The following is a 55364-nucleotide window of genomic DNA, read 5'->3' on the forward strand; positions in this document are numbered from 1 at the left end:
ATCGATCGCATTCTTCAGCACGCCGGGCATGCCGTAGTTGTATTCGGGCGAGCACAGGACCAGGCCGTCGGCCTCTGCAATCGCTGCCTTGAGCCGGGCCACGGCTGCGGGCGGCGCATCGCCGTCCAGGTCGGCGTTGTAGAGCGGAACATCGTTCAGCGCAAAGAGCTCGATGGTTGCCGGCGCAGGCAGCAACGGCTGCAGGCTGCGCAGCACCGCAGTGCAGTGAGAGTCGCGCCGGATGCTCCCGGAAATGCCGAGCAGGCGGATGCCGGCGATCGATGTGCTGCGTGTCATGGTGATCCCTTATCTCCAAAATCCAGAGTTTATGCATAAAATTAACTCCATGCACAAACCAGAAGTTACCGCCAACGAGCCGCCACTGGCCGAGCAGGCATTCAACCGTTTGCGGCAGGACGTCCTGGCCGGCACCTTCGAGGCCGGCGCCAAGCTCAAGCTCGACGAGCTCCAGTCGGCCTATGGCTACTCGAGCAGTCCGCTGCGCGAGGCGCTCAGCCGCCTGGCGCAGGAAGGGCTCGTGCGCGCCGACGAGCGCCGCGGCTTTCGCGTGGCGCCGATCTCCGAAGAGGACCTGGCCGACATCACGCGCATGCGCATCATGCTGGACGTGCCCGCGCTGCGCGAATCCATCGCGCACGGCGACGACGCCTGGGAGGCCACGGTACTCGCCGCTTTCCATCGGTTGGAGAAAGTCGAGTCGCGCCTGAGCGACGGGCCGGTCATTCTCGATGGCGAGTGGTCGCAGCTGCACCGCAGCTTCCACCTCTCGTTGCTGGCCGCCTGCCCGTCGCTGCGCCAGCGCGGCTGGGGCGCGAGCCTGTTCGACCAGGCCGAGCGCTACCGGCGGTTTTCCGCGCGCCACCGGAAGACCGCGCGCCGCAAGTCGAGCGAGCACAAGAAGATCATGGACGCCGCCTTGCGCCGCGATGCGGACACGGCCTGCGCGCTGCTGGAGGAGCACATCCTGAGCACGCAGCGCAACGTGATTGCCGCACTCAAGGCGGCCCAGGCCGCGCAATCCTAGGGACGCCAGAGCCCGCCACCGGAGACAGACAGCATGCTCAAGGTCGCACGACCCACGCCTTCGCATTTCGGCATCTTCGTCACCGACCTGGAGCGGATGGTGGCCTTCTATACCGAGACCTTCGACCTCACGATCACCGACCGCGGCGAGGGCCGCACCTTCAGGAACCAGCTGGTGTTCACGAGCGCGAGCCCCGACCAGCACCACCAGCTGGTGCTCGCCTCGGGCCGGCCGGCGGAGGCGACGTTCAGCACCGTGATGCAGATCTCGTTCGTGGTGCCGAGCATCCAGCACCTGCGCGACATCTCCGCGCGCGCCGAGGCCCGGGGCGCCACCAACATCCGCGGCCTGAACCACGGCAACGCGCTCTCGGTCTACATGCTGGACCCGGAAGGCAACACGGTGGAGATCTACGTCGACACGCCGTTCTACATCGCGCAGCCGCATGGCGATCCGCTCGACCTCACCAAGGACGACGAAACCCTCATGCGCGAGACCGAGGAGGCCTGCCGCAAGGACCCGAGCTTCATGCCGCTCGCGCAGTGGCAGGCGCAGTTCGAGTCGCGTTCGCCGGCCGCGCCCTGACTCTTCATCCAACCGCACATTTCAACCGGAGTTCCCATGAAGCTTTTGTCATTTGTCCATCAAGGCCGCGAAACCTGGGGCGCCGTCGTCGGCGACGGCGTGGTCGATCTCGGCAAGGCGCGGCCGCAGCATGCGGGCCTGGTCGACTACATCGCCTCGGGCGAGTACCTGCAGGCGGCGCAGCATGTCGAAGGACTGCCCATCGCGGCCAGGCTCGCCGACATCACCTACCTGCCGCCGATCCCCAGGTCCGAGAAGATCGTGTGCGCGGTGCGCAACTACATGGACCACCACCAGGAGGTGCTGGCCGCCGGCATGCATCGCGAGCTCTCCGAGCAGCCGCCGATCTTCCTGCGCGTGTGGCGTTCGCAATGCGCACACAACCAGCCGATCGTGCGGCCGCACGTGTCGGAATCGCTCGACTGGGAAGGCGAGCTCGCCGTCATCATCGGCAAGGGCGGGCGCAACATCGCCGAGGCCGACGCCTTCGATCATGTGGCAGGCTATTCCTGCTACAACGACGGCAGCGTGCGCGAGTGGCAGTTCCATGCCAAGCAGATCGCCTCGGGCAAGAACTTCGAGTCGACCGGCGGCTTCGGCCCCTGGATGGTGACGGCCGACGAGATCGCGCCCGGCCGCGAACTCAAGCTCGAGACCCGGCTCAACGGCGAAGTGGTGCAGAGCAGCCACACGGGCCACATGATCTTCAGCATTCCGAAGCTCATCAGCTACTCGTCGACCATCTTCACGCTCGCGCCCGGCGACGTCATTGCCACCGGCACGCCGGCCGGCGTGGGCTGGAGCAAGAAGCCGCCGCGCTTCATGAAGCCGGGCGACGTGTGCGAGGTCGAGATCGAAGGCATCGGCGTGCTGCGCAATCCCATCGTCCAGCAGGACTGAGGCCCCCGGACCCGGACCGCGGCGGCACAAGCCGCGGCCTTCATTCCACAACATTGGAGACAAAACCATGTGGCACAGACGCTCGCTCGTCGCCGCAGGCCTGGCCCTGGCCTGCGCGGCACCCCTTCACGGCCTGGCCCAGGGCTTCCCGGACAAGCCGATCAAGATCTACCAGGGCTTCCCGGACAAGCCGATCAAGATCTACCAGGGCTTTGCGGCCGGCGGCAACGCCGACACCATCGCGCGCGTGGTCAGCACGGAAATGGCCAAGGGGCTCGGCCAGCCCTTCGTGGTCGAAGCGCAGACCGGCGCGGGCGGCACCATTGCCTCGGGCACGGTGGCGCGCGCCAAGCCCGACGGCTACACGCTGCTGCTGGCCACGGGCGGCCACGCGGTGGCCGGCGCGCTCTACAACAAGCTCAGCTACCAGACAGTGACGGACTTCCAGATGGTCTCGACGATCACCTACTTTCCGTTCCTGCTGGTGGTGCGGGCCGACTCGCCCTACCGCGGGCTGGCCGAGATGCTCGCCGCGGCGCGTGCCGATGCGCGCGGCGTGTCGTACGGCTCGGCCGGCATCGGCTCCACGCATCATCTTGCGGGCGAGCTGCTGGTGAAGAGCGCCAATGTCGAGATGCTGCACATTCCCTACCGCGGCGATGCGGCCTCGGTGGCGGCGCTGCTCGGCGGCGAGGTGCCGATGATCATCGCGCCGCCCACGGCCGTGCTGGCCAACATCAAGGCCGGCAAGCTCCGCGCGCTGGCCACCACCGGCGCACAGCGCTGGAGCCAGATGCCCGAGCTGCCGACCGTGGCCGAGCAGGGCGTGCCCGGCTACGACGTGCGCTCCTGGGCCGGCTTCATGGCGCCCGCGGGCACGCCGCGCCCGGTCGTCGACCGCCTGCGCGCCGAAGCGCTCAAGGCCCTGCAGGCGCCGGCCGTGCGTGCGCGGCTCGAAGAAATGGGCGGTGAAGCGCGCGGCAGCACGCCCGAAGAAATGACCGCCATGGTGGCCGCCGAGCTCAAGCGGTGGACCGCCGTGGTGAACGATGCTCACATCCCCAAGCAATAAGGACCCCTCCATGTCCCTGATCGACATCCGCAAGCGCAGTCTTTGCATCGAGACCATCTACCACGAGGGCGGTCCGCCGGCCGCGACGCCGCTCAGGCTGGCGGCCGCCTGCGCGGTCATCCACAACCCCTACGCAGGCCGCTACGAGCCGGACCTGCTGCCCTTCATGGCCGAGCTGCGCGCGCTCGGGACGCTGCTGGCCACCGAACTGGTCGAGACGCTCGGGCGCGACAAGGTCGAGGTCTACAGCAAGGCCGCGATCGTTGGCGTGAACGGCGAGATGGAGCACGGCGCCGTCTGGCACGAAGCCGGCGGCTGGGCCATGCGCGAGGTGCTCGGCGAGCCGAAGGCGATCGTGCCGTCGGCCAAGGCGGTGGCCGCCACCGGCTACCGGCTGATGGTGCCGCTGCACTACATCCACGCCGCGTACGTGCGCAGCCACTACAACTCGATGGAGATCGGCATCCAGGATGCGCCGCGGCCGAACGAGATCCTGTTCGCGCTGGTGATGGGCACCGGAGGCCGCGTGCATGCGCGCCTGGGCGGGCTCACCAAGGACAAGGTGTCCGTGCACGACGGGCAGCGTTGATGTCGCGCCCCACGATGAAGGCGATCCAGCTGCAGGCACCGGGCGGCCCCGAGGTGCTGCAGCTCGTGGAACTGCCGCTGCCGCAGCCGCAGGCCGGCGAAGTTCGGGTCAAGGCCATGGCCATCGGCGCCGGCGGCCCCGACGTGCTGATCCGCAACGGCACCTACAAATGGATGCCGCCAATGCCGGCGATTCCCGGCAACGAGATGGCCGGTATCGTCGATGCCATCGGCCCTGGCGTCACCGCGCTGCAGGTGGGCCAGCGCGTGTTCGTGAGCGCGCGCGAGCTCGCGCAGCGCGGCGGCTGCTATGCCGAAGCCATCTGCGTGCCCGAGGCCGCGCCCTTCGTGCTGCCCGATGCGATCCGCTTCGAGGATGCCGTGAGCCTCGGCAACTTCCAGTTGGCGCTGGCCATGCTGTCGAGCAACGGCAACCTGCCGGCGCAATCCGTGCTGATTCCTGGCGCGGCCGGCGGCGTGGCCACGGCACTGGTGCAGGTGGCACGCGACCGCGGCTTGCGCGTGATCGGGACCGCGTCGACGCCGCAGAAGCGGGATTTCGCGCGGGCCAACGGCGCGCACGAGGTGATCGAGAGCGACCCGCAAGGCCTGACCGAGAAGGTCATGCAGCTCACCGGCGGACGCGGCGTGGACCTGGCCTTCGACCACCTGGGCGGCGATCTTTTCATCGCCTGCCTGCGCGCCCTTGCGCCGTTCGGCATGGCGGTTTCCTACAACATCGTCAACGGCCCACCGGCCGGTGACGTGTTCGAGGAGCTTCGGCGGCTGCTGGGCAGGAGCCTGGCCGTACGCACGTTCTCGATCCACGCCATCGACGCCGACGCGGCGCAGCGGCGCGGCTTCATGGAGGCCGCGATCGCGCTGATGGCGCAGGGACGCGTGCATGCGCCCCCCGCCACCTGCTTCGCGCTGGCGGATTCGCGCCGTGCACACGAAGTGCTCGACAGCGGAAGCGCGGTCGGCAAGATCGTGCTGCTGCCTGGCGGCTCGCCTCGTGACTAGGCAACGACGCGAGAACCCGCCGCGGGCGTCGGGCGCAGCGATTCAAAGCAGCGCGCTCCGGAACAAGGATCGCCGGCTGAACGCCTTGCCCGATTCAAGAAAAACGCCGTCGCCGGTGTAGTGGATCGTCTTCGGATGCCGGGGCGACTCGGCGGCGTGGGCTTTCACCACCTCGAGGATGAAGAAGTCGTACTTGCCGACCAGGCTGCGGTCGTGAACGCGGCATTCGAAGCTTGCGTGGCATTCGCCGATGAGCGGCGCCTCCACGCGCTCGGCATTGACTGCCGTGAGGCCGAAGACCGCGAACTTGTCGATCTCGGCGCCCGAGCTGTTGCCGATGCGCACGACCTCATCGGTGAGCGGCCGCGTGGGGAGGTTGATCACGCACTCGCCGCTGCGGCGGATCATTTCGAAGCTGTGGTTCGTGCGTGCGATCACGCAGCCGACCAGCGAGGGCGTGAACTCGATCACCGTGTGCCAGCCCAGCGTCATGATGTTGTTCTTCCCCTGCCATCGGGAAGACAGGAGCACGACCGGGCCCGGCTCCAGGAACCGGCGCACCTGGGAAACAGGGAAGTCCGCCTTGGCGAAAAGCTTTTTCTTTTTCGTCATTGCGATACCTTTTCGCATTCGGAAATGCGTACGGTACCGCGAAGCGCGTCTCAGCTCCTCCCCGCAATGAAATCCGGATGCCGCGCGCAGATCTCCGGCAGCGAGCTCAGCGTGCCGGAGAGATGCTCGCGCAGCGCCTTCTGCGCCGCCGCGCCGTCGTGCTTTGCAATGGCGCGCACGATGGCGCGGTGGTCGCGCAGGATCGCCTCGGTCTTGCCGGCCGTGGGCAGGTGCAGGCGGCGCAGGCGGTCCACGTGGCCCGAGACGCGGGACACCATGTCCCACAGGCTCGGCACGCCCGCGGCTTCATACATGAGGTGATGGAACTTGCGGTCGGCGCCGACGAAGTCGCCGTACTGCCGCGCCGCCGCCAGCGTGGCCTGCAGCGCGACCTGGGCCTGCAGCTGGGCCACGAGTTCGGGCGGCGCCTCTTCGGCCAGCTGGTGCACGATCTCGAGCTCGATCGAGCGGCGCAAAAAGTGCGCCTGCTTCGCGGCGTCGACGTCGATGCGGCTCACCAAGGTGGCGTGCTGCGGGAACACATCCACCAGGCCTTCCTCGGCCAGGCGCAGCAGGGCCTCGCGCACCGGCGTCTGGCTCACGCCGAAGCGGTCGGCCAGCTCCTGGCGGACCAGCACGGTGCCGGGCACGAGTTCGAGGGAAAGGATGGCACCGCGCAGCTTTTCGAGCACCTGGGGTGCTGCAAGGCGTGTGCGGTCGAGTCGGATCCGGGGGAGGGCTGTCATTCGTTCGAATTTTCGCTTTGACCGGGTGATATATTAGTGTTTTAATGTAGTTGATTCCACGAAGAATACCGGTTCCGCCCCGATGCCACGTTCCTACGACACCCTGCGCAGCGCCCGCTGGTTCGCGCCCGACGACTTCCGCTCCTTCGGCCACCGCTCGCGCGTGATGCAGATGGGCTATGCGCCCGCCGACTGGGTCGGCAAGCCGATCATCGCCATCGTCAACACCTGGAGCGACGCCAACCAGTGCCACTCGCACTTCAAGCAGCGCGTGGACGACGTCAAGCGCGGCATCTTCCAGGCGGGCGGCTTTCCGCTCGAGCTGCCGGCCATTTCGCTCTCGGAGAGCATGGTCAAGCCCACCACCATGCTCTACCGCAACTTCCTCGCGATGGAGACGGAAGAACTCCTGCGCAGCCATCCGGTGGACGGCGCGGTGCTGATGGGCGGCTGCGACAAGACCACGCCGGGCCTCACGATGGGCGCGCTCTCCATGGGGCTGCCGTTCATCTACCTGCCGGCCGGCCCGATGCTGCGCGGCAACTGGCGCGGACAGGTGCTGGGCTCGGGCTCGGACGCCTTCAAGTACTGGGACCAGCGCCGCGCCGGCCAGCTGAGCGACCAGGCCTGGCAGGAGATGGAAGCGGGCATCGCGCGCAGCCACGGCACCTGCATGACCATGGGCACCGCCGCCACCATGATGGGCATCGCCGAGGCCGTGGGCTTCACGCTGCCGGGCGCTTCGAGCATTCCGGCGGCCGATGCCAACCACGTGCGCATGAGCGCCGAGTGCGGCCGCCGCATCGTCGAGATGGTGTGGGACGACCTCACGCCCGCCCGCATGCTCACGCGCGCCAACTTCGAGAACGGCATCGCCTGCGCGATGGCCATGGGCTGCAGCACCAACGCCATCGTCCACCTGATCGCCATGTCGCGCCGCGCCGGCCATCCGGTCACGCTGGACGACTTCGATGCGGCGAGCCGCCGGGTGCCGGTGGTGGCCAACATCCGGCCGAGCGGCGACACCTACCTGATGGAAGACTTCTTCTATGCGGGCGGCCTGCCCGCGATGCTCGAGCGCATCCGCGGCCACCTGAAGACCGAGGCGCGCACGGTCAACGGCCGCACGCTCGGTGAGAACATCGTGGGCGCCGAGGTGTTCAACGACGACGTCATCCGCCCGCTCGCCAACCCCATCTATGCCGAAGGCGCGCTGGCCGTGCTGCGCGGCAACCTCGCGCCCGACGGCGTGGTGATCAAGCCCAGCGCCTGCGCGCCGCACCTGCTGCAGCACACCGGGCGCGCGCTGGTATTCGACGACTATCCGGCGCTCAAGCAGGCGGTGGACGATCCCGCGCTCGACGTGACCGGCGACGACATCCTGGTGCTGCGCAACGCCGGCCCCAAGGGGGCGGGCATGCCCGAGTGGGGCATGCTGCCGATCCCGACCAAGCTGCTGAAGCAGGGCGTGAAGGACATGCTGCGCCTGTCGGATGCGCGCATGAGCGGCACCAGCTACGGCGGCTGCCTGCTGCACTGCTCGCCCGAGGCGGCCGTGGGCGGGCCGCTGGCACTGGTGCGCACGGGCGACCGCATCACGGTGGACGTGCCCGCACGCACCATCCATCTCGAGGTGAGCGACGAGGAACTGGCCCGCCGCAAGGCCGCCTGGACACCGCCGCCTGCGCGCTACGAACGCGGCTACGGCTGGATGTTCGGCCGCCACATCCTGCAGGCCAACGAGGGCTGCGACTTCGACTTTCTCGAAACCACCTTCGGCCGGCCGGTGCCCGAGCCGGACATCTTTTGAAGACCTGAACGGAGACCCACGTGAATCCCCAAACCCGCGAGAAGCTGATGAAGGTCAGCACCGCCACCCTGTGCACGGCGCTGTTCAAGCGCGGACTGCGCAACCAGTTCATCCAGGACGTGCATCCGCTCGACCCGACGCTTCCCAACATGGTCGGCGAGGCCTTCACGCTGCGCTACATGCCGGCGCGCGAGGACCTGAACCCGATCACCGTGTTCAACGACCGCAGCCATCCGCAGCGCCAGGCCGTGGAGCAGTGCCCGGTGGGCGCGGTGCTGCTGATGGACAGCCGCAAGGACGCGCGCGCCGCCTCGGCCGGCGGCATCCTGGTGAGCCGGCTCATGAAGCGCGGCGTGGCCGGCGTGGTCACCGACGGGGGCTTTCGCGACAGCCCCGACATCGCGAAGCTCGGCTTTCCCGCCTACCACCAGCGCCCGAGCGCGCCCACCAACCTGACCTTGCACCAGGCGATCGACATCAACGTGCCGATCGGCTGCGGCGACGTGGCCGTGTGGCCCGGCGACGTGGTGGTGGGCGATGCCGAAGGCGTCATCGTGATTCCGGCGGCCATGGCCGACGAGGTCGCGGCCGAGGCCACCGAGATGACCGTCTTCGAGGACTTCGTGCAGGAGAAGGTGCTCGAGGGCCGCTCCATCCTCGGCCTCTATCCGCCGACCGACGAGCAAAGCCGCACCGAGTTCGCCGCCTGGCGCGAGGCCCGCGGGCGCTGACGCCGGCTTTTTTCCGACGACGACCAACGACAACAGAGACAACACCATGCCCTTCATCCAACGCGCCGCGGGCCTTTTGCTCGCCGCACTTGCATTGGCCCCGGCCGCGGCCCTCGCACAAGCCGAATGGCCCGCCGCCAAGACCATCACCTACGTCGTGCCCTTCACGGCCGGCGGCTCCACCGACATCGTGGGCCGCATCCTGTCGAACAAGCTGCAGGAGAGCCTTCACCAGTCGGTGGTGGTGGACAACAAGCCGGGGCAGGCCGGCGGCATCGGAGCGGCCTACGTGGCCAAGGCCGCGCCCGACGGCTACACGCTGTTCGGCGGCACCATCAGCACGCACGCCATCAACGCCAGCCTCTACAAGAAGCTGCCCTACGATCCGATGAAGGACTTCGAGCCCGTGTCGCTGGTCGGGCGGCTGCCCAACGTGCTGATCGTCAACAGCCAGCTCGGCGTGAACTCGGTGGCCGAACTCATCGCGCTGCTCAAGAAGGACGAGTCCAAGCGCACCTTCGCATCGTCCGGCGCCGGCACCTCGACGCACCTGGCGGGCGAGATGTTCGCCGACATGATCGGCGTGAAGCTCACGCACGTGCCGTACAAGGGCACGCCGCCGGCCATGACCGACGTCGCGTCGGGCCTGGTGCCCTTCATGTTCGACCAGGTGACGGCCGCGCTGCCGCTCGTCAAGAGCGGCCGGCTCAAGCTGCTGGCCGTGACCACCGGCAAGCGCATCGCGCTGGTGCCCGAACTGCCCACCATGATCGAGTCGGGCGTGCCGGGCTTCGAGATGTCGTCGTGGCAGGCGGTCTATGCGCCCAAGGGCACGCCCAAGCCCATCGTGCAGCGTTTGAATGCCGAGATCGTCAAGGCGCTGAAGCAGCCCGACGTGCAGGCCAAGCTCTCGGGCCAGCTGGCGATGGAGATCGTCGGCAGCACGCCCGAGGAACTGCGCGACCACATGGCGCGTGAGATCCCGCGCTGGGCCGAGCTGGTGAAGAAGTCGGGCGCGACCGCGGACTGAGAGTCTGCCTGGAGCTCCCACCCCTCTCGCGGCACATCAGACCGAAGCTTTCGCCGCCGACGCCGGGTCGGGTGCACGGCGAAAGCTCTTCAGGAGGCGGGCCTCAGTCGTAGCTGGCGGTCAGGCCGACCGACGAGTACGCGCTGCGCCCGTGGATCGCGATGTAGAAGTCGCCAGGCAGGGGATTGCTGATCGCGATGGCTTCGTTGCTGCCGTTTACGTAGGGGCGATAGTCCCAGGCCGTCAACGACGGAAGTGCGCCGAGGCGGACGTACATGTCGCCATCACCACCGCCGACGGGGCCGGTCATGTTGACGTTGAGTTGCGCGACGCCGGGTGGGACGGTGATCCTGTAGTAGCTCCAGCTGTCGGTGCCGCCGGCCAGGCCTTGGACGGCCTGGTTGTCCAGGAGCTGCACAAGGGGCGGCCGGGTGTCCATCTTGAAGGAGCGCACCATGACGTCCCACCCGGTCGCGGCAGAGGTGCTAACCCATGTCACTGCAAAATTTCCCACCGGGTCCATGGCCAGCAGCGGGTTGGCTCCAAATTGGGGTTGCGGCGGGTCGACTCGGAATTCGTCGGCAATTGGAGTTCCGTCGCTGCGAAATTGCCTGGCCGCCAATGTAGAGGTCTGGGGGCCACCGACCACGCCGCTCGATGCAATCCACGAAACGACAAAATCGCCGTTCTCTGCAACCCCCGGATTCGGCCAGGGTTGGCCTTCGTGGATGCGTTGGTTGACTCGCACCAATCCGCTGCTGGGGTTGCCATTCGCGTCATAGGGGCGGGCATAGATGTTCCAGGTGTAGTTGTCATCCTGGGAAGCACTCCAGCTGATGACGGATCTTCCGCCGGGGTCCATGGCAATGCGGCCGCCCGAACTGTAGATCGATCGGATGGCGCCGACGACAAGCGCCGGAGTCAGCGCAACACCTGCGCGGCTGAAGCGCTGGATCATGATGTTGGATTGGTTTGCCGTGGGACCGGGCCTGGTCGCAAATGACAATGCGATGTTTCCTGCATCGTCGGTGGCAATCGAACTGGGGCCGGAGAGTTTGTCCGGGGCATCCGATGCAACGATGACTTCGGGACCGATGGGAACTCCGCGGGTATTGAATCGCCTGATTGCAATCGTACGAGGCGCCCCTTCCGAGGCCGAGCGCGAGTAGGCGGCAGTGATGTTGCCATCCGTGTCCATGCTGGCGACCGTGCTCGATGAATCCGGAGTGGTTTGGAAACTGGAGAGCAGAGTGCCGCTTCTGTCATAGGCCGTGACTCTTCCCGGCTCGCTTCCGAAGACGAAGTTGCCGATGCGGTCGACCGAGAAATTCGCATACGCCGGAGGCGCCTGGATCAGGTGTTTGGTCAGATAAGGCGTTCCTGACGACCTGATTCTTTGAGCGTATGTGGCATTTGCCGCGGCGTCGGACCAGATCAGAAGTTTCTCGCCGTTCGATCCTGCGGAGAAGTAGACCGGACGCTGGTTGCCCGCGGTGGCGGTATTCACCATGAAGGGATCGCCGAGCGGCGCGGCCTGCGCCAGAGAAGCAGCGGCAAATCCCGACAGGCAGCCCAGTGACATCAAAAGTCGTCGCAGCAAGGTATGGGGCATGGATTCCTTCTTTCGCGATGGGCATCGGAGGGCTTCCCCCGATCCGCGGGAATCATGATGTCGGGGTCGATGAAGTTGTCAACGTAGAGTTAAGTTGCCATCAGCCTCTGCGTAAGTCTTTTCGCAGCGGTAGTGCACGGGTAGTTCGAACCGCGACCTCAGTACGGCAAACAGGTCGTGTGCGTGCTGCAGATGCGGGTATGGCGCGAAAGCCCAGCGTGGCAAGGATGCCGCCTTCTTGCAGGCTGGACGGAATTTGCGAAAAATACGGAAAACACGGAGATGATCGTGATCACTGTTCCTTCCACCGAGTTCGCCAAGAACTTCGGCCACTATCGCGAGATCGTCCAGGCCGAGCCTGTGGCAGTCACGAGTCACAACCGTGTGACGGGCTACTTCATCTCTCGGAAGGAGTTCGACGAGCTTGTGCGCCTGAAAGCTCGTGCCACGAAGGCCTATGCCGTGCAGGACCTACCCGAAGAGGCGATTCGGGCCCTTGCAAATAGCCGCATGGATGCGCGGCACGACACGCTGAACGAACTCCTGGCCGACTGAGCGAATGGCCTTTCCTGTGCCCGAGGTGGGCCTTGTGGTGTCCTTTGCCTATCTATGGAGTCACGAGCAACAGAGCGGAAGCACCGAAGGGGCAAAGAATCGCCCCTGCGTCATCGTGACGGCCGTGGAGGAAGACGAGGGGCAGGCCGTTGTCACAGTGTCGCCAATCACGCACTCGCAACCAGAGGATGCTTCGTTGGGAATCGAGATTCCACCAAGGGTTAAAAGTCACCTTGGGCTGCACGGCGAAAGGTCGTGGGTGATCTTGACCGAAGTCAATCGCTTCACGTGGCCGGGCTATGACTGCGGCCAATTGCGACCGGGGATTCGCGTGTCGATTACGGGTTCCTCCCGCCAGCCTTATTCGACCAGATCAAGGCGGGAATTCTGACCGCGATTCGTTCGGGAAAGCGAGCCACCACGTCAAGGGATTGAGACCGGATCGGTCGACCGTGCGCGAACTCGAAGGCCTTCCGCGCCGCGCCCGCACCCAACCGTCTGCCGCGCCCCCCGCATTCACCCGAAACCTTCAAGCCGCCAGCCGCCGCTCCTCGCTGCCCAAGGCCATACCCTCGGTATCGAAGAAATGAAGCGAGGCCGGCGCGATGGCCAGGCGCAGGGTGCCCGAGAGGTCCGCCGCAGCATCGGGCGCCATGAGCACCAACTCGCCAAGCGACGAGCGCAGATAGCAGTACGCGCGATCGCCCAGCTGCTCGATCGCCAGCGTTTCGCAGCCCTGCAGTTCGAGCAGCACTTCGCCGGGCGCAGGTTCGCCGATGCGGGCCTGCTCGGCGCGAAAGCCCAGCATGACGGGCTGGCCCGGCACGTGGCGCGGGATCTGCACGCGGGCATCGCCGAGCCGCAGCCGCGTGCCGTTCGCGTCGGCCTGCGCGGCATCGATCTTGAAGAAGTTCATGCGCGGCGTGCCGATGAAGCCGGCCACGAACAGGTTGGCGGGCGAGCGGTACAGCGCGAGCGGCGAGCCCACCTGCTCGATGCGGCCCTTGCGCAGCACCACGATCTGGTCGGCCAGCGTCATGGCCTCGGTCTGGTCATGCGTCACGTAGACGGCGGTGGCCTTCAGCGTGCGCTGCATGCGCGCGATCTCCAGGCGCAGCTTCACGCGCAGCTCGAGGTCGAGGTTCGACAGCGGCTCGTCGTAGAGGAACACCTCGGGCTTGCGGATCATCGCGCGGCCCATCGCCACGCGCTGGCGCTGGCCGCCCGAGAGCTGGCGCGGATAGCGCTCCAGGAGCGGCGTGAGCTCGAGCTTGTGCGCGATCTCGTCCACGCTGCGCTCCTGCTCGGCGGCCGTGGCCTTGGCCATGCGCAACGGAAAGGCGAGGTTCTGCCGCACCGTCTTGTGCGGATAGAGCGCGTAGTTCTGGAACACCAGCGCGCAGCCGCGCTCGGCGGGCGGCACATCGTTCACCACGCGGCCGCCGACCAGCACCTGGCCGCCGCTCGGCGTCTCCAGCCCCGCGATCATGCGCAGCAAGGTCGACTTGCCGCAGCCCGAAGGCCCGAGCAGCACCGTGACCTGGCCGTCGGGCATGGTGAGATCGATGCCGGGGATCACCTCGACATCGCCGAAGCGCTTGCTGATGGATTGGAGTTGGATCTCTGCCATGGTGGTGGGTTGCTTGCTGATAAGGAGGAGGTCAGGCCGGCGGCGTGGCGCCCGACCTGGCGACCCCGCGCTGGATGTTCGATTCGGTGAGGCCGAGCAGCTCTTCCATGGCCTTGCGCGCCGCGGCCGGCTTGCGGGCCCAGATCTGGTCGAGCACCGCGCGGTGCATCGGCAGGCTCTTGCGTGGCGCGCCCGGCTGGCGCGTCGACAGCTCGAAGGACATGCGCAGCGCCGCCTCGATGGTGGCGCCGAAGGCCACCAGGAACGGATTGCCGGTGGCGCTGAGGATCGCCTGGTGAAAGCTCAGGTCCGGCCCGGCATAGGCCACCGGGTCCATGCCGGCGGCATCCATCAGGCGGTAGGCGCGCTCGATCGCGGCAATGGCCGCGTCGGGCGCCGAAGCGGCCGCAATCTCGCAGGCGGCCGGCTCGACGATGCGCCGCAGCTGCATCAGGTGCTGCGCCATCTGCGCGCGGTCGTGGCCCGACCAGGTCCAGCGCAGCACGTCCTCGTCGAGCATGTTCCATTGCATGCGCGGCAGCACCCGCGTGCCGGCCTTCTGGCGCGACGCGAGCAGGCCCTTGGCCTTCAGCCGCGTGAGCGCCTCGCGCACGGAGGTGCGGGCCACGCCCAGTTGCTCGGCCAGTTCGACCTCGGTCGGCAGTGTCGATTCGTCATCCCATTCGCCGCCGATCACGCGCCGCGCGAGCGCCTCCGTCACGGCCAGCGGACCGCGCCGGGCAGGCGTCTCCGGGGCGGCGGGTTTCTTCGGCGTTTTGGTTTTATGGTCTGACATATTTATTGATGGAATGAGATTATATGGATGAGTGGCGCAGGGAATTTCGGGTTTTCCATGATCTTTGGAATCTTATTTGTCTGTCATATTCGCTTCCACGAGCAAGTTGAACATGCCGGCCGCCCTCGTTGCGCCGCGTGATTCTGATCGAAAGAGAGACAAGCATGAGCCTCCTGCAATCCCCCGCCGTCGACACGCAGCGCCGCCGGTTGATCAAGGCCGCGGCCGCCACGGCGGTGGCCGGCGCCGGCAGCGCGCTGGCCTTTCCCGCCATCGCGCAGGCCAAGCCCTTTGCCGGCCTCAAGCTGCGCGGCGCGGCGTACCAGCACGGCTTCTTCAACATCCTGCGCAAGTACATCCCGGAGTTCGAGCAGCAGACCGGCATGACGGTCGACCTCCAGCTGTCGGCTTTCCCGGTCTACAACCAGCAGGCCGACCTGGAGCTGTCCTCGGGCGGCAGCGCCTGGGACTTCTGCAACGTCACCTTCATCCTTGCCGCGCGCTGGGTCGCGGCCGGCCTGCTTGCCAACCTGAGCGACTTCGCAGCCGACCGCAAGCTCACTCCCGCCAGTTGGAACCCGGACGACTTCGTCAAGGGCGCGCAGCTGCCGTACCTCGACAAGGCCGGCAAGGCCTACGGTTTCGCATGGGAAGGCGGCGCGATGCTCATGGGCATGAGCCGCACCGACCTGATGAAGAAGCGCGGGGTCGAGGCGCCGCAGACCTTCGACGAGCTGATGAAGGTCTGCGAGGCGGTGCACGGCCAGGACGGCGTGACGGGCTTCGTGAGCTCCAACCTGCACCACTGGTTCCTGCCGCCGTACATCCACGGCTTCGGCGGCGACCTGTTCGCGAATCCGCCCGCGGACATCAAGCCCACGCTCGACTCGGCCGCGGCGGTGCAGGCGGCGGGCTTCTATTCGACGCTGCTGTCCAAGTACAGCCCGCAGGGCGTGCTCGGCTACACCGAGGATCAGGCGCGCGCCGCGCTGATCGGCGGCCGCTCGAACATCTTCATCCATTCGAGTTCCTGGGTCACGGCAATGCTGAGCTCGCCGGAGAGCAAGGTGAAGGACACCGCGCGCGTGGTGCGCATGCCAGCCGGGCCGAAGGGCGACTTTCCCGCCGCCAACAGCCAGGGGCTGGGCATTCCGAAGAACGCGAAGAACAAGGAAGCGGCCTGGGAGTTCATCAAATGGGCGCTGAGCCCCGAGCTCACCGCGCGCATCGTGAAGGACACCGGGCATCCGTCGATCTGCCGGCGCTCGGTGATCGAAAGCGCCGAGTACAAGCGCATCAACACCATCAACGGCCAGGACATCGGCAAGCTCTACCTCGAAGTGCTCGAGCAGCCCGGCAAGACGCGCAACTACATGGCGTACCGCACGGTCAAGGAGTTCCCGCTGGTGGGCGACGTGCTGAACAAGGCCGTGGAGCGCGTGGTCTCGGGCCAGGCGCCGGCCGCGGATGCCATGAAGACGGCGCAGGAGGCCGCGCTCGGCAGCCTGCGGCGCGCCGGAGCCAAGGTATGAGCGCAGCAGCAGCGCCAAGGGTGCAGCAATGAGCGCAAAAGGGGCCTCCTACGAGGCGCAGCGGAGCCGCTTCGTGCGCATGGCGATGGCGCCGAGCCTGCTGTTCCTGCTGGTGGTGGCGGGGCTGCCCACCGTCTTCCTGCTGGTCACGAGCCTCACGCCCGGGGCGCTGGTGAACCCGGGCTCGCTGGGCGACTTCTCGGAGCCGCTGCGCAACTACAGGCTGCTGGGCAGCGACGAGCGCTTCGTCGGCTCGCTGGGCGTGCAGGCGCGCCTTTCGGTCTACACGGTCGTGCTGCAGGTGCTGCTGGGCACGGGGCTCGCGCTGCTCGTGCATTCGGGGCAGGAGCGCTGGAAATCGCTGCGCCACCTGTTCGTGATTCCGATGGTGCTGCCGCCGATCGTTGTCGCAGTGATCTGGAAGCTGGTCTACACGCCCGACATCAGTCCGATCTACCAGGCCGCCCGCATGCTCGGCGTGACACTGCCGGCGCTCACCACGCACGTCGACTTCGCGCTGTGGTCCATCGTCATCGCCGACACCTGGGAGTGGGCACCGTTCACCTTCCTGATGGTGCTGGCCGCCTTGCAGACGCTGCCGGCCGAATACGTCGAGGCCGCCCGCATGGACGGCGCCGATGCCTGGCGCGTGTTCGGCCACATCGTGCTGCCGTACATCGCACCGGTGCTGCTGGTGTGCACCCTGTTCCGCCTCATCGACAGCATCAAGGCCTTTCCGCTGATCTTCCTCTTGACCGGCGGCGGGCCGGGTTCGGTGACGGAGGTGACCAACTACTACGCCTACCTCGTGGCGTTCAACTTCGGCGAGCTCGGCTATTCGAGCGCGATCACCGTCGTGCTGCTCGCGGCCACCGTGCTGATCAGCTGGGGTGCGATGCGCGTGAGCCGCAATGCGGGAGGTGCGGAATGAGCACCAATCGAATGGCGTCGCTGCGCCGGCGCTGGCCGCTCGCGCGCTGGGCCGTGCCGCTCGTCCTGTTCGCGATGCTGCTGCCGTTCCTGTGGCTGCTGCAGATGTCGTTCAAGCCGACGCCGCTGATCCTCGAGTTTCCGCCGCGGGTCTTCTTCATGCCCACGCTGGAGCACTACGTGGGGCTCTGGCAGGCCGGCTTTCCGGAGTCCTTCGCCAACAGCCTGGTCACGAGCATCGTGTCGACGCTGCTCGCGCTGGTGTTCGGCATTCCGGCGGCCTATGCACTCTCGCGCTGGACCGGGCGCGGGCGCTTCGGTCTCGGCCTGGGCATCCTGCTGACGCGCATGGCGCCGCCGATCGCCTTCACGATCCCGTTCTTCCTGGCGTATCGGTATCTCGGCCTGCTCGACACCCGCACCGGCCTGATCCTCATCTACATGACCTTCAACCTGCCGCTGGTGATCTGGATGATGCAGCCCTTCTTCGACGCGGTGCCGGCTTCGCTCGAAGAGGCGGCGCTGATGGACGGCGCGGGCTACGCCACCGTGTTCATGGAGATCGTGATGCCGATGGCGGCCGCCGGCATCGCGGCCACCGCGATCCTGTGCTTTCTCTACGCCTGGAACGACTTCTTCTTCGCGCTGATCCTCACGCGCACCGATGCGCGCACCGCGCCGGTCGCGGTGGTCAACTTCATGAACTACGAAGGCTGGGAGTGGGGCAAGATCGCTGCCGGCGGCTCGCTGGTGATGGCGCCCGTGCTGGTGTTCTCGATGCTGGTGCGGCGCTACCTGGTCAGCGGCCTCACGGCCGGCGCGGTGAAGGGCTGAGGCAATGGTCCCCGCAAACCCCAGCGGCGCGACGCGCCTCGTGCCGATCCTCGCGCACCCGGTCGACCACGTGCGCGCGCCGCGCATCTACAACCCGGCCTTCGCCGCCGCCGGCCTCGACTGGTGCCTGGTGCCGATGGGCGTGCATCCCGGCGACTTCGCAGCCACCGTGGCGCAGCTCGCGCGCGTGGCCAACCTGCAGGGCCTGAACCTCACGATCCCGCACAAGGCCGCGGCGCATGCGCTGTGCGCGCGCCTCGGCCCCGAGGCGCGGCGCACCGGCGTGGTCAACACCATGCGCATCGATGCCGATGGCCAATGGTCGGGCGAGAGCTTCGATGGCGTGGGCTTTGTCGATGCCGCACGCGCACACGGCGTGCTGCGCACCGATCGGCCGGTGGTGCTGGTGGGCGCGGGCGGTGCGGGCACCGCCATTGCCTTCGCGCTGGCCGCGGTCGGCCTGCGCGAGCTGCACGTCGTCAATCGCGAAGCCGAGCGCGCGCAGCAGCTGTGCACCGAATTGCGCAAGGCGTATCCGGACATCCATGCCGACACCAGCGCCGGCAGCCTGGGGCGCGCCGGCCTCGCCATCAACGCCACCTCGGTCGGCCTGCATGCGGGCGACCCGATGCCCTTCGACCCGGCGCAGCTGCCGGCCGATGCGGCGCTGTTCGACATCATCGCCGCGCGCGACACCGAGCTCATGGCCGCCTGCGCCGCGCGCGGGCTGCGGGTGGTCGGCGGCAAACCCATGATCGACCACCAGGTCGCCGCGCAGATCGCTTTCTGGCGCGGCGCCGCCGCATGAACAACACTTGATCCAGGAGACCCCATGAAGAAATTCGCAAGGGCCGCGATGGCCCTGTCGGCCATGGCGCTCGCCGCCGCATCCTCGCTGGCGCAGCCCAAGGCCGACTATCCGCACAAGCCCATCGTGCTGGTCGTGCCGCAGCCCGCGGGCGGCGCGGCCGACCAGTTCGCGCGGCCCTTCGGCCAGGCGCTGTCGCAGCGGCTGGGCCAGCCGGTGGTCATCGACAACCGGCCGGGCGCCAACGGCAACATCGCGGCCGCCTACGTGGCGCGCAACCAGCCGGCCGACGGCTACACCATCTTCTTCGGCTCGGTCAGCACGCTGGCCGTGAACCCGCACCTCTACAAGGCCACGGGCTTCGACGCGCTGAAGGACTTCCAGCCGATCACGCTCACCAACCAGACGCCCAACGTGCTGGTGGTGGGCGCGGGCACGCCCTACAAGACCGTGGCCGACGTGGTGGCGGCCGCCAAGAAAGAGCCTGGCACGCTGAGCTTCGGCTCGGCCGGCAACGGCAACACCATGCACCTCACGGGGCTGCAGTTCGAGGCGAAGACGGGCACCCGGCTGATCCACGTGCCCTACAAGGGCGGCCCCGCCGCGCTCAACGACGTGATGGGCGGGCAGATCCCGATGATGTTCCACAACCTCTCGGCCGTGCTGGGCCAGGAGAAGGGCGGCCGCGTGCGCGTGCTGGCCGTGGCCGACACGCAGCGCTCGAAGCTGCTGCCCAACGTGCCGACCATGGCCGAGGCCGGCGCGCCCGGCGTGGTGCAGCTCGCATGGAGCGGCATGCTGGTGCGCAGCGGCACGCCCGCGCCGGTGGTCGAGCGGCTGCACAAGGAGATGGTTGCGATCCTGAAGGAGCCCGCGTTCCGCAAGCCGCTGGAAGAGCAGGGCTTCGATGTACTCTCATCGACGCCACAGGCGTTCGCCGAACGCCTGAAGGCCGACCACGCCTCGATGGGCGAGGTCATCAAGGCCGGCAACGTGAAGATCGATTGACCCCGCAAAGGACCGAACCCATGCCCTCGCGCAACACCTTCAAGCACGCCCTCGCGGCGAAGATCCCGCAGATCGGCCTCTGGTCGACGCTGCCCGACCCCTACATCTCCGAGCTGCTCGCGGGCGCCGGCTTCGACTGGATGCTGCTCGATGCCGAGCACACGCCCGGCGATCCGACCACCATGCTGCGCCAGCTGCAGGCGGTGCAGGCCGAGCGCGATCGGCCCACCTCGGCCGTGGTGCGCCCGCCCTGGAACGACCCGGTGCTGATCAAGCAGTACCTGGACATCGGCGCGCAGACGCTGCTGCTGCCCTTCGTGCAGAACCGCGCCGAGGCCGAGGCCGCCGTGGCCGCCACGCGCTATCCGCCGAACGGCATCCGCGGCATGGGCGGCACGGTGCGCGCCACCCGCTTCGGCCGCGACACCAGGTACGTGGCCGAGGCCTCCAGCGAGATCTGCGTGCTGGTGCAGGTGGAGACCGTGGAAGCGCTCGAGCACCTGGAGGACATCGCAAACGTCGACGGTGTGGACGGCGTCTTCATCGGCCCCGGCGACCTGTCGGCCAGCATGGGCGTGGCCGGCCAGGTCAACCACCCCACGGTGCGCGCCGCCATCGACCGCGCCATCGCGCGCATCCTCGCCTGCGGCAAGGCGCCCGGCATCCTCATGAACGACGAGCCGCGCGCGCGCGAGCTGCTCGACCTTGGCGCGCTCTTCGTGGCGGTGGCCAACGACCAGCTGCTGCTGCGCAAGAGCGCCGACGACATCGCCGCGCGTTTCAAGCAGCGCGGCGCACCCGCCGCCCCCGCCTCGGCGCCGGCCCCCGCCACCTATTGAACCCAGAGATCCAGAGAACACACCGCATGTCCACAGAAGCCGCCCGCCCCAAGACCCTGCAGGAACTGCGCAGCCAGCGCTGGTTCGCGAGCGACGACATCCGCGGCTTCGCGCACCGCCAGCGCATGCAGCAGCAGGGGCTCGCGCGCGAGGAGTTCATGGGCCGGCCGGTCATCGGCATCGTCAACACCTGGAGCGAGCTCTCGCCGTGCCACGCGCACCTGCGCGAGCGCGCCGAGTCCGTCAAGCGCGGTGTGCTGCAGGCCGGCGGTTATCCGCTCGAGCTGCCCGCGCTGAGCCTGGGCGAAGTGATGGTCAAGCCCACGACCATGATCTACCGCAACCTGCTGGCCATCGAATGCGAGGAGCTGCTGCGCAGCCTGCCGATCGACGGCGTGGTGCTGATGGGCGGCTGCGACAAGACCACGCCCGGCCTGGTCATGGGCGCGCTGTCGATGGACATCCCCGCCATCTTCCTGCCCGCCGGCCCGATGATGAATGACCGCTACAAGGGCCAGGCCGTGGGCGCGGGCACCCACACCAAGAAGTTCTGGGCCGAACGCACCATCGGCAACATCGACGAGGCCGAATGGATCCACCTCGAAGCGCGCATGACGCGCACGCCCGGCACCTGCAACACCATGGGCACGGCCAGCACCATGACCGCCATTGCCGAGGCCATGGGCCTGTCGCTGCCCGGCGCGATGAGCATCCCGGCCGTCGACTCCGAGCACAGCCGCATGGCATGGCGCTGCGGCGAGCGCATCGTCTCGATGGTGTGGGAAGACCTGAAGCCCTCGCGCATCGTTACCAAAGCCTCGTTCCTCAACGCCGTGGCCGCCTACATGGCGCTCGGCGGCTCGACCAACGCAGCGGTGCACCTGCCCGCGATGGCGGGGCGCGCAGGCATCGAGCTGAACATCGACGAGCTCGACGCGATCGCGCGGCGCGTGCCCGTCATCGCCAACCTCTATCCGTCGGGCGAGAAGCTGATGGAAGACTTCCACTACGCCGGTGGCCTGCCGGCGGTGCTCAACAGGATCGCGGCGCACCTGGACCTGTCGGCGCGCACCGTCACCGGCCGCACGCTCGGCGAGGACATCGCGGGCTGGCCCGCGGAGGACGACGGCACCATCCTCGACCCGGCCTCGCCGCTCAAGCAGGGCACGCCCGAGTGCCCCGAGGCCGGCATTGCGCTGGCCGTGCTGCGCGGCAACCTGTGCCCCGACGGCGCGGTCATCAAGCCTTCGGCCGCCACGCCCGAGCTGCTGCGCCACACCGGGCGCGCGCTGGTGTTCGACTCGAACGCCGAGATGCTCGCGGCCATGGCCGACGAAGAACTCGACTGCGACGCGTCGACCGTGCTGGTGCTGCGCAACGGCGGCCCGGTCGGCGGCCCCGGCATGCCCGAGTGGGGCAACCTGCCGATTCCCAAGAAGCTGCTGCGGCAGGGTGTGCGCGACATGCTGCGCATTTCCGATTCGCGCATGAGCGGCACGCACTACGGCACCTGCGTGCTGCATGTGTCGCCCGAGTCGGCCATCGGCGGTCCGCTGGCGCTGCTCAAGACCGGCGACACGATCCGCCTGGACATCGGCGAGCGCCGCCTCGACATGCTGGTGTCCGACGAAGAGTTGGCCGAGCGCCGCAAAGAGTGGACGCCGCCCGCGCCGGCCTACGCGCGCGGCTACACGAAGATCTTCCAGCACGAAGTGACGCAGGCGCACCTGGGCTGCGACTTCGCGAGCCTGGCCGGCAACGCGCCCACGCCCGAGCCGCCGATCTACTGAAAAAAGCGCCCCGCGCCTTGCGCGCGGCGCAGCGGAATCGGCCACCGGCCGTTCGGGGACAATACGGCCCGCGACATTCGGGCCCGACGCGGCCTCTCGACGATTTTCTTTTCCGGTGCAAGCGATTCTTTCCGAAGCCGGCCCCGTGCTGGTCTTCATGGCCTGCGTGGCGCTGGCCACTTATGCGCAGAACCTCACGGGGTTCGCATTCAGCCTCATCCTGCTCGGCCTGGTGTCGGTGTTCCACGTCGCCAGCGTGGGCGACACGGCCAACGCCGCCACGGTGCTGAGCCTGATCAATGCATAGACCTATTTCCGCGCGCGGCCCGGCGTGGTGCCGTGGCGGCTGATGAAGCCGGCGCTCAACGGCAGCACCGTGGGCGTGATCGCGGGGCTCATGCTGCTCACCTGGCTCAGCGGCGGCGCGGTGAACTGGCTGCGCGGCCTGCTGGGCATGTCGATCCTGGGCTGCGCGCTGCTGCTGGTGCTGCAGGGCCGGCCGCAGCCCGCGGTGTCGGGCCGCACGAGCTTTGCCGTCATCGGCGGGCTCTCGGGCGTGCTGGGCGGGCTGTTCTCGAGCTCGGGGCCGCCCATCGTCTTTCACATGTACCGCCAGCCGCTGGAGCGCGAACTGGTGCGCCGCGCGCTGCTGCTGATGTTCGCGTTCAATTCGCTGGTGCGGCTGGTGATCGTGCTGCCCACGGGGCACTTCTCGTGGCGCGCGGCGCTGTTGGCCGCCTGCGCAATGCCGGTGGTCTACGGCGTGACGCGGTTGCACCACCGGCTGCCCAACAAGCTGCAGCCGCGCACCCTCCAATGGCTGGTGGGCGGCCTGCTGGCCGCGGCGGGTTCGACGCTGGTCGCGAGCGCGTGGCTGGCGATTGCGCAGGGCTGAGCGGGCCCGCCCGCTCCTTGCCTCACGCGCGCATCGGCGCGCGGCTTCTGTCGTTGTTGGCCGTGACGAACTTGGCGAGCAGCTTCATGAAATCGCGGCGCTCCTGCTCGCTCATGGTGCTGAAGAGCGCATCCTGCATCTCGGCCATGGCCGGCACCGTCTGCGCGAGCAGCCCGGTGCCCTCGGCCGTGAGGCGCAGTTCGCGCTGGCCGCGCGCGAGCACCTGGCGCGTGATCCATCCCTTGGTCTCCAGCCGCGCGGCAATGTCGGCGGCGGTGGAGGTGTCGAGCGCCACCTGCTGGGCCAGCGTGACCTGGTCGATGCCCGGCTTCTTCTGCAGGGTGCGCAGGATCGCGTACTGGACCGGTGTGATGTCGCGCCCCAGCTTCTCGTGGAACACCGACACCGCGATCTGGTGGGCCCGGCGGATCAGGTGTCCGGGCTGGTCATTGATGTCGATCTCGGCGGCGTCGGAAGTGGGGCTGGGCATGGATGTCGAAACCTGAATCGGGTCCCGGCGGTAAGGACGGAGCCTGCAATTCTATGGCGCCGCTGCGACGCGCCGGCCCCTACAGGTCGAGCACCAGCATCGGCGAGCGCGAGCGCGAGCAGCAGGGAGTGAACTGGTCGTTGGCCGCCTGTTCTTCGGGCGACAGGTACATGTCCTTGTGGTCCGGCTCGCCTTCGAGCACGCGCGTGAGGCAGGTGCCGCACACGCCCTGTTCGCAGGAGGTCGCCACCTCGACGCCCGCCGCGGCAAGCGCCTGCACCACCGTGCAATCCTTGGGCACCGTGACGATGCGCCCCGAGCTTGCGAGCTTGACCTGGAATTCCGCATCGGTGTCCGACGCGGCGATCTCGGCCGAGAAGAACTCGTAGTGCAGCTGCTCGGCCGGCCAGCCGGCGGTGCGCGCGCCATCCAGCACCCAGTCCATGAAGCCCTTGGGGCCGCAGACATACAGGTGCACGCCGGGCTGCGGCGTGCCGATTGCCGCCGGCAGCGACAGCTTCTGCGCCGCGTCCCCGTCGTCGAAGTGAAACTGCACCTGCGATGCGAACGCGGACTGCGCGATGCGCCCGGCAAAGGCGGTGCGCTCGCGCGAGCGCGTGCAGTAGTGCATCTCGAACGGCGCTGCGCTCAGTGCCAGCCGCTCGGCCATGCACAGGATCGGCGTCACGCCGATGCCGCCTGCGATCAGCACGCTGCGGGTGGCCGCGTGGGCCAGCGGAAAGTGGTTCTTCGGTGCGCTGATGCGCAGCAGGCTGCCTTCCTGCACCAGCTCGTGCATCGCCTGCGAGCCGCCGCGCGATGCAGGATCGCGCAGCACGCCGATCAGGTAGCGGTGGCTCTCCTGCGGATCGTTGCACAGCGAGTACTGGCGCGTAAGGCCGTTTGGCAGGTGCACGTCGATGTGCGAGCCGGCCGAGAACGCCGGCAGGGCCTGCCCCTCGGCGTGCACCAGCTCGAAGGTGCAGATGTCCAGCGCCTCCGCATGCTTGCGGGCGACGCGCACGTTCAGTTCGGAGGCGTTCATGCCGCACCTGCCGGAGCCGTCGCCGGGGCCTGGCCTTCCTGCGCGATCAGGCGCTCCAGCACGCGGCGCGACTGCACGCCGCCCGAGTCGATGTTGAGCTTCAGCAGCGAGCGGTTCGGATGCGCGAGCAGGTTGCGCTGCTGGGATTCGAGCATCTCCAGGTCTTCGCTGAAGATCTTGCCCTGGCCTTCGCGGATCGATGCGGTCAGCGCCTTGTCGTGCGGCTGGAAGTTGCGCGCCATGCCCCAGAAGTACCAGTGCGAGGTCTCGGTCTCGGGCGTGATGAAGTCCACCACGATGCTCGACACCTTGTGCGCCGGATCGGCGTCGTAGCCGCCCTTGCCGGCGTGGGCGACGCCCACTTCGATCAGCACGTGGCTGGGCGGCGTGAAGCGGCAGATCTGCCAGCGGTCGACCGGCACGTCGTCGGCCAGGTGGTTGCCGCGCAGCGCCATGCGCCAGAAGGGCGGCGCCGAGATGTTCTCCATGAAGCGGCTGGTGGTGACCTGGTCGCCCTCGGTCTTGGTGGTGGTGGGCGTCTCGTCGATTTCCTTCTGGCCGATGCTGGTCGAGTGCACGTAGGTCTCGTGCGTCAGGTCCATCAGGTTGTCGATCATCAGGCGGTAGTCGCACTGGATGTGGAACAGGCCGCCGCCGTAGGCCCAGTCGGGGCTTTCGGCCCATTCGAGGTGATGCAGCTTGGCCGGGTCGGCCAGCGCAGGGTCGCCGGGCCAGATCCAGACGAAGCCGTAGCGCTCGATCACCGGGAAGGAGCGGATCGGCGGAAAGCCGCGCACGCGCTGCCCGGGCATGGCGACGGTCTTGCCGTCGCAGCCCATCTCCAGCCCGTGGTAGCCGCACACCAGCTTGCCCTCGACCACGCGGCCCAGCGACAGCGGCGCGCCGCGGTGCGGGCAGAAGTCTTCCAGCGCCGTGGCCTTGCCTTCCGCTGCGCGGTAGAGCACCAGGTTCTCGCCACAGATCTTGCGGCCCAGGGGCTTGTCGTCGATCTCGTTGCCTGTGCAGGCCACGTACCAGGTGTTTTTCGGGAACATATGGCTTTCCTTTTGGATGGCTGGGTTGGGAGGAGAAGGGGCGTTCAATGGGCGCTGGCCACGCGGCCGGCCGGCTGTGCCTTGGCGCTGCGGCGCAGCGCGAGCACGGCCGCCATCGCCGCCACCAGCGGCAGCGCGTAGGCGTAGTAGAGATGCGGCGGCTGCCAGCCGCGGTCGAGCAGCATCCCGGCGATGAGCGGCGCGAGGATGGCGCCGATGCGGCCGATGCCGATCGCCCATCCCATGCCGGTCGTGCGCACGGCGGCCGGGTAGATCACCGGTGCGAACGCATAGAGCCCGGCCATCGAGCCGAAGATGAATCCGCCGATCAGGAAGGCGATCGCGAACGACGCGCCCAGGTGCCCGGTGGCCGCGCCGAATGCCGCCATGGCCAGCGCCGTGATGACGAGGCTGGCGGCCGTCAGGCGCCCCAGGTCCAGCCGCGCGACGAGCAGCCCGAACAGGCTGCCGCCGACGATGCCGCCGATGTTCAGCAGCACGCCGCCGGTGATGCCCTCGCGCGCCGACAGCCCCGCCGAGACCAGCAGCTTCGGCGTCCAGCTGAGCGCAAAGTAGAAGCCGAACATCAAGAGGAAGAACGCGGCCCACAGCAGCAGCGTCGAGCGCGCCAGGCCTGCGTTGAACAGGCTCGCCACCGTGGAGGCGGAGCGCTCGCCGGCCGGCGGCAGCGGCGGGAGTTCGGCCAGTTCGGGGCGCTTCATCTGGCGCAGCAGCGCGTTGAGCTTGCGCAGCGCGCCGGCGGGGCGCCTGGAGACGAGGAAGTCGACCGATTCGGGAAGGCGCCACAGCACCAGCGGAATCATCAGCGCCGTGGCCAGGCCGCCGAAGACGAAGACCGAACGCCAGCCGTAGTGCTCCAGCAGCACCGCGGCAATGCTGCCGCCGATGGTCGCGCCGATCGGATAGCCGGTCGCCTGCAGGGCCACCGCGGTGCTGCGCCATTTGTTCGAGGCGTATTCGGAGGTGATGACGCCCACGCTGGCCAGCATGCCGCCGATGCCCAGGCCGGTGAGCGCGCGCAGCGCCGCCAGCTGCGTGCTGCTCTGGGACAGCGCCGACAGCCCCATGCCGAGCGCGATCACCACCAGGCACAGCAGGATGACGGTTTGCCGTCCGAAGCGATCGGCCAGCGGCGCGAGGAACAGCGAGCCGGCAGCCATGCCGAACAGGCCGGCACTGAACAGCACGCCGAGCTGCGCGCCGCTGAGCTTCCACTCGGCCGACACGCTGGCCGCGGTGAAGGCCATGACCAGCACGTCGAAGCCGTCGAGCATGATCAGCGTGATGCAGATCGTGATCGCGCTCCACTGGAAGCGGCTCATGGGGCCTTCATCGAAGGTCTTGCGTAGATCGTGGGTCAAATTTTGTCTCCTTGTGCAGGGCAGCCAAGTACATTGCCGGCGCTCCTGGATTCAGTACACTGAACGACAATCAGTGTACTGAACCATCGCGGGTGGAATCAAGGGGCCAAGTACTGGGGTTTACCCTGCGTAGAGCCGCGGAAGGCTTCTTCGAAGCCGAGGGAAGGCGGGCTGAGGCTCAGACCCGCGTCACGCCGCCAGCGGCTGTCCGGTCGAGGCGCACACGCGGTTGCGTCCGCCCGACTTGGCGGCGTACAGCGCCTTGTCCGCGGACCGGATCAGTTCCTTGGGCTGGCCGCCGATGCCGGCCTGGGGACTGAGCGCATCCACGCCGGCGCTCAGCGTCACGAATCCGTCGGCGGTGCCCGCATGTTCGATCTTCAGCTCGCGCACGGCGCTGCGGATGCGTTCGGCCAGCATCACGGCGCCCGCGACGTCGGTGTTCGGCAGCAGCACCGCCAGCTCTTCTCCGCCATAGCGCGCCGCAAGATCTCCCGGGCGCCGCGACGCGACGCGCGCGATGGTGCGGCCGATGGTCTGCAGGCACTCGTCGCCCGCCGCATGGCCGTAGATGTCGTTGTATTGCTTGAAGCAATCCACATCCATCATGATCAGCGCCAGCGTGCTCGCGTTGCGCGCGGCGCGGCTGTATTCGCTGTCCAGCGCCACGTCGAACTGCCTGCGGTTCGCGAGCCCGGTCAGGCCGTCTTCCATGGCCAGGGTGTTGAGGGTCTTGTTGAGCGTTTCGAGCGCATCGCGCGCCTGCCGCAGCTCGGCCTCGGTGCGGGTCTGGAGCTGGAACTGCCGCACCAGGCGCCATCCGATGAAGCCGACGATCAGGCTCAGCAGAACGACGCCGCCCGAATGCCACAGCGTGTCGCGCCACCAGTTGGCCAGGATCTCGTCCTTGGACAGCGCCGCGGAAACGAACAGCGGGTAGTTGTCCAGGCGCCGGAAGCTGTTCAACCGTGTCACGCCGTCCTGCGCCGACTTGATGTAGGCCGTGCCGACCGGCCCATGCGCGGCGTAGGAGCGAAAGAGCTGGGTCTCCAGCATGTTCCGTCCCACCATGTCGGGGCTGTAGGGCCGCCGGGTCATCATGGTTCCGTTCTCGAGCACCAGCGCCACGGCGCCGGCCTGGCCGATGTCCAGGCTGTCGTAGAACCTGGAGAAGAAGTCGACGTGGATCGTCGCGAGCGCCACGCCGGCAAAGCTGCCGTCCGCATGGTTGATGCGCCGCGAAACCGGCACCAGCAGCCGGCCGCTGGTACGGCTTTGAACCGGAATGCCGATGTGCGGTCCGCGCTCTGCGTGCGTGCGGTGGAAGGCGAAGTACTCGCGGTCCGCGTTGTTCAGGTTCTCCGGCCGCGTGGGGCGGGAGTTCGCAATCCAGTTGCCGTCCTGGTCGTAGATGTGCAGGCCGTCGAGCTGGGGGAGCTCGGCAACGCGCAGGGCCAGCAGCTGGCGAAGCCGCGCCACGTCGGATGGATCGGTGCCGTCGTGCTCCACGCGCTCGACCATGCCGACCAGCACGGTGTCGGCCTTCTTGATCGTGTCGTCGGCCTGCTGCGCCATGGCGCGCGAGAGGTTCGACGTGGCCACGTTCATCTGCTGGAGCTGGTCGGTGCGCGCCTCCCAGCTGTTCCAGAAGTCGATCGCCAGCAGGCTGAGGCAGACGACGGCCACGAAAGCCATGGTCCGGGCGGTGATGGAGGGTCCGCGAATCACTACGCGCTTTCGGGGCAAGGAAGCATGGCGGCGGAAGGAAGGATGGGGTGGCTCGCCGAAGGCGAACGCGGCCCCAATGTATCCGAATGCGACGCCCAGCGCGCATCCGGCAGCCGCTTGATCTTGTGTGCCAGCGGCGGGTGTCTTGTCCCGTTTCGTGACAGCTGCTCACCGCGACACGCAGCGCTGTTGCAGCCTGGCGCAGGAAATCGGGCCGATGCATGTGCCAGATCGGGCGGATGGCCTCCAGGACCGCGTGGCATGGCCCGTGCAATGCAGCACCCGGGACCGCGCGGCATCCGGCTTGCGCGGCCGCCTTCCACCCCTTTACCCGACGGAGACAAGAGACCATGCAATACGCGAGCCCCAACACCCCCGGTGCCAAGATCGACTTCAAGCCGGCCTACGACAACTTCATCAACGGCAAGTTCGTGCCGCCCGTGAAGGGCCAGTACTTCGACGTGATCACGCCGATCACCGGCAAGCCCTACACGCGCGCCGCCCGCTCGGGCGCGGAGGACATCGAGCTCGCGCTCGACGCCGCCCACGCGGCCGCGGGCCAATGGGGACGCACCTCGCCGGCCGAGCGCGCCAACCTGCTGCTGAAGATTGCCGACCGCCTGGAGCAGAACCTCGAGCTGCTCGCCTATGCGGAAACCGTGGACAACGGCAAGCCGATCCGCGAGACGCTCAACGCCGACATTCCGCTGACCATCGACCACTTCCGCTACTTTGCCGGGTGCCTGCGCGCACAGGAAGGCGCGCTGAGCGAGATCGACGAGAACACCATCGCCTATCACTTCCATGAGCCGCTGGGCGTGGTGGGGCTGATCATTCCGTGGAACTTCCCGATCCTGATGGCCGCGTGGAAGCTCGCGCCCGCCATTGCCGCGGGCAACTGCGTGGTGCTCAAGCCCGCCGAATCCACGCCCGTGAGCATCATGGTGATGGCCGAGCTGCTGGCCGACCTGCTGCCGCCCGGCGTGCTCAACATCGTGAACGGCTACGGCCGCGAAGCCGGCATGGCGCTGGCGGGCAGCAAGCGCATCGCGAAGATCGCCTTCACGGGCTCCACCGCCACCGGCCGCGTCATCGCGCAGGCCGCGGCCGGCAACCTGATCCCGGCCACGCTGGAGCTCGGCGGCAAGAGCCCCAACATCTTCTTCGAGGACATCGCCGACGCGGACGACGACTTCTTCGACAAGGCCATCGAAGGCCTGGTGCTGTTCGCCTTCAACCAGGGCGAGGTCTGCACCTGCCCGTCGCGCGCGCTGATCCAGGAATCGATCTACGACAAGTTCATGGCGCGTGCGCTCGAGCGCATCAAGGCCATCAAGCAGGGCCATCCGCTGGACACCGACACCATGATGGGCGCGCAGGCCTCGGCCATCCAGATGGACAAGATCATGAGCTATCTCGCGCTCGGCAAGGAAGAGGGCGCGCAGTGCCTGACCGGCGGCGGCCGCGCGCAGCTCGGCGGCGAGCTGGCCGGCGGCTACTACATCGAGCCCACGCTGTTCAAGGGCCACAACAAGATGCGCATCTTCCAGGAGGAGATCTTCGGCCCCGTGCTCGCCATTGCCACCTTCAAGACCGAGGCCGAGGCGCTGGAGATTGCCAACGACACGCCCTACGGCCTGGGCGCCGGCGTGTGGACGCGCAACGGCAGCACCGCCTACCGCATGGGCCGCGCCATCCAGGCCGGCCGCGTGTGGACCAACTGCTACCACGCCTACCCCGCGCACGCCACCTTCGGCGGCTACAAGGAATCGGGCATCGGCCGCGAGACGCACAAGATGATGCTCGACCACTACCAGCAGACCAAGAACCTGCTCGTGAGCTATTCGCCGAAGAAGCTCGGCTTCTTCTGACGGCACGGCGGCGCCCGAAGATGACGGCGCTGTAATCCGGCCGACGGGAAACCGTCGGCCTGGATGGCTAGAGTGGCATGCATGCCCGTCGAATACGGACAGGCATTGCTGCTCTATCTACAATCCTCGCATGCACCGGGTTCGCCTCTTCGTCCTTTGGATCGTGATGTTTGCCGTGCCCTTCCAGGCGTACGCGGCTGCCGCCATGGTCTTTTGCGGACCGGGCCATGAGGGTGCTGCCCTGGCTGCTGCGGCAGCCGCCGCGCCGGCCGCTGCGCATCGGCATGCGCAGCAGGCGCACGGCGATGGGCATGCAGGCCATCAGCACCACGAAGCTGCCGCGCAGGACGCCGGGACATCTTCCGGCGACCAAAGCGCCCACGCCGACACCCACGCGTCGCCCGATGGCATGCACAAGTGCGGCACCTGCGGCGCCTGCCACGCCACCGCGCTCACCAGCACGCTGGAACTGATCGTGTTCCAGGGCCTTCCCCGCGCCGACCTCGCCGAGCCCGCCAGCACGGTGGCCACGGTCGCGCCGCGCCTTCTCGACAAACCTCCTCGCGCCTGAAGCGTTCGTGCGCCTGCGCGCGCCCGGTCACGGGCCGCAGCAGCGCGCATGCATCGCCTGCGTCACACCCCTTCGGGCGGCAGTGACGCGTTCCGTTCATGAACACGCGAGGATTCCATGTTCCATTCATTGCCGGCCCGTTGGCTGGCTGTTCTTCCGGCCATGGCAGCGGCGCTCGCTGCCGCGGCCCAGCCGGCACCGGCCTCCGCGCCGCGCGCTGAAGAGGCAGCCACCCGTGCGCCCACCACGCTGAGCTACAAGTCCGCGCTCGAGGGCTATCGGCCCTTCACCGACGACAAGCCCATTCCCTGGAAGGAGGCCAACGAGACCGTCCGCCAGCGCGGCGGCTGGAAGGCCTATGCCGAAGAGGCGGCGGGTGGGGCAGGTGGCGGCGCCTCCGAGGCACCCGCCGCGCACCAGGGGCACGCGATGCCCATGCCTCCCGCCAGCAAGGAGAAGAAGCCATGAAGCGCGCCTTGCGCCTCACGGCCGCGGCCGCTGCTGCGGCCCTCTTGCTGGCCGGCTGCGCCTCGGTCGGCATCGACGACGCGCTGCAGGACACCAACACCCAGGCCCAGCAGTTCACCGGCGGCAAGCTCGAACTCAGCCGCACGCAGGAACAGCGCGACCGCCGCGCCGCGCTCGCGCAGGAGCTGCTGTCCAGGCCGATTTCGCAAAGCGACGCGGTGCAGCTCGCGCTCACCAACAGCCCCGCGGTGCAGGCGCTGGTCGCGCAGAGCTGGGGCGACATCGCCGCGGCCAACCAGTCGAGCCGGCTGCCCAACCCGGTCTTCAGCTTCGAGCGCATGCGCCTGGGCAGCGAGCTCGAACTCGGGCGGCTCCTGTCCTTCGGCCTCGTGGACCTCATCCTGCTGCCGCAGCGCCTGTCGATCTCGCGCAGCCAATCGAGCCAGGCCAAGGTGCAGCTCACCGGCGCCGTGGTGGACCAGGTCACGCAGGTGCGGCAGGCCTGGGTCCGCGCGGTGGCCGCGCAGCAGATGCTGCGCTATGCCGAGCAGGTCAACCGATCGGCCCAGGCCAGCGCGGAACTCGCGCGGCGCATGCAGCAGATCGGCAACTTCAGCAAGCTGCAGCGCGCGCGCCAGCAGGTCTTCTATGCCGACGCGACCGCGCAGCTGGCCTCGGCGCAGCACGCCGCCACTGCTGCGCGCGAGGAGCTGGTGCGTGCCTTGGGGCTCGACGATGCGCAGGCCGCTCGACTGGCCTTGCCCGATCGGCTGCCCGATCTGCCAAAGGCGCCGCGCGAGGCCAAGGAAGTGGCCGCCACCGCGACCGAGCAGCGGCTGGACGTGCAGCTCGCGCGCGCGCAGCTCGACGTGGCGGGCAAGTCGCAGGGCATCAACCTGCTGTCGACCTTCGTCGACGTGGAGGTGGGCGGCCGGCGCGACACCGTGTTCGACAACGCCGAAGGCACCAAGGGCACGCGGCGCGGCTTCGAGCTCGACATCCGGCTGCCGCTGTTCGACTGGGGCTCGGCGCAGCGCGATGCACTGAACGCGCAATCGCTCGCCGCAGCCAACCGCTACGACGCCACGGTGCGCGGCGCTTCTTCCCAGCTGCGCGAAGGCTACTCGGCCTACCGCACTGCCTACGACATCGCGCGGCACTACCGCGACGAGATCGTGCCGCTGCGCCAGGCCATGGCCGACGAGAACGTGCTTCGCTACAACGGCATGCTGATCGGCGTCTTCGAGCTGCTGGCCGAGGCGCGCGACCAGATCGCGAGCGTGAGCAACGCCATCAACGCCCAGCAGCAGTTCTGGCTGGCCGATGCCGCGCTGGCGGCCTCGGTGATCGGCAAGCCCACGGCCATGGGTGCTTCGACCGCCAGTGCGGGCGCTGAAGCCGCCTCCGCAAATGCCGGCCACTGAGCGCAGCACCTGCACTCACCAAAACGATTCGAACGACATGACAAACAGACGCAACTTTCTCGGCGGCGCCGGCGCCATCACCGGCGCCCTTGCCGCCGCGAGCGTGAGCAAGGTGGCCATGGCCGCGCTGCCCGAGCCCGTGACCCAGACCACGCCCAACACCATGCCGCCGCTCATGCCACCCGGTGGTCGGCCCTACAACCCCGTGGTCACGCTCAACGGCTGGACGCTGCCCTGGCGCATGAACAACGGCGTGAAGGAATTCCACCTGGTGGCCGAGCCTGTGGTGCGCGAGATGGCGCCCGGCTTCAAGGCCAACCTGTGGGGCTACAACGGCCAGTCGCCAGGCCCGACCATCGAGGTGGTCGAAGGCGACCGCGTGCGCATCTTCGTGACCAACAAGCTGCCCGAGCACACCAGCGTGCACTGGCACGGCCAGCGCCTGCCCAACGGCATGGACGGCGTCTCGGGTCTGACCCAGCCGCCGATCCGCCCCGGCAAGACCTTCGTCTACGAGTTCGTCGCGCGCCGCCCCGGCACCTTCATGTACCACCCGCATGCGGACGAGATGACGCAGATGGCCATGGGCATGATGGGCTTCTGGGTGACGCACCCCAAGGCCGAGCATCCGCTGATCGAGAAGGTCGACCGCGACTTCGTGTTCCTGCTCAACGCCTACGACGTGGAGCCCGGCAGCGCCACGCCCAAGATCATGACCATGCTGGACTTCAACCTGTGGTCCTGGAACAGCCGCATCTTTCCGGGCATCGACTCGCTCAACGTGCGGCTCAACGACAAGGTGCGCATCCGCATCGGCAATCTCACGATGACCAACCACCCGATGCACCTGCACGGGCACGAGTTCCTCGTCACCGGCACCGATGGCGGGCCGACGCCCAAAAGCACGCGCCAGTACGAGGTGACCACCGACGTCGCCGTCGGCCAGATGCGCCAGATCGAGTTCCTGGCCGACGAGGAGGGCGACTGGGCCTTCCACTGCCACAAGAGCCATCACACCATGAACGCGATGGGCCACGACGTGCCCACCCTCATCGGCCTGGACCACAAGGACGTGGCCCGGCAGATCACGAACCTGGTGCCCGACTACATGGTGATGGGAGAGCGCGGCATGGCCGACATGGGCGAGATGGAAATGCCCATTCCCGACAACACCGCGCGAATGATGACCGGCGAAGGGCCCTTCGGCTCGGTCGAGATGGGCGGCATGTTCAGCATGGTGAAGGTGCGCAGGAACCAGAAGCCCGGCGACTACAGCAACCCCGGCTGGTTCAAGCACCCCAAGGGCACCGTGGCCTACGAGCTCGACGGACCCGCGCCCGAAACCTCGCGCCAGCGCGATGCCGGCGCGGCCGCGATGCCTGCGCGGAACATGCCCGCGAAGAACATCGAAGTGCAGATCCGCAAGCCCGGCAGCGGCCATTCCGGCCACTGATTTTTTTGTGTCCGTTCCTTCTTTCTCTTTCTTCCAACCAACCTTCCAAAGGAAAACCATGAAGCACAGCATCCTCCGCAACGCTGCCCTCGCAGCACTCTGCGCCCTGGCGGCCGCAGGCGCCTCTGCCACCGGCAACCACGCCGGCGGGCATGGCCACGGCGACGCCGAAGCCGCGATCGGCCAACCCGGCGTGGCCGCCAAGGCCACGCGAACCATCAACGTCGACATGACCGACGGCATGCGCTTCACGCCCGCCGACATCAAGGTGAAGCAGGGCGAGACCGTGCGCTTCGTCGTCAAGAACTCCGGCCAGCTGAAACACGAGCTCGTGCTCGGCACCGAGAAGGAACTCAAGGAGCACTACGAAGCCATGAAGAAGAACCCCGAGATGGAACACGCCGATCCCAACATGGTGACCTTGGCCGCAGGCAAGAGCGGCGAGATCGTGTGGCAGTTCACCAAGGCCGGCAAGGTCGACTTCGCATGCCTGCAACCGGGCCACTACGACGCCGGCATGAAGGGCGCCGTGACGGTGGCCGGCAAGACCGCTGCCGCCAAGTAAGACAACCCAACCTCCAGGAGAAACACGACCATGTCGAAGATTCGCATTGCACTCATGGCGGTGCTGGCCGCGTTCGCTTTCACGGCCTCTGCCGCGGAGCTTGCCGATGGCGAGATCCGCAAGGTGGACAAGGACAACAAGAAACTCACGATCAAGCACGGCCCGCTCAAGAGCCTGGACATGCCCGGCATGACCATGGTTTTTGGAGTAAGCGACGAGACCGTGCTGGACAAGTTCCAGCCGGGGGACAAGGTTCGCTTTGATGCGGGGAAGGCGGATGGGAAGATTGTGGTGACGCATATCGAGCCTGCGCGCTGAGAAGGGCAGGAGCTTCGGCGACCGGGCACCCCGCGTCATCTGGGGTGCTGAGGTGTCTATTGCCCGATCCGACCTTGTGCCGGCCGGCTTCGTCGTCCCTCTAAGAAAACTGTTCGGTCGCCATCGGAGCCGAAAAGAAGATGGTGCCCCGACTATGTCGAATAGTCCAAACCACTCGGCCCGATTTCGTCGATCAGAACAAAATCGTCCACATTTGTCGAATATGGAGGGATATTTAACGCAAAGAGAATGCCCTCCAAATAACCGCGCCTATCTGCTACGCGATTAAGGGGGAGATCGTGCGGGATGGCGCTTCGCCATAGCGAGTCATTGGAAAAATCCGCCAAAACGTAGCTTAATCCGTTGATGATATTCTCTTTTGATATAGGTCCAAATGTCAAAAAACTACGCCTCATTTCTTCAAAGAGAATTTTCTGATTGGCAGTGGAATTAATGTCAAATCGCTCCAGCTCCTCATCGCTTTTGCTCATTAAAAAATCATAGAGGCCTCGTAGGTAGCCAAGATTTAATGAATTCATACGGATAACTGTTTGGATTTAGCCGAAACTGGTTTTTGGACCGTGACGTGCGACATAGTGGCAGGTGACGTCATGCTCGGAGCGCTTGGCGATGCGCCGGCCCCGGGCGTCGTAACTGAAGGTGGTGGTCTTGCCGCAACTGGTCCCGCTGCGCATGCGGTTGAATTTTCATGAGTTGTCGAGCTGATCAAGCAGATCGGCAAATCTCTTGAGTTGATCAGCCAATGCCCTGGCTTCACTTGCGGTGAGCTCAACTGGATCACCAAATTTGCTGATCGACTTCAGCTGAATTGATGATTCTTGCTCGACCCACAAGTCGATGGCGCCGTCTTTGAATGTATGCCGATCCATTGGTCCTCAGTTATTCAAATTCCCTTGGCCTTACCAAGTGGTAATTTGGCAAATCTCTTTGTTCGTGCCATGAATCTCCGGATTTCCTGCGTAAACATCTAAAACAACGCCATACTTAAGTTTCTCAGAAACCAAGGCTAAGTAGTCTACTTGAGTCAATCGTTTTCGCATTGATTCAAGAAGTAGGTGTAATTGGGCTGCCTCTGCTTTTATTGCAGGATATTGCGTATAAATAAACCCGCTTTGAGGCGAAAGACCGGGAAGAATGAGGAGGCATGCATCACTTTGATTGGCTGCAAAATCGAATAAATGTTCGAATAAATGCGCGGTTCCCTGTACTTCCGTGCCATCCTTGAATTTTGTAATATTTTTTATTTTTTCCAGAAGAATTGAAGATTCTGGAAATTGGATCAAATCTATAATTGAATCCGAATCGAGAAATAATTCCTGGAAGTTTTTTTGCTGCAGAAGAGTAAATCTCTTCTCCTGGGCTTTTGTCAAATTGAATGCCATTATTCATACTCCACTGAGGCCTATTTACTCGGTATGCGCGCCGCGGGCATTTACAGCGCTAACCATCTGTCTGTCCATGCCTGAAGTGATGACGCGCTATGAGAGTCACCTTGCTATCGGAGTCTTGCTAGTTGAATGGACCATTTCTCATCTGGGACTGAACCGGTGCGAAGGCTTGCACTTGACGAATCTACGGTAACGCCGTGAAGAAGTAGAAGCTCTTGGGTCTATTGCGCACTGTCAGATTGAATTGCTATGGAGTCCCAATGCTTCCTGGGGCAACGCTGTCAACTGAAATCCAGTCGCAATCAAAGGAGAATGAAAAATCATTTTTACAGGATATGCGCACTGACACCGAGTCATTTGGATTTTCAATGTTAAATTGATCCACGGTGTTGGTGTGTCCCCAACCACTTTGAGTAATTTTTTTGACCCCAATAAAAGATATGCCCAAATAAACCACGTCAAAGCCTTGGGGCCATCTGGCGGGAGTTTTTTCTGGTTTATTGCTGGTCATGATTTTCATAGAAACCCTAGGCTCGTCGCGCTTAAATAGGATTTCCATTATTTCCGATCCATTTAAGGATGGAAATTCTTCATACATTGACAATAGTGCTTGGGGATTTATAATTCTATTAGGGGTATTCATTTTTTATTCCGGCAATTGAAATGGTAATGATCGTCCATTCCGTCAACTTTTCCAGTTCGGGTATTTTCTTCTGGGCGAACATTATGATGGGATGGTTGGTCTCCAACTCCACCTTCGCCGTAATAGTGGCCGGCAGAGTGGTCTTGAACGACTACGTTCTTTCCGTTGACCTGATAAGTCAACTCCCGGGTCATGATCGGCTTCTTATTCTCCCCCAGAATCCAACCGCCTGTTGAATCGGTCAGTGGAATCATTTTTTGACCTATGGGTTGCTGAGACATTGAAATTCCAAGCTGTCTGCGAATTTCTCTCAGACTAGCACGCCTAGTGGAATGGCACGTCAACCCAAATGGATCGATCCACTGCACAGGATTTGGCACAAACAGATGAAGGTTCGTGCCTCCTGCCAGCCCAATTGGATCTCCCGAGACGAACCGTCCGCCCACCGGGTCGTAATACCGATACCGGTTGTAGTGCAGCCCCGTCTCGTCGTCAAAGTACTGCCCCTGGAACCGGATCGGATTCCTGAACCCCGCCTTCCGTCCCGCCTCGCTAATTGCCTGCCCGGCTTCGCCCCAGGCCTTGTACTGCGCCGACCAAGCGATCCGCCCCTCATGATCCGCTAGTTCCTGCGGCGCATTCAAGTGGTCGCGTGTTTATGGGGTCGGCATTTTGCGACGTTCGCGATCATTCATAGTGGGAGGACGCAACCTCTTAGCGGAGGAGTGAATTTTTGAAATACCTAATAAAGTCGGGCTCTATATCCGGAAGTATTTTCCTTAGATAAAAGAGGCAATAAAATACCGGGGAGTCTTGGGCTACATCCCAGTCTTCCATCTTCCCGTAGATAATTATTGTGCACCTCGCCAAGTTATACAGATCTGGGTTCGTTTCGCGATTTTCGTCGGCCAGGGCCCACAAGCTATTTCTTATCGCCTTTCTCTCTTCTTCTTTTCCTTCGGCTAACAACCGTATCGATTTTTTAAGGCAATCACGAATATATGTGAGGCTTTTTTTGGGGATTGCCGTGAATTTTTCGTTGTTCGCGAGATCTTCAAGAAAATCCCTGTATATGGAAAGTAAATCTTCAATTGGGATGTTATTTTCGTTGAGCGCCTCTTCCAGTGCATCAAAATCTTCAGAATTTTGGGTGTTCATTTTCCTCGATTCCTTGCATTATCTCGAATTCCGAGAGTTCCTGTTACGTGCCTGCAAGAAGAACAGCACACCATAAGTTTTCCATCATTTCTAAGTGTTTCGGTGGCACTTCCGTTGGTGAGAGCTTGTAGCTGCTCGATGCTTTTAGCATTATTTAACGATGCAATTTTGCTCAATGCGTCTGCCTCGCCGCAATCACCGTGGAAGACGGATCGTTCATCTCGAGGAACAGAGTCATACAGGTCTCGAACAACAGGATGGGAGGCGCCATTTCCGCCCGCTTTTGTGCTATATCCGGCAACTGGTTGAGGCAGATTGCCTCCTTCAATAGTGGTACGAGTTCCCTTGTTGTTCGGTGTAATTCCCTTACCGGCCAGTCCCAACGGGTCTATCCAACCGAGTGGATTGGGGGCGTACTGCTGGAGATTGCTCCCGCCGGCCAGTCCGATGGGATCTTTCGAGACAAACCGCCCGCAACTCGGGTCGTAATACCGGTGTCGGTTGTAGTGCAGCCCCGTCTCGTCGTCAAAGTACTGCCCCTGGAACCGAATCGGATTCCTGAACCCCGCCTTCCGTCCCGCCTCGCTGATCGCCTGCTTGGCTTCGCCCCAGGCCTTGTATTGCGCAGACCAGGCGATCCGCCCCTCATGGTCCGTCAGCTCCTGCGGCGTGCCCAAGTGGTCGCATTGGTAGAACGCGATCTCTTCTCTCGCAAAGGCCTGCGGCGTCTTGAGTTGCTCCCCATTCCATAACGGATCCTGCTCGATGTCGTAGCGCCCGCCATTGGCCGCGATCAGCGCCTTCACGTCGGTGGTCTGGCTCAGCGCCACGGCTTGGGCCTGCCTGATCTGCACCAGCGGCACGAAGGAGCCGGGCTCGTGGATGTAGTGCACGCTGTCACCGCGCCAGGCCTGCAGCTCCTGCTGGCCCTCGGTGCTCTGCGTGCTCTCGAAGGCCAGCGTGTCGCCGTCCCAGCCGAACAAGGTCGTCGCGTGAGAGCTTCGCTTGGCGATGCGCCGGCCCAGCGCGTCGTAGCTGAAGCTTGTGGTCTCACCGAAGGTCTCGGCGCTGCGCATGCGGTTGAAGCCGTCCCAGGTGAAGGTGGTGATTTCTCCGTTGCGGCTGCGCTCGATCAGGTTGCCCCGCTCGTCCCAGGTGTAGTGGGTGCCCGCATAGTCCTTGAGCAGGTTGTCCATCAGCCGACCGGCCATGCTGCGGCCATCACCGCCCAGGCGCACCGCGACGCGGGTGGTCATGCGACCTGCGGCTTGGGTGTCGGCTCCGACGTCGGATGGACTGCCGATGTTGCCCGCCGGATCGAACGCGAAGGTCTCGCGTCCCAGGCGGCTGTGGGCTTCCAGCAGGCGCCCCACGGGGTCGTAGCGGTAGCTCAGGTTGCCGCGGCGGCTGTCGCCGATGGCCACCAGCTGCCCCGCCTTGTCGTAGGCATAGCTGCGGCGGATGCCGACGGCCTCGATCGCGCCGGGCCTGGTCTGCGAGATCTGCTGCTCCAGCAGCCGGCCGGCCGGGTCGTAGTGCAGCTTCTGCGTCAGCCCGTTGCCCTGTTCGCGGCCGATCTCGCGGTGCAGGTCGTCGCGCTCGAAGCCCAGGATGTCCTGGCCGTCCACGAGCAGGCCGTGCACGTGGCCGGAGCCGTAGGTGAGCCATTGGGTGACGTGGCCGTCGGGGCGGATGCTGGCGATGCGCTGGTTGAGCTCGTCGTAGCCGTGCTGCCAGACGGCCGTGTGGCCGTGGTCCAGGTAGTGCTGGTGCTCGCGCACGAGGTTGCCCGCGCGGTCATAGAACCACTGGAGCCTGGCCTCGGCGTTGGTGGCCTCGACCAGGCGGCCGTTGCGGTCGTAGGCGAAGCGCTCGGCATCGTCGCCGGCCTGGCGCTCGCTCAGGCGGCCCAGGGGGTCGAACGCGAGCCGGGTGCTGTGGCCGGCTTCGATGACCTCGGCCAGCACGCCGCTGGCTTCGTCGTAGCGGTACTGGGTGCCCTTGCGGTCGAAGCCGGTTTCTTCGAGCAGCTTGCCGACGGGGTCGTAGCGGAAGTCGTAGCGGCTGCCGTTCTCGTTGTGCAGTTCGCGCAGGCGGCCCAGCAGGTCCCAGTGGTATTTGAGGGTGTGGCCGGCCGCATCGGTGCGCTGGGCGACGAGGCCGGCGCGGGTGTAGCCGTAGCTGGTGCGGCGGCCCAGCGCATCGGTGTGCGCGAGCAGGCGGCCTTCGGCGTCGTGCGCGAAGTACTCGCTGGTGTTGTCGGGGTGGACGATCTCCTCGAGCTGGCCCGGATGGTTGTTGGCCTGGCCGGGCATCGCGGACTGCGCGGCTTCGCCGGCTTCGGTGTAGCGAAAGCGCGTGGCCTGGCCCAGGGCGTTGGTGATCCTGGCCAGGCGGCCGCGGCCGTCGTAGGCCCACTGGGTGGTCTTGCCCGAGCAGTCGGTGTGGCTGGCCAGCTGGCCGTCGGGGGTGTAGGCGAGGGTCTTGATGCCGCCCTTGGCGTCGGTGATGCGCACGGGGCGCCCGGCGTTGTCGTAGGCGTATTCGGTCTTGTGGCCGAGCGGGTCGATCTCTTCGGTGAGGTTGCCGCTTGCGTCGTAGTCGCGCTTCCAGGCGCCGCCTTCGGCGTCGAGGATGCCGGTGATGCGGTGGCGCGCGTCGTAGGCGTAGTGCACGCTGCTGCCGTCGGCGCGGGTGTGGGTCTTGAGGTTGCCGTGGGCGTCGTAGACGTAGTCGTCGGTGGTGCCGTCGGTGTGGATGTGGCGCGTGATGTTCTTGGCGTCGTCGCGCAGGAACCATTCCTCGCGCTTGTCCGGGTGGATGATCCGGTAGGTGTAGCCGAGCACGTCGTAGTAGTACCAGGTCTCGCCGCCCATGGCGTCGGTCAGGTAGGTGAGGCGGATGTTCTTGTCCCACTCGAGCGTGAGCGCAAAGCTGCCGTCGTCGGACCATTCGCGCACGGCCTTGGCATCGGCGCCGGTGCCGTCGTACTGCAGGTTCATGCCGCGGCCGGTGCGGTCGGTGTAGCGGGTGACGAGGTGGTGGCTGTAGCTGTACTGCCAGCCGGCGCCGTTCTCGTCCTGCGCGGCGACGAGGTCGCCTTCGGCGTCGTGGATGTAGGCGGCCAGCTGGCGCACGACGCGGCCTTCCTTCAGCTCCCACAGGGCCTTGATGAGGCCGGTCTGCGCATCGGGCTGGGTGCCGACATGGGCGATGATGGCCTCGCCCTGCCTGCTGATGATGTCGCTGAGCACCTGCTCGCCGGTGGCCGCGATCACGTGGTCGTAGCGCAGGCCGACGGCGGCGCCGCTGTTCGTGTGCTGCGCCACCAGCCGGAAGTGCTGCTTGCCTTGCGCGGCGGCCTTGGCGGGCACGGTGTCGACCAGCTCGTAGGTCTCGCGCCAGTCGGGGGCCTGGCCGGCCGGCATGGGCTTGCCGAAATCGACCGCGAGCAGCCGTTCGCCGAGGCGGGTGAGGGTGATCTCCTCGATCGGGTTGCGATGGCTCTGGCCCACGGCCAGCAGCGGGAAGGCGTGGCTGCGGCCGTCGGCACCGCGATAGATCAGGCTCATCTGGCCCTGGCGGCGGCCCCTGGCGGGCTTGGCAACATCGACGCGCGTGCTGAAGGGCGTGATCCAGCGCGCGCCGAGGCTGCCCTGGTCGAAGGCGGCAAGATCGCTGCGGTAGGTGCGCGTCCAGGTGATGGGCAGGGGGGCGCCCAGCACGAAGTCGGTGTGGTCGAAGCTCTCGCAGCCGGTGGCCAGGCTGATGGCGCCGCCCGCGGCGGCGCTCGTGCAGTTCTTGCAGCCGGGGTCGCCGCCGGCTGGCACCTGGGCGGAGGTGGCGGCCTGTTCGCCGCCGGGCTTCTTGCTTTCGACCTGCGTTCCGTTGTTCGCGGAAATGTTGGCGCTGTGCTTTCCCTTGCGCCTGAGCAATGCATCCTTGAGGATCTTGATCATCCACTTGATGCCGTACTGCAGGCTCTCGTCGCCCAGCCGCATGATCTGCCGGCGGGCCGCGCCCTTGAGGTCGGTCAGGCTGGCGACGGTGTCCCGGATCATGGCCTTGGCGCTGTCGGGCAGCGCATAGTGGCTCGCGGTGGCCGCCGCGTAGTTGGCGGATTTCTTCGCGGCCTCGGCCGCGGCGGCCATCATGCGGCTCCAGGTGCTCTGGGTCTTGGGGTCGTAGGTGTTCCGCTCGGCAGCGGCGCCGGTTGCGAACACCGGCTTCTCGCCCAGCGCCACCTGCAGCGCGCCGATCAGCGCATCGGCGATGCCGTCGACCTTTTTTGCGCAGGACTGCAGGAAGTCGTCGAGGTAGCCGAGCGCCTCGTCCACGAACTTGTCGAGCGTGCCGGCGATGGTGTCGTTCAGGTGCGTGATGAGCACGGCAATGAACGCCTCGCCGATGTTCGGCACCGCGTTCTTGGCCGACTTGGCGATCTCCTGCTTGAGCAGGTGCAGCATGGGCCGCAGGCTCATGCGCGCTGCGCCGGTGGCGGGCGGAAACGGGATCACGCCCAGCAGGTTGATGGCCAGGCTGACCCACTGCAGCACGTCGCTGTACGCCTTCTTGGTGACCATCTCGATGAGGTCCCAGACCGCGTCGATGAGCGCCATGATGTTGCCGATGACCGGCAGGCTGCCCGCGAAGGTTGCCAGCACGTTCAGCGTGACGTAGTCGTTGGTGAGCTTGCGCAGCCACTTGTCGATCTTGGCGGCGCCGGCGCCGATGTCTTCCTCGCCGATGGTGTTGAGCGGTGCCACCGCGGTCTGGCGCTCGCGCTCCTTGGCTTGCGCGTCGTTCTGGGGGGCCTGGTCAGCCATTCGCGGATCTCTCCCGTGTTCTCTTGTGGTCGTCGTCTTGCGGTGCCGGCGATCAGCCCGCAAAGCCCGGCGTCTGGCCGCGCGGCAGCGTGGCCAGGGACTTCAGCGAGGGCATCGAAGGCAGCGACGCGGGCAGCTTGGGCACCATGGCGCCCACGGTCTGCGCGGCCATGCCGCTGGCCGCCTGGCCGACCTGGCCCAGCAATGCCTTGGCGCCGCCTTGCTGGATGGCCTGCACGGCGCCGACGGCCTGCTGCGCGGTGCTCGCTGCCTCGCTGGCCTGGCTTTCGAGGCCGCCCGCCTGGCCCAGCAGGCCCGCCGCTGCGCTGCCGAGTCCGCCCGTTCCGCCGACGAAGCCCGCTCCACCGCCTCCCGCGTCGACGGACTTGTCGCTCGCAGGCCGGGTGGGCCAGCGGTTCGGCTGGCCGAAGTAGCTGCCGGTGTCCCAGGGGTCGCTCGGATCGCCGCCGAACGTGACCTTGGCCTGCCCGAGCGGAAGGCCCGCCACGGAGGCGAAGCCGTTCGCGTCCAGCTTGCCCGTGTGCGTGCCCCCGTCGGAGTCCACCACCGTGTAGTCGCCTTGCTTCACGCCTTGGCGCGTGGCGCCGTCGGCCTTGACGTACTGGTGGTACAGGTCGAGCTGGCCTCTCGGAAGCTGGGGCGGCTGCGGCAGCCGGGGCTGTCCGTCGCTCTTGGGCCCCACCATCGAATGCGAAGCCGCATGCGCGCGCCACAGCCCGTTGGTGCCGCTCTCGATGCCGCCGGCCGTCCAGCGCGTGTAGCTGGAGCCGCCGTTGATGAGCACCTCTTCCTTCGCCGTGATGGTGATCCGGTTGGCCTCCATCTTGATGTCCAGCTTGGCCAGCGCGTTGATGCTGTCCTTGAGCGCCGTGAGGTCGATGTCGGCGGCCGCCGCCGCCAGGCGGATGCCGTGGTTGAAGGCGACCATGCGCACCGCGTCCTTGGCGCTCACCAGGAAGCTGTTGCCCGTGGCCACGCTGGTGTGCGCACCGCTGCTGATGGCCGTGTGCTCCACGCTCACGAGGTGGGTGCTGGCGGCCGTGGTGGCCTGGATGCCGGCCGGGCTGGCCAGGGTCAGGTGCGGCTCCTGGAACTCCGGGAACTCGCCCGGGCCCGAGGGGCCGCCTTGTCCCCTGATCGCGTCGTTCTGCGCCTTCAGCGCGCGGGCCACCTCGTCCTGGTCGCCGGCCTCGTGAGCCTTGGCCTGCTGCGCCACCTGCGCCAGGCTCTCGTGCAGGTCGCGCCCCTCGGTGAGCCTGGCGATGGTCTCGCGCATGTCGGTGATGTGGCCCTGCGCATTGGGCCGCGCCTCGGTGCTCAGCAGCAGGCCGCGGGCGGCGCGCACGGCGCCATGCCCGTCGGTGCGCAGCTCGAAGCCCTGGCCGCGGTCGTCCTTGCGCCCGGCCGTGTCCTCGATGCGCCCGATGTGGCCCAGGCTCAGGCTGGTGCTCTGGTGGTCGCTCTTGAGCTGGGCCTGCACCTTGCCGCTCGAATCGTCCAATGCGAGGTGGTTGCTGCGCCCGCCGCCCAACTCGCGGCTGCGGATGCCCGTGAGCTGCTTCTGCTGGGGCAGTTGCCAGGCGGGCATCTCGTCGGCGTTGTGCACCCGGCCGGTGACGATCGGATAATCGGGATCGCCGTTCAGGAAGTCGACGATCACCTCCTGCCCGATGCGCGGCAGCGCGGCCGCGCCGAAGGTGGCGCCGGCCCAGGCGGTGGACACGCGCAGCCAGCAGCTCGAATTCTCGTTGCGCTGGCCCAGGCGGTCCCAGTGGAACTGCACCTTGATGCGGCCGTAGGGATCGGTCCAGATCTCCTCGCCGGCCGGGCCGACCACCACGGCGGTCTGCGGGCCGCGGGTGCGGGGCTTGGGCGTGCTGCGGCGCGGGCGCCAGGCGTAGCTGGTGGGCTGGGCCTCGAAGGCAAAGCGCTGCACCGAGCCTTCGGAGGCATTGGCGCCTTCGCTGGCCTGCAGGTTCTCCTGAAGGTCGTAGTCCACGGCCAGCAGCAGGTGCTGGCGGTTCTGGTCCTCGCGCGGATGGTCCCGCAGGCGGAAGGTGTGGCCCGGCGCCAGTTCGCGCAGGTTGGAACGGCCGCTGACCCGGCTGCGCTGGCTCAGTTGCTCTTCGGTGCGGAGGCGCGCGTAGGTCTCGCCGTCGTCGTGCTGCAGGTAGTCGCCCGGCCATTCGTACTGCTCGAAGCCGTCGTGCTCGTGGCCCGGCGGCATCTGGCGCCGGCTGGCGAGGTCGGCCTGGGGCTTCTCGAAGTCGTAGTGGTTGCGAAAGTGATGGCCGGGGCGGATCTCCTCGGCCTGCGCCCATTCGTAGATGCGCTCGCTGGCCTCCAGCCCGCCGGTCATGCCGGCTTTCTCGTGCGGGTGGTAGCGAACCGTCTCGCCGCCGGGCAGCGGGGCGTGGGAGGCGGCGATGTCGTCGGCGAAGACCAGCACATGCTGCTCGGCTTCGTGTCTGAACCAGAAGTAGATGCCCTCGTGCTCGCACAGGCGCGAGATGAAGTCGAAGTCGCTCTCGCGGTACTGCACGCAGTAGGTCCACGGGCGGTAGCTGCGGCTGAGCTTCTGCTCCATCGGATGGCCGTAGCGGCCCAGCACGGCCGCAACGATCTCGGGCACGGTCTGGTCCTGGAAGATGCGGAAGTCGGAGCGGCGCGTGGCCAGCCACAGCCACGGGCGAAGCCGCATGCTGTAGAAGGCCTGGCGGTCGTCTTCGTGCGACAGGCCGAAGCGGGTGACGAGGCCGGCCAGGTAGCGCGGGGCGCCGCTCTCGGTTTCCATCACCACGGTGGCGGGCTTGCCCAGGATGGACTTGGGGTCCAGCGCATTGCTGCTGCCCAGCAGGTCCAGGTCGAAGGCGTAGGCCTGGCTGAGCGCCTCGCGCCCCGCCAGCCGGTGGAATTGCAGTGCCTCGCCCAGCGGCGTCTGGATGGTGACGCGGCGCTTCACGAGCCGCCACCTTGCAGGAACGTGGTGTCCATGTGACCTCCCTGATCTTTTTCTTCTTCTGGAGAAGAAACTAGCCAATCAACTGTCTGGATGCAATGTGTGTGACAGGACGCATCAAAACAGCTGGATTATGCAAGAGGCCTTGACTCATTCCCTGGTAATTCGGCACGGATCGGGGCTATTTGATCGCAGTTGCCGAAAGATGTAATCCATACGGGCTACATCGCGCGCATTCTGCGAAGCCCGATGAAGCCCTTCGGGTTAACCCGCGAGCGCGCGCATCTCCGCGATGAGGTCGGCCTTGCCTTCGAACCCGATGCCGGGCAGCGGCGGCAGCGTGACGTAGCCGTCCTGCACCTTCACGCCGTCAGGGAAGCCGCCATAGGGCTGGAACAGGTCGGGGTAGCTTTCGTTGCCGCCGAGGCCCAGGCCCGCCGCAATGGCCAGCGACATCTGGTGGCCGCCGTGCGGAATGCAGCGCGAGGGCGACCAGCCGTGCTCCTTCAGCATGTCGAGCGTGCGCAGGTACTCGACGAGGCCGTAGCTCAGCGCGCAGTCGAACTGCAGCCAGTCGCGGTCGGGCCGCATGCCGCCGTGGCGGATCAGGTTGCGCGCGTCCTGCATCGAGAACAGGTTCTCGCCCGTGGCCATGGGGCCGGCGTAGACCTCGCCGAGCTTGGCCTGCAGCTCGTAGTCGAGCGGATCGCCGGCTTCCTCGTACCAGAAGAGCGGGTATTGCGAGAGCGCGCGGCCGTAGTCGATGGCGGTGGCCAGGTCGAAGCGGCCGTTGGCGTCCACCGCCAGCTGCTGGCCGGGGCCGAGGATCCTGAGCACCGACTCGATGCGCTCGCAGTCCTGCGCGAGCGTGGCGCCGCCGATCTTCATCTTGACCACCGAGTAGCCGCGCTCCAGGTAGCTGGCCATCTCGCGCTGCAGGCCTTCGACGCCCTTGCCGGGGTAGTAGTAGCCGCCCGCGGCATAGACGAACACGCGCGGGTCGGGCGTGCCGCTGCCGTAGCGTTCGGCCAGCAGCTGGTAGAGCGGCTTGCCGGCGATCTTGGCGACCGCGTCCCACACGGCCATGTCGATGGTGCCCACGGCCACCGAACGCTCGCCGTGGCCGCCGGGCTTCTCGTTGATCATCATGCGGGCCCAGATCCTGTGCGGATCGAGGTTGTCGCCGGTCTCGTCGAGGAGCGAGGCGGGCTCGGCCTCGAGCAGGCGCGGCAGGAAGCGCTCGCGGATCAGCCCGCCCTGGCCGTAGCGCCCGTTGGAGTTGAAGCCGTAGCCCACCACCGGCCGGCCGTCGCGGATCACGTCGGTGACCACCGCCACGAGGCTCAGGGTCATCTTGGAGAAGTCGATGTAGGCGTTGCGGATGTCCGACTTGATGGGACGCGTGGACTCGAGGATGTTGACGATCTTCATGGTGCTTGTAGCTGGAGGAAAAAAAGAACTCAGCGGTGCAGCGACGCACCGCCGCAGATGGCGATGTCCTGGCCGGTGATGGCCGCGGCCGGCGCCGAAAGAAGAAAGGCCACCAGCGCAGCGATTTCCGCGGGCTGGATCAGCCGGCCGATGGGCGGCAGGCGCGGCGCGCTGCCGGCGCGCGCCGGGTCCTGCAGCATCGCGGTCTGCGTGGCGCCGGGCGACACCACGTTGAGGGTGACGCCGCGCTCCGCGACCTCGGCCGCCCAGCTGCGCGCGAGCGCGACCAGCGCCGCCTTGGTGGCGGCGTACTGGCCGCGGCCCGGCATGCCGTGCGCCACGCGGCTGCCGACGAACACCACGCGGCCATGTCCGCGCGCGGCCATTGCGGGCACCAGCGCATCGGCCAGCCGCGTGGCGGCATCGACATGCAGGCGCCACATCAGCTCGCCGCCCGCATGGTCGAGCTGCCCGAGCGGGCCCACGCGCAGCACGCCGGCCGCATGCACGAGCGCGCCGGCATCCTGGAGAGCGGCCGCGGCGCGCGCGATGGCCTCGGCGCTCGACAGGTCGGCCGCCGCGTGCGTGAAGCCCGCGTGCGAGAGCGTGGGCGCCGCCAGGTCGAGCCCGCTCACGCGCCAGCCTTCTTCGAGCAGGTGCAGCGCAATGGCGCGGCCGATGCCGCTGCTGCTGCCCGTCACCACGGCATGCGGGGCTGCTGCCGCTTCATTCGACACGGATGTTGCCCTCCACGATGATCTTCTTCGAGCGCTCCATGTCGGCCTGCTGGAACTTCGCGAAGTCGTCGACGCTGCCCGGCGTGAGCAGCAGGCCCTGTGCGTTGAGCGTCTCGCGCATGTCGGTGCCCAGCGCCTTGTTCACTTCGGCATTGAGCCGCTGCGTGATCGCGGCCGGCAGCCTGGCCGGACCCCACAGGCCATACCAGCTGTAGAACTCGTAGCCCGGAATGGTCTCGCCCACCGTGGGCACGTTCGGCAGGCTGGTGGCGCGCTGGGCCGAGGTGACGGCCACCACGCGCAGCATGCCGCTCTTGTGGTATTGCAGCGAGCCCAGGATCGGATCGATGAAGCCGTCGATCTGCCCGCCGATCAGGTCCTGGAAGGCCGGCGCCGTGCCCTTGTACGGCACGATCAGGTAGTCGAGCCCGCCCGCGCGCTTGAGCAGCTCGGTCGACAGGTGGCCGGCCGAGCCGATCGAGCCCACGGCGAAGGTCATCTTGCCCGGATGCGCCTTGGCGTAGGCGATGAGCGACTTGACGTCGGTGATCGGCAGGTTCTTGTTGATGGCCACCGACAGCGGCGCCTTGGCAACCAGCGCCACCGGCGTGAAGTCGCGCGCGACCTCGTAGGGCACGGACTTCATCGTCATCGGCGCCGTGGTGAAGGTCGAGGCGTTGAACAGCAGCGTGTAGCCGTCGGCCGGCGCCTTCGACACCACGTCGGCGCCGATCACGCCATTGCCGCCGGGCCGGTTCTCCACGATGAAGGGCTGGCCCAGCTGGTCGCCGAGCTTCTGCGCGAGCAGGCGGCCGACGGTGTCGAGCGTGCCGCCGGGCGGGAACGGGATCACCATGCGCACGGGGCGGGCGGGCCAGGGCTGGGTCTGCGCAAAGCCGGAGGATGCCGCGGCGAGCGCGAGGGCCGCGAGCGCGGCGCGCAGGAAATGGGTGCGTTGCATGTCTCTTGTCTCCTTGTGTTTTTCGGGGGGAGGGCGGCGTGCCTTCCGTGTGTTCGCTCAGCGCCTCGACAGCCCGGCCTGCGCCACGGCGGCGCGCAGCGCGTCCATCTCGCGCGCATTGGGCGCCTCGGTCGGCGGGCGCACCGTGGCGTTGTCGAGCACGCCGGCCAGGTACATGCCGCCCTTCATGCGCGCATGCGCCTCGCCGGTCGGCTCGCCGCCGCCGTACACCGCGTCCTTCAGCGGCGTGATCAGGGCCTGCACCGCCATCGCCTTCTTCAGGTCGCCGGCCTTGACCGCGTTCCACAGGTCGATGATCAGTTGCGGAATGAAGGTGGCAAAGCCGACCAGCGCGCCGTCCACGCCTTGCACCATCGAAGCCAGCAGGTACTCGTCGTGGCAGGTGAGGATGGCCTTGGAGGCGTCGGCCTCGCGGATCGCCTGGATGTCGCGGGCGTACTTGTTCATGTCGCGCTGGCCGACCTTGAAGGCCTGCAGGTAGGGCAGGCGGGCCAGCTCGGCCAGCAATTGCGACGAATAGGAGGCGCGGGTCCAGGCCGGGTACACGTGGCAGACCAGGTCGAGCTCCGGCGCCGCGCGGTGGATGGCCTCGAAGTACTGCAGCGCATGGCCTGGCGTGAAGCCGAAGCGCAGCCAGTGGTGCGGCGGCATCACGTCGAGCGCGGCCGCGCCGGCGGCCTGGGCGGCGCGCGCATGCTCGGCGGCTTCGGCCAGGCCTTCGCACACGATCGACGAGATCACCGGCATGCGGCCGCGCAGCTCGTCGGCGACGATGCGCGTCACCTCGGCGCGTTCGGCCGGCGTCAGCGAGAACACCTCGCCGGTGTGGCCGTTGGTCATGACCGCCACCACGCCGTCGTGCCCCGCCAGCCACGAGGCCAGCTTGCGCAGGGCCGGCTCATCGATGCGGTGGTCCGCGGTGAAAGGGCAGGAAATGGCGGGAATGATCCCGCGATAATTCGCGATGGAAGGCATGCTGTGTCTCCGTTGGGGTTCAAGGTGCAGGAATGCCCGCATCTTTGGCCGGCGGGGCCTGCACCGTCCAATACTCGAATCGCATACAACTATTCAACCGCTCGCACTGCGCATGGGCCCCGGCAACCGACCCCTCGACCTCGAATGGCTGGAAGACTTCCTGGCCCTGGCCGAGAGCGGCAATTTCTCGCGCGCGGCGCAGGCGCGCTCCATCGCCCAGCCGGCCTTCAGCCGCCATATCCGCGCGCTCGAGGAGTGGGTGGGGGTCGACCTGTTCGACCGCAGCGCGCACCCGGCCGCGCTCACGGCGGCGGGCAAGCGCTTCCAGCCGCTGCTGCAGGAGGTGCTGGCCGCGCTGGAGGCCGCGCGCATCAAGACGCGCGCGGCGCACGACATGGCCGCGGCGAGCCTGAGCTTTGCCGCCACGCACGTGCTGTCGCTGACCTTCTTTCCGCGCTGGCTGGCCAGCGTGGAGGCGCGGCTGAGCCTGGGGCCGATCCAGACCATCTCCGACAGTTCGCAGGCCTGCGAAGACCTGATGCTGCAGCGCCGCGTGCAGTTCGTGCTGTGCCATGGCCATGCGCATGCGCCCGGCCGGCTCGACGAAGCGCAGTACCCGATGCAGCGCTTGAGCGACGACGTGCTCGTGCCGGTGGCGGCGCCGGATGCGCGCGGCCTGCCGCTGCATGCGCTGGGCACGCAGCAGGCGCCGTCGGTGCTGGCCTACAGCGAGGCCTCGGGGCTGGGGCGGATCATGCGGGCGATCCAGGACAGCGAGTTCGGCAAGGACTTCGCGCCTTCGCTGTCGGTGGTCTTCACGGCGCACCATGCCGCGCTGCTGCGGACCATGGCGCTCGAAGGGCGCGGCCTCGCATGGCTGCCGATGAGCCTGGTGGCGGACGACCTGCGCGGCGGCACGCTGGTGGATGCCGGTGCAGGCGGCTGGCGGGTGCCGGTGGACATCCGGCTGTACCGGCAGCAGGCCCACATGGCGCCCATGGCCGAGGCGCTGTGGGACCTGGTGAAGGACGGCGCCTGAGCGCCCTCAGACGCTGCTGAGCGTCGGCAGCAGCGCCAGCAGTGCGCGCACCAGCGGCGAATCGTCCGCCTTGCGCCACACCGCCAGGGTGTCGATGTAGGTCTTCTCGCCCTTGAGCGAGCGGTACGCCACGCCTTCGCGGTGCAGCGCCTTGACGCAGGCCGGCACCAGCGCCACGCCCAGCCCGCCCGAGACCAGGCTCACGATGGTGTGCATCTGGCGCGCCGGAAACAGGCGCGGGCTGAAGCCGCGCCGCATGCAGGTGGCCACGATCGCATCGAACACCTGCGGCCCGAAGTGCCGCTCGAAGCCCAGGAAGCGCTCGCCCGAGAATTTTTCGAGCGCAATGCTGCCGGGCCGCACCAGCGGATGCGCCTCGGGCATCGCGAGGATCAGCGCATCCTTCTGCACCAGCCGCGAGCCCAGCGAGGCGGGCATGCTGGACGGCTGCAGCACCAGGCCCACGTCGAGCCGGCCCGATTCGACGTCGCCGATGATCTGGTCGGTCGTGCCCTCCCACAGCGCGATCTCGGCCCGCTCGTTCTCGTCCGAGAACTGCCGCAGCACCCGCGGCAAGAACGAATAGGCCGGCAGGCTGATGAAGCCGATCGAGATCGATCCCATGAGCCCGGCCGCGGCCTCCTGCGCGCGCCGGCGCAGCGTGTCCATGCCGAGCAGCACGGCGCGCGCATCGCGAAGCGCTTCGTCCCCAGCGCGCGTGATCGCGATGCGGCGCGAGGTGCGCTCGAACAGCGTGACGCCCAGTTCTTCCTCCATCTCCTTGATCGCGAGGCTCACGGGCGGCTGCGACAGGTTCAGGCGCTGCGCCGCGCGCCCGAAGTGCAGCTCTTCGGCCACGGCGATAAGGCAGCGGAGGTGGCGGATTTCCATCTATCTGAATTTTGTATTGATCGATACGAATTCTAAATTTGTTGCTATTGATGTCAACTTCTAGACTTTGCCTCCACCAGCGCTGACGATCCGAACGGCGCGGCAAGGAGACAAAGCGATGGTCGAGAAACTGATGGGGCTGCCGCGCTCGCGCACGGTGGTGCATCCGGGGCCTTTCCGGCCCGTGCGCATCGATCGCATGCGCGACCAGAAGGGCCGGCACTTCCGGCTTGCGCTGCCCGGCGGCCGCACGCTGCACGAGAGCCTCGTGCAGGCGCTGGCGGACGAAGGCGTGGCCAGCGCATCGATGACGCTGATCGGCGGCGAGCTGGCCGAGCTCGGCTTCTGCCTTGCGTTGCCCGATCCCACGGGCCGCGTGCTCGCCACCTACGGCGCGCCGCACACGGTGCAGGGCGCCTGCTTCATCTTCGGCAACGCGACGCTCGGCAGCTCCGCCGGCGGCACGCCGGTGGTCCATTGCCACGGCGCCTTCCGCACCGCCGACGGCGCGGTGCGCGGCGGCCACATCCTGACCGACCGCACGGTGGTCGGACGGCGCAGCGTCACCGCCGTGGTCACCGCGCTCGACAGCTTCGAACTGCGCGTGGTCTACGACGACGAAACCCGCATGCCGCTGATGCGGCCCCAGGCCAGGCGCATCCATGGCTGAGATGCGCATGATCGAAAGCGGGTGCATGGGCCGCGTGGCCTATGCGCGCATCGCACCCAACGAAGACCTCGTCTCGAGCGTCGAGAAGCTCTGCCTCGCGGAAGGCTTCGGCCATGCGTTCGTGCGCGGCGCGCTGGGCAGCCTCGTCGATGCCTGCCTCGAGCGCGCCGACGGTTCCTGCCAGGTGATCCGCGGTCCGGCCGCCGAGATCGTGAGCCTGGCCGGCGAGGTGCGTTCGCAGCCCGACGGATCCCTGCGCGCCGCGCTCACCGGCGTGGTGGCGGACACGCACGGCCACCTGTATGGCGGACCGTTCGTGGCGGGCGCCAATGCCGTCTGCGTCACCTTCGAAGTCACGCTCGAAGAGTGGCTGCCATCGCCGGGCAACAACTGATCTCATTCACTGCAGAAACTCCCATCCATGACCGAACTCTCCGCTTCATCGTCTTCCCGCGTCGCCGTCGTCACCGGAGGCGCGCGCGGCATCGGCCTGGCCATCGGCCGCTGGTTCCTGGCGCACGGCTACAGCGTCGCGCTGCTCGACGTCGACGGCGCCACGCTCGACCAGGCGGTGGCCGAAGTCGCGCAGCCCGCGAAGCTGCTCGGCCTGCACTGCGACGTGTCGAAGCCGTCGCAGGTCGAGAGCGCGGCAAAGGCCGTGGTCGAGCGCTTCGGCCGCGTCGATGCGCTGGTCAACAACGCCGGCGTGGCGGTGTTCAAGCCGGTGCTCCGGACTTCGTTCGAGGAATGGCGCACCGTGCTCGGCACCAACCTGGACGGCGCCTTCCTCTGCACGCAGGCCTTCGGCGCGCTGATGGTCGAACGCGGGAGCGGCGCGGTGGTGAACATCGCCTCCATCTCGGGCCTGCGCGCCAGCACGCTGCGGGTGGCCTACGGCACCAGCAAGGCGGCGCTCATCCACCTGACCAAGCAGCATGCGGTGGAGCTGGGCAACGCCGGCGTGCGCGTGAACGTGATCGCGCCGGGGCCGGTGGAAACCGAGATGGCCAAGCTCGTGCACAGCGTGGCGATCCGCTCCGACTACTACGACACCATTCCGCTCGGCCGCTACGGCACGCCGGAGGAAATGGCCAACGCCGTGGGCTTCCTGTGCAGCGACGAGGCGAGCTTCATCAACGGCCAGGTGCTGGCCGTCGATGGCGGCTTCGATGCCGCCGGCGTCGGCCTGCCGACCCTGCGCCGGGGCATGCCCGTGCCCGCCACCGACCACGCCTGACAAGGAGAAGCGCCCAATGACCACCAACGCCTGCATCATCGGCTGGGGACACACGGCTTTCGGCAAGCTCGATGCCGCGGAGAGCGAAGCGCTCATCCGCTCGGCGGTCGAGCCCGCGCTGCAGACCGCGGGGCTCGCCGCGGCCGACATCGACGGCGTCTTCGTCGGCCATTTCAACAGCGGCTTCCTGCCGCAGGACTTCAGCGCGTCGCTGGTGGGCCTGGCGCTGCCCGAGCTGCGCCATGTTCCTGCGGTGCGCATGGAAAACGCATGCGCCACCGGTTCGGCCGCAATCTGGGCCGCGCTCGATGCGGTGCAGTGCGGGCGCGTGCGGCATGCGCTGGTGGTCGGCTTCGAGATCATGAACGCCGTGCCCGGCCCGCGCATTGCCGAGACGCTGCTGCGCTGCTCCTACGTGAAGGAAGAGGGCCAAACGCCGGCGGGCTTTGCCGGCGTCTTCGGCAACATCGCGGGCGGCTACTTCGAACGCTTCGGCGACCAGAGCGATGCGCTCGCGGCCATCTCGGCCAAGAACCACGCCAACGGCGTGCACAACCCTTATGCGCACATGCGGCGCGACCTGGGTTTCGACTTCTGCCGCCAGCCGTCGGAGAAGAACCCCTTCGTCGCGGGCCCGCTCAAGCG

The 55364-nt window shown here is 66.9% G+C and carries 55 protein-coding genes and 1 pseudogene (2 of these 56 cut by a window edge); 32 read left to right on the plus strand and 24 right to left on the minus strand.

The features are described 5' to 3' along the window. Positions 1 to 297, minus strand: the beginning of a protein-coding gene (locus AC1DMS_RS00565) for an NADPH-dependent FMN reductase (protein ID WP_015865770.1). The gene continues 297 nt to the left of window position 1, outside the view; only the first 297 of its 594 coding nucleotides appear in the window; it begins with the start codon at positions 295 to 297; the stop codon falls past the left edge of the window. Between the two features lie 31 nt (positions 298 to 328). On the opposite strand from AC1DMS_RS00565, the gene AC1DMS_RS00570 reads away from it, so the two are divergent. From AC1DMS_RS00570 to AC1DMS_RS00595, 6 genes are all read left to right on the plus strand, one after another. After that, positions 329 to 1045 (plus strand): GntR family transcriptional regulator, encoded by a 717-nt coding sequence (locus tag AC1DMS_RS00570; protein WP_015865769.1) that lies wholly within the window; start codon positions 329 to 331, stop codon positions 1043 to 1045. Between the two features lie 33 nt (positions 1046 to 1078). Further along, a complete protein-coding gene (locus AC1DMS_RS00575; protein ID WP_015865768.1) occupies positions 1079 to 1630 on the plus strand; it encodes a VOC family protein in 552 nt (183 codons plus the stop codon). Between the two features lie 36 nt (positions 1631 to 1666). Beyond that, positions 1667 to 2530 (plus strand): fumarylacetoacetate hydrolase family protein, encoded by an 864-nt coding sequence (locus tag AC1DMS_RS00580; protein WP_015865767.1) that lies wholly within the window; start codon positions 1667 to 1669, stop codon positions 2528 to 2530. Positions 2531 to 2597: 67 nt separating this feature from the next. Further along, on the plus strand, positions 2598 to 3602 hold the full coding sequence (locus AC1DMS_RS00585; protein WP_015865766.1) for a tripartite tricarboxylate transporter substrate binding protein: 1005 nt from the start codon (positions 2598 to 2600) through the stop codon (positions 3600 to 3602). A 10-nt stretch (positions 3603 to 3612) separates the two neighbouring features. After that, entirely contained in the window at positions 3613 to 4191 is a 579-nt protein-coding gene (locus AC1DMS_RS00590; protein WP_015865765.1) for an amino acid synthesis family protein, read from the plus strand. Then, positions 4191 to 5213, plus strand: coding sequence for a zinc-dependent alcohol dehydrogenase family protein (locus AC1DMS_RS00595; RefSeq protein ID WP_015865764.1), 1023 nt, complete (start codon positions 4191 to 4193; stop codon positions 5211 to 5213). Before AC1DMS_RS00590 ends, AC1DMS_RS00595 begins: the two co-directional genes overlap by 1 nt. Before the next feature lie 42 nt (positions 5214 to 5255). On the opposite strand, the gene AC1DMS_RS00600 is transcribed toward AC1DMS_RS00595, so the two are convergent. Then, entirely contained in the window at positions 5256 to 5825 is a 570-nt protein-coding gene (locus tag AC1DMS_RS00600; RefSeq protein ID WP_015865763.1) for a flavin reductase family protein, read from the minus strand. A gap of 50 nt (positions 5826 to 5875) precedes the next feature. Further along, positions 5876 to 6571: a GntR family transcriptional regulator gene (locus AC1DMS_RS00605; protein WP_015865762.1), complete on the minus strand. Its 696-nt coding sequence runs from the start codon at positions 6569 to 6571 to the stop codon at positions 5876 to 5878. An 82-nt stretch (positions 6572 to 6653) separates the two neighbouring features. Between AC1DMS_RS00605 and araD (AC1DMS_RS00610) the strand changes: the two genes are divergently transcribed. From araD (AC1DMS_RS00610) to AC1DMS_RS00620, 3 genes are read left to right on the plus strand one after another with little or no spacing between them, the layout of a single operon-like run. Further along, positions 6654 to 8381: an L-arabinonate dehydratase gene (gene araD / locus AC1DMS_RS00610; RefSeq protein WP_015865761.1), complete on the plus strand. Its 1728-nt coding sequence runs from the start codon at positions 6654 to 6656 to the stop codon at positions 8379 to 8381. A 20-nt stretch (positions 8382 to 8401) separates the two neighbouring features. Then, positions 8402 to 9112: a ribonuclease activity regulator RraA gene (locus AC1DMS_RS00615; RefSeq protein ID WP_015865760.1), complete on the plus strand. Its 711-nt coding sequence runs from the start codon at positions 8402 to 8404 to the stop codon at positions 9110 to 9112. A 46-nt stretch (positions 9113 to 9158) separates the two neighbouring features. Next, entirely contained in the window at positions 9159 to 10142 is a 984-nt protein-coding gene (locus tag AC1DMS_RS00620; RefSeq protein ID WP_015865759.1) for a Bug family tripartite tricarboxylate transporter substrate binding protein, read from the plus strand. A 103-nt stretch (positions 10143 to 10245) separates the two neighbouring features. Here the strand turns inward: AC1DMS_RS00620 and AC1DMS_RS00625 are convergent, their stop codons facing one another. Next, a complete protein-coding gene (locus tag AC1DMS_RS00625) occupies positions 10246 to 11754 on the minus strand; it encodes a PPC domain-containing protein (RefSeq protein WP_150106890.1) in 1509 nt (502 codons plus the stop codon). A gap of 282 nt (positions 11755 to 12036) precedes the next feature. Here AC1DMS_RS00625 and AC1DMS_RS00630 point away from each other — a divergent pair, with 282 nt between their 5' ends. After that, positions 12037 to 12309 (plus strand): type II toxin-antitoxin system Phd/YefM family antitoxin, encoded by a 273-nt coding sequence (locus AC1DMS_RS00630; RefSeq protein ID WP_015865757.1) that lies wholly within the window; start codon positions 12037 to 12039, stop codon positions 12307 to 12309. 4 nt (positions 12310 to 12313) lie between these two features. Further along, entirely contained in the window at positions 12314 to 12700 is a 387-nt protein-coding gene (locus tag AC1DMS_RS00635) for a type II toxin-antitoxin system PemK/MazF family toxin (protein WP_208856353.1), read from the plus strand. Positions 12701 to 12838: 138 nt separating this feature from the next. Here AC1DMS_RS00635 and AC1DMS_RS00640 read toward each other — a convergent pair whose 3' ends face one another. After that, a complete protein-coding gene (locus AC1DMS_RS00640) occupies positions 12839 to 13939 on the minus strand; it encodes an ABC transporter ATP-binding protein (protein WP_015865756.1) in 1101 nt (366 codons plus the stop codon). Positions 13940 to 13970: 31 nt separating this feature from the next. Continuing rightward, entirely contained in the window at positions 13971 to 14735 is a 765-nt protein-coding gene (locus AC1DMS_RS00645) for an FCD domain-containing protein (protein ID WP_015865755.1), read from the minus strand. Positions 14736 to 14899: 164 nt separating this feature from the next. Here AC1DMS_RS00645 and AC1DMS_RS00650 point away from each other — a divergent pair, with 164 nt between their 5' ends. From AC1DMS_RS00650 to AC1DMS_RS00690, 9 genes are all read left to right on the plus strand, one after another. Further along, positions 14900 to 16267 carry an ABC transporter substrate-binding protein gene (locus AC1DMS_RS00650; protein ID WP_015865754.1) on the plus strand — a complete coding sequence of 456 codons (1368 nt, stop codon included), beginning with the start codon at positions 14900 to 14902 and terminating at the stop codon, positions 16265 to 16267. A gap of 28 nt (positions 16268 to 16295) precedes the next feature. Beyond that, entirely contained in the window at positions 16296 to 17198 is a 903-nt protein-coding gene (locus AC1DMS_RS00655) for a carbohydrate ABC transporter permease (RefSeq protein WP_015865753.1), read from the plus strand. Beyond that, complete coding sequence (locus AC1DMS_RS00660; protein WP_015865752.1) at positions 17195 to 18031, plus strand: carbohydrate ABC transporter permease; 837 nt, start codon at positions 17195 to 17197, stop codon at positions 18029 to 18031. The genes AC1DMS_RS00655 and AC1DMS_RS00660 overlap by 4 nt, the downstream gene beginning before the upstream one ends. A 4-nt stretch (positions 18032 to 18035) precedes the next feature. Further along, on the plus strand, positions 18036 to 18839 hold the full coding sequence (locus AC1DMS_RS00665) for a shikimate dehydrogenase family protein (RefSeq protein ID WP_015865751.1): 804 nt from the start codon (positions 18036 to 18038) through the stop codon (positions 18837 to 18839). Positions 18840 to 18863: 24 nt separating this feature from the next. Beyond that, on the plus strand, positions 18864 to 19847 hold the full coding sequence (locus AC1DMS_RS00670) for a tripartite tricarboxylate transporter substrate binding protein (protein WP_015865750.1): 984 nt from the start codon (positions 18864 to 18866) through the stop codon (positions 19845 to 19847). Positions 19848 to 19867: 20 nt separating this feature from the next. After that, positions 19868 to 20686 carry an aldolase/citrate lyase family protein gene (locus tag AC1DMS_RS00675; protein ID WP_015865749.1) on the plus strand — a complete coding sequence of 273 codons (819 nt, stop codon included), beginning with the start codon at positions 19868 to 19870 and terminating at the stop codon, positions 20684 to 20686. 26 nt (positions 20687 to 20712) lie between these two features. Beyond that, on the plus strand, positions 20713 to 22476 hold the full coding sequence (gene araD / locus AC1DMS_RS00680; RefSeq protein WP_015865748.1) for an L-arabinonate dehydratase: 1764 nt from the start codon (positions 20713 to 20715) through the stop codon (positions 22474 to 22476). A gap of 115 nt (positions 22477 to 22591) precedes the next feature. Then, positions 22592 to 22783, plus strand: coding sequence for a hypothetical protein (locus AC1DMS_RS00685; protein WP_478180604.1), 192 nt, complete (start codon positions 22592 to 22594; stop codon positions 22781 to 22783). A gap of 24 nt (positions 22784 to 22807) precedes the next feature. Then, positions 22808 to 23371, plus strand: a complete 564-nt coding sequence (locus AC1DMS_RS00690; RefSeq protein WP_478180605.1) for a TSUP family transporter — start codon at positions 22808 to 22810, stop codon at positions 23369 to 23371. A gap of 22 nt (positions 23372 to 23393) precedes the next feature. On the opposite strand, the gene AC1DMS_RS00695 is transcribed toward AC1DMS_RS00690, so the two are convergent. The 5 genes from AC1DMS_RS00695 to AC1DMS_RS00715 all read right to left on the minus strand — a co-directional run bounded on the left by AC1DMS_RS00695 (position 23394) and on the right by AC1DMS_RS00715 (position 29038). After that, positions 23394 to 23861 (minus strand): MarR family winged helix-turn-helix transcriptional regulator, encoded by a 468-nt coding sequence (locus tag AC1DMS_RS00695; protein WP_015865746.1) that lies wholly within the window; start codon positions 23859 to 23861, stop codon positions 23394 to 23396. 79 nt (positions 23862 to 23940) lie between these two features. Then, a complete protein-coding gene (locus AC1DMS_RS00700) occupies positions 23941 to 24906 on the minus strand; it encodes a PDR/VanB family oxidoreductase (protein ID WP_015865745.1) in 966 nt (321 codons plus the stop codon). Continuing rightward, on the minus strand, positions 24903 to 25961 hold the full coding sequence (locus tag AC1DMS_RS00705; protein WP_015865744.1) for an aromatic ring-hydroxylating dioxygenase subunit alpha: 1059 nt from the start codon (positions 25959 to 25961) through the stop codon (positions 24903 to 24905). The genes AC1DMS_RS00700 and AC1DMS_RS00705 overlap by 4 nt, the downstream gene beginning before the upstream one ends. Positions 25962 to 26005: 44 nt before the next feature. After that, a complete protein-coding gene (locus AC1DMS_RS00710; protein ID WP_015865743.1) occupies positions 26006 to 27343 on the minus strand; it encodes an MFS transporter in 1338 nt (445 codons plus the stop codon). Between the two features lie 189 nt (positions 27344 to 27532). After that, positions 27533 to 29038, minus strand: a complete 1506-nt coding sequence (locus tag AC1DMS_RS00715; RefSeq protein WP_230537800.1) for a sensor domain-containing diguanylate cyclase — start codon at positions 29036 to 29038, stop codon at positions 27533 to 27535. 383 nt (positions 29039 to 29421) lie between these two features. Here AC1DMS_RS00715 and adh point away from each other — a divergent pair, with 383 nt between their 5' ends. From adh to AC1DMS_RS00750, 7 genes are all read left to right on the plus strand, one after another. After that, complete coding sequence (adh, locus tag AC1DMS_RS00720; protein WP_015865741.1) at positions 29422 to 30942, plus strand: aldehyde dehydrogenase; 1521 nt, start codon at positions 29422 to 29424, stop codon at positions 30940 to 30942. A gap of 130 nt (positions 30943 to 31072) precedes the next feature. After that, positions 31073 to 31513, plus strand: a complete 441-nt coding sequence (locus AC1DMS_RS00725; RefSeq protein WP_041945782.1) for a hypothetical protein — start codon at positions 31073 to 31075, stop codon at positions 31511 to 31513. 117 nt (positions 31514 to 31630) lie between these two features. After that, positions 31631 to 31981, plus strand: a complete 351-nt coding sequence (locus AC1DMS_RS00730) for a hypothetical protein (RefSeq protein ID WP_015865739.1) — start codon at positions 31631 to 31633, stop codon at positions 31979 to 31981. After that, a complete protein-coding gene (locus AC1DMS_RS00735) occupies positions 31978 to 33405 on the plus strand; it encodes a TolC family protein (protein WP_478180606.1) in 1428 nt (475 codons plus the stop codon). The genes AC1DMS_RS00730 and AC1DMS_RS00735 overlap by 4 nt, the downstream gene beginning before the upstream one ends. Positions 33406 to 33442: 37 nt before the next feature. Next, the gene (locus AC1DMS_RS00740) at positions 33443 to 34858 is read left to right on the plus strand and encodes a copper oxidase (RefSeq protein ID WP_015865737.1); all 1416 of its coding nucleotides are present in this window, start codon (positions 33443 to 33445) and stop codon (positions 34856 to 34858) included. A 58-nt stretch (positions 34859 to 34916) separates the two neighbouring features. Next, entirely contained in the window at positions 34917 to 35423 is a 507-nt protein-coding gene (locus AC1DMS_RS00745; RefSeq protein ID WP_015865736.1) for a cupredoxin family protein, read from the plus strand. Between the two features lie 30 nt (positions 35424 to 35453). Beyond that, positions 35454 to 35741: a copper-binding protein gene (locus AC1DMS_RS00750; protein ID WP_015865735.1), complete on the plus strand. Its 288-nt coding sequence runs from the start codon at positions 35454 to 35456 to the stop codon at positions 35739 to 35741. Positions 35742 to 35893: 152 nt separating this feature from the next. Here AC1DMS_RS00750 and AC1DMS_RS00755 read toward each other — a convergent pair whose 3' ends face one another. From AC1DMS_RS00755 to AC1DMS_RS00810, 12 genes and pseudogenes are all read right to left on the minus strand, one after another. After that, positions 35894 to 36232, minus strand: a complete 339-nt coding sequence (locus tag AC1DMS_RS00755) for a hypothetical protein (protein ID WP_150106889.1) — start codon at positions 36230 to 36232, stop codon at positions 35894 to 35896. Between the two features lie 216 nt (positions 36233 to 36448). Next, positions 36449 to 36631: a hypothetical protein gene (locus AC1DMS_RS00760; RefSeq protein ID WP_086012243.1), complete on the minus strand. Its 183-nt coding sequence runs from the start codon at positions 36629 to 36631 to the stop codon at positions 36449 to 36451. A 30-nt stretch (positions 36632 to 36661) separates the two neighbouring features. Then, entirely contained in the window at positions 36662 to 37144 is a 483-nt protein-coding gene (locus AC1DMS_RS00765) for a hypothetical protein (protein WP_150106887.1), read from the minus strand. A 253-nt stretch (positions 37145 to 37397) separates the two neighbouring features. Beyond that, positions 37398 to 37793 (minus strand): immunity 50 family protein, encoded by a 396-nt coding sequence (locus tag AC1DMS_RS00770; RefSeq protein ID WP_080515781.1) that lies wholly within the window; start codon positions 37791 to 37793, stop codon positions 37398 to 37400. Beyond that, positions 37790 to 38443: pseudogene (locus AC1DMS_RS00775) on the minus strand (RHS repeat-associated core domain-containing protein); the annotation flags it as partial. The gene AC1DMS_RS00770 and the pseudogene AC1DMS_RS00775, both read right to left, overlap by 4 nt. A gap of 64 nt (positions 38444 to 38507) precedes the next feature. After that, positions 38508 to 38951, minus strand: a complete 444-nt coding sequence (locus AC1DMS_RS00780; RefSeq protein ID WP_015865734.1) for a hypothetical protein — start codon at positions 38949 to 38951, stop codon at positions 38508 to 38510. Then, entirely contained in the window at positions 38948 to 43777 is a 4830-nt protein-coding gene (locus tag AC1DMS_RS00785; RefSeq protein WP_015865733.1) for an RHS repeat-associated core domain-containing protein, read from the minus strand. Before AC1DMS_RS00785 ends, AC1DMS_RS00780 begins: the two co-directional genes overlap by 4 nt. A 52-nt stretch (positions 43778 to 43829) precedes the next feature. Continuing rightward, positions 43830 to 46760, minus strand: coding sequence for a type VI secretion system Vgr family protein (locus AC1DMS_RS00790; protein ID WP_478180607.1), 2931 nt, complete (start codon positions 46758 to 46760; stop codon positions 43830 to 43832). Between the two features lie 261 nt (positions 46761 to 47021). After that, the gene (locus tag AC1DMS_RS00795; protein ID WP_015865731.1) at positions 47022 to 48188 is read right to left on the minus strand and encodes a mandelate racemase/muconate lactonizing enzyme family protein; all 1167 of its coding nucleotides are present in this window, start codon (positions 48186 to 48188) and stop codon (positions 47022 to 47024) included. Positions 48189 to 48217: 29 nt separating this feature from the next. Next, positions 48218 to 48925: an SDR family oxidoreductase gene (locus AC1DMS_RS00800; protein WP_015865730.1), complete on the minus strand. Its 708-nt coding sequence runs from the start codon at positions 48923 to 48925 to the stop codon at positions 48218 to 48220. Further along, on the minus strand, positions 48915 to 49886 hold the full coding sequence (locus tag AC1DMS_RS00805; RefSeq protein ID WP_015865729.1) for a tripartite tricarboxylate transporter substrate binding protein: 972 nt from the start codon (positions 49884 to 49886) through the stop codon (positions 48915 to 48917). Before AC1DMS_RS00805 ends, AC1DMS_RS00800 begins: the two co-directional genes overlap by 11 nt. 57 nt (positions 49887 to 49943) lie before the next feature. Further along, entirely contained in the window at positions 49944 to 50882 is a 939-nt protein-coding gene (locus AC1DMS_RS00810) for a dihydrodipicolinate synthase family protein (RefSeq protein ID WP_015865728.1), read from the minus strand. A gap of 112 nt (positions 50883 to 50994) precedes the next feature. Here AC1DMS_RS00810 and AC1DMS_RS00815 point away from each other — a divergent pair, with 112 nt between their 5' ends. Then, complete coding sequence (locus AC1DMS_RS00815; protein ID WP_478180608.1) at positions 50995 to 51921, plus strand: LysR family transcriptional regulator; 927 nt, start codon at positions 50995 to 50997, stop codon at positions 51919 to 51921. Between the two features lie 6 nt (positions 51922 to 51927). Here the strand turns inward: AC1DMS_RS00815 and AC1DMS_RS00820 are convergent, their stop codons facing one another. Next, the gene (locus AC1DMS_RS00820; RefSeq protein WP_015865726.1) at positions 51928 to 52812 is read right to left on the minus strand and encodes a LysR family transcriptional regulator; all 885 of its coding nucleotides are present in this window, start codon (positions 52810 to 52812) and stop codon (positions 51928 to 51930) included. 118 nt (positions 52813 to 52930) lie between these two features. Between AC1DMS_RS00820 and AC1DMS_RS00825 the strand changes: the two genes are divergently transcribed. The 4 genes in view from AC1DMS_RS00825 to AC1DMS_RS00840 are tightly spaced (at most 27 nt apart) and all read left to right on the plus strand, a layout consistent with a single transcriptional unit that may run on beyond the window. Continuing rightward, positions 52931 to 53482, plus strand: a complete 552-nt coding sequence (locus AC1DMS_RS00825) for a PCC domain-containing protein (RefSeq protein WP_015865725.1) — start codon at positions 52931 to 52933, stop codon at positions 53480 to 53482. Continuing rightward, positions 53475 to 53876, plus strand: coding sequence for a PCC domain-containing protein (locus AC1DMS_RS00830; protein ID WP_015865724.1), 402 nt, complete (start codon positions 53475 to 53477; stop codon positions 53874 to 53876). Before AC1DMS_RS00825 ends, AC1DMS_RS00830 begins: the two co-directional genes overlap by 8 nt. Positions 53877 to 53903: 27 nt before the next feature. Next, positions 53904 to 54719 (plus strand): SDR family oxidoreductase, encoded by an 816-nt coding sequence (locus tag AC1DMS_RS00835; RefSeq protein ID WP_015865723.1) that lies wholly within the window; start codon positions 53904 to 53906, stop codon positions 54717 to 54719. Positions 54720 to 54735: 16 nt separating this feature from the next. Continuing rightward, positions 54736 to 55364: the 5' portion of an acetyl-CoA acetyltransferase gene (locus AC1DMS_RS00840; RefSeq protein ID WP_015865722.1), read on the plus strand. 541 nt of this gene lie beyond the right edge of the window; 629 of the gene's 1170 nt are visible here — the first part of the coding sequence; the start codon lies at positions 54736 to 54738; its stop codon lies off the right edge, out of view.

It is taken from the genome of Variovorax sp. 05T418, from assembly GCF_056396385.1.

Coding starts and splice junctions, on each gene's coding strand:
- AC1DMS_RS00725 (WP_041945782.1), top strand. CDS start 31,073: ATGCACCGGGTTCGCCTCTTCGTCCTTTGGATCGTGATGTTTGCCGTG.
- AC1DMS_RS00600 (WP_015865763.1), bottom strand. CDS start 5,825: ATGACGAAAAAGAAAAAGCTTTTCGCCAAGGCGGACTTCCCTGTTTCC.
- AC1DMS_RS00820 (WP_015865726.1), bottom strand. CDS start 52,812: ATGGAAATCCGCCACCTCCGCTGCCTTATCGCCGTGGCCGAAGAGCTG.
- AC1DMS_RS00805 (WP_015865729.1), bottom strand. CDS start 49,886: ATGCAACGCACCCATTTCCTGCGCGCCGCGCTCGCGGCCCTCGCGCTC.
- AC1DMS_RS00785 (WP_015865733.1), bottom strand. CDS start 43,777: ATGGCTGACCAGGCCCCCCAGAACGACGCGCAAGCCAAGGAGCGCGAG.
- AC1DMS_RS00810 (WP_015865728.1), bottom strand. CDS start 50,882: ATGCCTTCCATCGCGAATTATCGCGGGATCATTCCCGCCATTTCCTGC.
- AC1DMS_RS00655 (WP_015865753.1), top strand. CDS start 16,296: ATGAGCGCAAAAGGGGCCTCCTACGAGGCGCAGCGGAGCCGCTTCGTG.
- AC1DMS_RS00795 (WP_015865731.1), bottom strand. CDS start 48,188: ATGAAGATCGTCAACATCCTCGAGTCCACGCGTCCCATCAAGTCGGAC.
- AC1DMS_RS00745 (WP_015865736.1), top strand. CDS start 34,917: ATGAAGCACAGCATCCTCCGCAACGCTGCCCTCGCAGCACTCTGCGCC.
- AC1DMS_RS00770 (WP_080515781.1), bottom strand. CDS start 37,793: ATGAATACCCCTAATAGAATTATAAATCCCCAAGCACTATTGTCAATG.
- AC1DMS_RS00705 (WP_015865744.1), bottom strand. CDS start 25,961: ATGTTCCCGAAAAACACCTGGTACGTGGCCTGCACAGGCAACGAGATC.
- AC1DMS_RS00750 (WP_015865735.1), top strand. CDS start 35,454: ATGTCGAAGATTCGCATTGCACTCATGGCGGTGCTGGCCGCGTTCGCT.
- AC1DMS_RS00590 (WP_015865765.1), top strand. CDS start 3,613: ATGTCCCTGATCGACATCCGCAAGCGCAGTCTTTGCATCGAGACCATC.
- AC1DMS_RS00665 (WP_015865751.1), top strand. CDS start 18,036: ATGGTCCCCGCAAACCCCAGCGGCGCGACGCGCCTCGTGCCGATCCTC.
- AC1DMS_RS00815 (WP_478180608.1), top strand. CDS start 50,995: ATGGGCCCCGGCAACCGACCCCTCGACCTCGAATGGCTGGAAGACTTC.
- AC1DMS_RS00700 (WP_015865745.1), bottom strand. CDS start 24,906: ATGAACGCCTCCGAACTGAACGTGCGCGTCGCCCGCAAGCATGCGGAG.
- AC1DMS_RS00780 (WP_015865734.1), bottom strand. CDS start 38,951: ATGAACACCCAAAATTCTGAAGATTTTGATGCACTGGAAGAGGCGCTC.
- AC1DMS_RS00760 (WP_086012243.1), bottom strand. CDS start 36,631: ATGGATCGGCATACATTCAAAGACGGCGCCATCGACTTGTGGGTCGAG.
- AC1DMS_RS00675 (WP_015865749.1), top strand. CDS start 19,868: ATGCCCTCGCGCAACACCTTCAAGCACGCCCTCGCGGCGAAGATCCCG.
- adh (WP_015865741.1), top strand. CDS start 29,422: ATGCAATACGCGAGCCCCAACACCCCCGGTGCCAAGATCGACTTCAAG.
- AC1DMS_RS00570 (WP_015865769.1), top strand. CDS start 329: ATGCATAAAATTAACTCCATGCACAAACCAGAAGTTACCGCCAACGAG.
- AC1DMS_RS00730 (WP_015865739.1), top strand. CDS start 31,631: ATGTTCCATTCATTGCCGGCCCGTTGGCTGGCTGTTCTTCCGGCCATG.
- AC1DMS_RS00765 (WP_150106887.1), bottom strand. CDS start 37,144: ATGGCATTCAATTTGACAAAAGCCCAGGAGAAGAGATTTACTCTTCTG.
- AC1DMS_RS00660 (WP_015865752.1), top strand. CDS start 17,195: ATGAGCACCAATCGAATGGCGTCGCTGCGCCGGCGCTGGCCGCTCGCG.
- AC1DMS_RS00575 (WP_015865768.1), top strand. CDS start 1,079: ATGCTCAAGGTCGCACGACCCACGCCTTCGCATTTCGGCATCTTCGTC.
- AC1DMS_RS00835 (WP_015865723.1), top strand. CDS start 53,904: ATGACCGAACTCTCCGCTTCATCGTCTTCCCGCGTCGCCGTCGTCACC.
- AC1DMS_RS00585 (WP_015865766.1), top strand. CDS start 2,598: ATGTGGCACAGACGCTCGCTCGTCGCCGCAGGCCTGGCCCTGGCCTGC.
- AC1DMS_RS00630 (WP_015865757.1), top strand. CDS start 12,037: ATGATCGTGATCACTGTTCCTTCCACCGAGTTCGCCAAGAACTTCGGC.
- AC1DMS_RS00715 (WP_230537800.1), bottom strand. CDS start 29,038: ATGGCTTTCGTGGCCGTCGTCTGCCTCAGCCTGCTGGCGATCGACTTC.
- AC1DMS_RS00825 (WP_015865725.1), top strand. CDS start 52,931: ATGGTCGAGAAACTGATGGGGCTGCCGCGCTCGCGCACGGTGGTGCAT.
- AC1DMS_RS00650 (WP_015865754.1), top strand. CDS start 14,900: ATGAGCCTCCTGCAATCCCCCGCCGTCGACACGCAGCGCCGCCGGTTG.
- AC1DMS_RS00605 (WP_015865762.1), bottom strand. CDS start 6,571: ATGACAGCCCTCCCCCGGATCCGACTCGACCGCACACGCCTTGCAGCA.
- AC1DMS_RS00695 (WP_015865746.1), bottom strand. CDS start 23,861: ATGCCCAGCCCCACTTCCGACGCCGCCGAGATCGACATCAATGACCAG.
- AC1DMS_RS00625 (WP_150106890.1), bottom strand. CDS start 11,754: ATGCCCCATACCTTGCTGCGACGACTTTTGATGTCACTGGGCTGCCTG.
- AC1DMS_RS00670 (WP_015865750.1), top strand. CDS start 18,864: ATGAAGAAATTCGCAAGGGCCGCGATGGCCCTGTCGGCCATGGCGCTC.
- AC1DMS_RS00580 (WP_015865767.1), top strand. CDS start 1,667: ATGAAGCTTTTGTCATTTGTCCATCAAGGCCGCGAAACCTGGGGCGCC.
- AC1DMS_RS00755 (WP_150106889.1), bottom strand. CDS start 36,232: ATGAGCAAAAGCGATGAGGAGCTGGAGCGATTTGACATTAATTCCACT.
- araD (WP_015865748.1), top strand. CDS start 20,713: ATGTCCACAGAAGCCGCCCGCCCCAAGACCCTGCAGGAACTGCGCAGC.
- AC1DMS_RS00620 (WP_015865759.1), top strand. CDS start 9,159: ATGCCCTTCATCCAACGCGCCGCGGGCCTTTTGCTCGCCGCACTTGCA.
- AC1DMS_RS00595 (WP_015865764.1), top strand. CDS start 4,191: ATGTCGCGCCCCACGATGAAGGCGATCCAGCTGCAGGCACCGGGCGGC.
- AC1DMS_RS00645 (WP_015865755.1), bottom strand. CDS start 14,735: ATGTCAGACCATAAAACCAAAACGCCGAAGAAACCCGCCGCCCCGGAG.
- AC1DMS_RS00740 (WP_015865737.1), top strand. CDS start 33,443: ATGACAAACAGACGCAACTTTCTCGGCGGCGCCGGCGCCATCACCGGC.
- AC1DMS_RS00635 (WP_208856353.1), top strand. CDS start 12,314: ATGGCCTTTCCTGTGCCCGAGGTGGGCCTTGTGGTGTCCTTTGCCTAT.
- AC1DMS_RS00640 (WP_015865756.1), bottom strand. CDS start 13,939: ATGGCAGAGATCCAACTCCAATCCATCAGCAAGCGCTTCGGCGATGTC.
- AC1DMS_RS00830 (WP_015865724.1), top strand. CDS start 53,475: ATGGCTGAGATGCGCATGATCGAAAGCGGGTGCATGGGCCGCGTGGCC.
- AC1DMS_RS00735 (WP_478180606.1), top strand. CDS start 31,978: ATGAAGCGCGCCTTGCGCCTCACGGCCGCGGCCGCTGCTGCGGCCCTC.
- araD (WP_015865761.1), top strand. CDS start 6,654: ATGCCACGTTCCTACGACACCCTGCGCAGCGCCCGCTGGTTCGCGCCC.